The 57,671-nt window shown below is 60.2% G+C and carries 45 protein-coding genes, 2 tRNA genes and 2 pseudogenes (1 of these 49 running past the window's edge); 37 read left to right on the top strand and 12 right to left on the bottom strand.

Annotated features, from left to right (window positions below; genetic code table 11):
- Together thiC and cytX are read left to right on the top strand one after the other, a co-directional pair.
- Positions 1-1,494 carry the 3' portion of a phosphomethylpyrimidine synthase ThiC gene (gene thiC / locus GVN17_RS14935; RefSeq protein WP_166596039.1) on the top strand. It extends 393 nt beyond the left edge of the window, so 1,494 of the gene's 1,887 nt are visible here — the last part of the coding sequence; its start codon lies off the left edge, out of view; its stop codon occupies positions 1,492-1,494.
- Between the two features lie 205 nt (positions 1,495-1,699).
- Positions 1,700-2,989 (top strand): putative hydroxymethylpyrimidine transporter CytX, encoded by a 1,290-nt coding sequence (gene cytX, locus GVN17_RS14930; protein ID WP_166596038.1) that lies wholly within the window; start codon positions 1,700-1,702, stop codon positions 2,987-2,989.
- On the opposite strand, the gene GVN17_RS14925 is transcribed toward cytX, so the two are convergent.
- Positions 2,958-3,704, bottom strand: coding sequence for an RsiV family protein (locus tag GVN17_RS14925; RefSeq protein ID WP_166596037.1), 747 nt, complete (start codon positions 3,702-3,704; stop codon positions 2,958-2,960). The two genes, cytX and GVN17_RS14925, sit on opposite strands and share 32 nt — an antisense overlap.
- A 231-nt stretch (positions 3,705-3,935) precedes the next feature.
- On the opposite strand from GVN17_RS14925, the gene GVN17_RS14920 reads away from it, so the two are divergent.
- From GVN17_RS14920 to GVN17_RS14880, 9 genes are all read left to right on the top strand, one after another.
- A complete protein-coding gene (locus tag GVN17_RS14920) occupies positions 3,936-4,553 on the top strand; it encodes an NUDIX domain-containing protein (RefSeq protein ID WP_166596036.1) in 618 nt (205 codons plus the stop codon).
- Positions 4,544-4,996: a DUF1249 domain-containing protein gene (locus GVN17_RS14915; RefSeq protein WP_081563841.1), complete on the top strand. Its 453-nt coding sequence runs from the start codon at positions 4,544-4,546 to the stop codon at positions 4,994-4,996. The genes GVN17_RS14920 and GVN17_RS14915 overlap by 10 nt, the downstream gene beginning before the upstream one ends.
- A 143-nt stretch (positions 4,997-5,139) precedes the next feature.
- The gene (cpdA, locus tag GVN17_RS14910; RefSeq protein ID WP_166596035.1) at positions 5,140-5,949 is read left to right on the top strand and encodes a 3',5'-cyclic-AMP phosphodiesterase; all 810 of its coding nucleotides are present in this window, start codon (positions 5,140-5,142) and stop codon (positions 5,947-5,949) included.
- Between the two features lie 191 nt (positions 5,950-6,140).
- Positions 6,141-6,707, top strand: coding sequence for a YqiA/YcfP family alpha/beta fold hydrolase (locus GVN17_RS14905; RefSeq protein WP_218576238.1), 567 nt, complete (start codon positions 6,141-6,143; stop codon positions 6,705-6,707).
- 90 nt (positions 6,708-6,797) lie between these two features.
- Positions 6,798-8,702: a DNA topoisomerase IV subunit B gene (gene parE, locus GVN17_RS14900; protein WP_166596033.1), complete on the top strand. Its 1,905-nt coding sequence runs from the start codon at positions 6,798-6,800 to the stop codon at positions 8,700-8,702.
- Positions 8,699-9,697 (top strand): esterase-like activity of phytase family protein, encoded by a 999-nt coding sequence (locus GVN17_RS14895; protein ID WP_371928549.1) that lies wholly within the window; start codon positions 8,699-8,701, stop codon positions 9,695-9,697. The genes parE and GVN17_RS14895 overlap by 4 nt, the downstream gene beginning before the upstream one ends.
- Positions 9,694-10,215: a TIGR02281 family clan AA aspartic protease gene (locus GVN17_RS14890; RefSeq protein ID WP_166596032.1), complete on the top strand. Its 522-nt coding sequence runs from the start codon at positions 9,694-9,696 to the stop codon at positions 10,213-10,215. The genes GVN17_RS14895 and GVN17_RS14890 overlap by 4 nt, the downstream gene beginning before the upstream one ends.
- 10 nt (positions 10,216-10,225) lie before the next feature.
- Entirely contained in the window at positions 10,226-12,484 is a 2,259-nt protein-coding gene (gene parC / locus GVN17_RS14885; protein ID WP_166596031.1) for a DNA topoisomerase IV subunit A, read from the top strand.
- Between the two features lie 179 nt (positions 12,485-12,663).
- The gene (locus GVN17_RS14880; RefSeq protein WP_166596030.1) at positions 12,664-13,371 is read left to right on the top strand and encodes a membrane integrity-associated transporter subunit PqiC; all 708 of its coding nucleotides are present in this window, start codon (positions 12,664-12,666) and stop codon (positions 13,369-13,371) included.
- 228 nt (positions 13,372-13,599) lie between these two features.
- Here the strand turns inward: GVN17_RS14880 and GVN17_RS29975 are convergent.
- Positions 13,600-14,328 (bottom strand): annotated as a pseudogene (locus tag GVN17_RS29975) (histidine kinase); the annotation flags it as partial.
- Between the two features lie 74 nt (positions 14,329-14,402).
- Positions 14,403-15,132: pseudogene (locus GVN17_RS29970) on the bottom strand (histidine kinase); the annotation flags it as partial.
- Positions 15,133-15,263: 131 nt separating this feature from the next.
- Between GVN17_RS29970 and serB the strand changes: the two are divergent.
- Positions 15,264-16,481 carry a phosphoserine phosphatase SerB gene (gene serB, locus GVN17_RS14870; RefSeq protein ID WP_166596028.1) on the top strand — a complete coding sequence of 406 codons (1,218 nt, stop codon included), beginning with the start codon at positions 15,264-15,266 and terminating at the stop codon, positions 16,479-16,481.
- A 129-nt stretch (positions 16,482-16,610) separates the two neighbouring features.
- On the opposite strand, the gene GVN17_RS14865 is transcribed toward serB, so the two are convergent.
- The 4 genes from GVN17_RS14865 to GVN17_RS14850 form a co-directional block, all read right to left on the bottom strand.
- Entirely contained in the window at positions 16,611-18,398 is a 1,788-nt protein-coding gene (locus GVN17_RS14865) for a molecular chaperone (RefSeq protein WP_166596027.1), read from the bottom strand.
- A gap of 281 nt (positions 18,399-18,679) precedes the next feature.
- On the bottom strand, positions 18,680-19,543 hold the full coding sequence (asd, locus tag GVN17_RS14860) for an archaetidylserine decarboxylase (protein WP_166596026.1): 864 nt from the start codon (positions 19,541-19,543) through the stop codon (positions 18,680-18,682).
- Positions 19,544-19,607: 64 nt separating this feature from the next.
- On the bottom strand, positions 19,608-20,423 hold the full coding sequence (locus GVN17_RS14855; RefSeq protein ID WP_166596025.1) for a rhodanese-like domain-containing protein: 816 nt from the start codon (positions 20,421-20,423) through the stop codon (positions 19,608-19,610).
- A gap of 44 nt (positions 20,424-20,467) precedes the next feature.
- Positions 20,468-22,003 carry an HDOD domain-containing protein gene (locus tag GVN17_RS14850; RefSeq protein ID WP_166596024.1) on the bottom strand — a complete coding sequence of 512 codons (1,536 nt, stop codon included), beginning with the start codon at positions 22,001-22,003 and terminating at the stop codon, positions 20,468-20,470.
- A 211-nt stretch (positions 22,004-22,214) separates the two neighbouring features.
- Between GVN17_RS14850 and motA the strand changes: the two genes are divergently transcribed.
- Together motA and motB are read left to right on the top strand one after the other, a co-directional pair.
- Positions 22,215-23,066, top strand: coding sequence for a flagellar motor stator protein MotA (gene motA / locus GVN17_RS14845; RefSeq protein WP_166596023.1), 852 nt, complete (start codon positions 22,215-22,217; stop codon positions 23,064-23,066).
- Positions 23,067-23,069: 3 nt separating this feature from the next.
- Positions 23,070-24,107, top strand: coding sequence for a flagellar motor protein MotB (motB, locus tag GVN17_RS14840; protein WP_166596022.1), 1,038 nt, complete (start codon positions 23,070-23,072; stop codon positions 24,105-24,107).
- A gap of 59 nt (positions 24,108-24,166) precedes the next feature.
- Here the strand turns inward: motB and rsgA are convergent, their stop codons facing one another.
- Positions 24,167-25,198, bottom strand: coding sequence for a small ribosomal subunit biogenesis GTPase RsgA (gene rsgA / locus GVN17_RS14835; RefSeq protein WP_166596021.1), 1,032 nt, complete (start codon positions 25,196-25,198; stop codon positions 24,167-24,169).
- 107 nt (positions 25,199-25,305) lie between these two features.
- On the opposite strand from rsgA, the gene orn reads away from it, so the two are divergent.
- Positions 25,306-25,842 carry an oligoribonuclease gene (gene orn / locus GVN17_RS14830; protein WP_166596020.1) on the top strand — a complete coding sequence of 179 codons (537 nt, stop codon included), beginning with the start codon at positions 25,306-25,308 and terminating at the stop codon, positions 25,840-25,842.
- A gap of 104 nt (positions 25,843-25,946) precedes the next feature.
- Positions 25,947-26,558, top strand: a complete 612-nt coding sequence (locus GVN17_RS14825; RefSeq protein WP_166596019.1) for a trimeric intracellular cation channel family protein — start codon at positions 25,947-25,949, stop codon at positions 26,556-26,558.
- A gap of 106 nt (positions 26,559-26,664) precedes the next feature.
- Here the strand turns inward: GVN17_RS14825 and queG are convergent, their stop codons facing one another.
- Entirely contained in the window at positions 26,665-27,783 is a 1,119-nt protein-coding gene (gene queG, locus GVN17_RS14820) for a tRNA epoxyqueuosine(34) reductase QueG (RefSeq protein WP_256665231.1), read from the bottom strand.
- 62 nt (positions 27,784-27,845) lie between these two features.
- Here queG and GVN17_RS14815 point away from each other — a divergent pair, with 62 nt between their 5' ends.
- The 12 genes from GVN17_RS14815 (at position 27,846) to GVN17_RS14760 (ending at position 42,933) form a co-directional block, all read left to right on the top strand.
- A complete protein-coding gene (locus GVN17_RS14815) occupies positions 27,846-29,342 on the top strand; it encodes an NAD(P)H-hydrate dehydratase (protein ID WP_166596018.1) in 1,497 nt (498 codons plus the stop codon).
- Positions 29,330-29,800 carry a tRNA (adenosine(37)-N6)-threonylcarbamoyltransferase complex ATPase subunit type 1 TsaE gene (tsaE, locus tag GVN17_RS14810; protein ID WP_166596017.1) on the top strand — a complete coding sequence of 157 codons (471 nt, stop codon included), beginning with the start codon at positions 29,330-29,332 and terminating at the stop codon, positions 29,798-29,800. Before GVN17_RS14815 ends, tsaE begins: the two co-directional genes overlap by 13 nt.
- A gap of 2 nt (positions 29,801-29,802) precedes the next feature.
- Positions 29,803-31,242 (top strand): N-acetylmuramoyl-L-alanine amidase, encoded by a 1,440-nt coding sequence (locus GVN17_RS14805; protein ID WP_218576229.1) that lies wholly within the window; start codon positions 29,803-29,805, stop codon positions 31,240-31,242.
- Between the two features lie 26 nt (positions 31,243-31,268).
- Positions 31,269-33,239 (top strand): DNA mismatch repair endonuclease MutL, encoded by a 1,971-nt coding sequence (mutL, locus tag GVN17_RS14800; RefSeq protein ID WP_166596140.1) that lies wholly within the window; start codon positions 31,269-31,271, stop codon positions 33,237-33,239.
- On the top strand, positions 33,239-34,210 hold the full coding sequence (miaA, locus tag GVN17_RS14795) for a tRNA (adenosine(37)-N6)-dimethylallyltransferase MiaA (RefSeq protein ID WP_166596015.1): 972 nt from the start codon (positions 33,239-33,241) through the stop codon (positions 34,208-34,210). Before mutL ends, miaA begins: the two co-directional genes overlap by 1 nt.
- Positions 34,211-34,300: 90 nt before the next feature.
- Entirely contained in the window at positions 34,301-34,561 is a 261-nt protein-coding gene (gene hfq / locus GVN17_RS14790; protein WP_010221594.1) for an RNA chaperone Hfq, read from the top strand.
- Between the two features lie 12 nt (positions 34,562-34,573).
- Positions 34,574-35,875, top strand: a complete 1,302-nt coding sequence (gene hflX, locus GVN17_RS14785) for a ribosome rescue GTPase HflX (protein ID WP_166596014.1) — start codon at positions 34,574-34,576, stop codon at positions 35,873-35,875.
- Positions 35,876-35,971: 96 nt separating this feature from the next.
- Positions 35,972-37,150, top strand: coding sequence for an FtsH protease activity modulator HflK (gene hflK, locus GVN17_RS14780; protein ID WP_166596013.1), 1,179 nt, complete (start codon positions 35,972-35,974; stop codon positions 37,148-37,150).
- Entirely contained in the window at positions 37,150-38,019 is an 870-nt protein-coding gene (hflC, locus tag GVN17_RS14775; protein WP_166596012.1) for a protease modulator HflC, read from the top strand. Before hflK ends, hflC begins: the two co-directional genes overlap by 1 nt.
- Positions 38,020-38,313: 294 nt before the next feature.
- Positions 38,314-39,501 carry an ATP phosphoribosyltransferase regulatory subunit gene (locus tag GVN17_RS14770; protein WP_166596011.1) on the top strand — a complete coding sequence of 396 codons (1,188 nt, stop codon included), beginning with the start codon at positions 38,314-38,316 and terminating at the stop codon, positions 39,499-39,501.
- Positions 39,502-39,555: 54 nt separating this feature from the next.
- The gene (locus tag GVN17_RS14765; protein WP_166596010.1) at positions 39,556-40,848 is read left to right on the top strand and encodes an adenylosuccinate synthase; all 1,293 of its coding nucleotides are present in this window, start codon (positions 39,556-39,558) and stop codon (positions 40,846-40,848) included.
- A gap of 150 nt (positions 40,849-40,998) precedes the next feature.
- The gene (locus GVN17_RS14760; RefSeq protein ID WP_166596009.1) at positions 40,999-42,933 is read left to right on the top strand and encodes a methyl-accepting chemotaxis protein; all 1,935 of its coding nucleotides are present in this window, start codon (positions 40,999-41,001) and stop codon (positions 42,931-42,933) included.
- A gap of 159 nt (positions 42,934-43,092) precedes the next feature.
- On the opposite strand, the gene GVN17_RS14755 is transcribed toward GVN17_RS14760, so the two are convergent.
- Both GVN17_RS14755 and GVN17_RS14750 read right to left on the bottom strand, forming a co-directional pair.
- Positions 43,093-43,179, bottom strand: a tRNA-Leu gene (locus GVN17_RS14755).
- 219 nt (positions 43,180-43,398) lie between these two features.
- Positions 43,399-43,485, bottom strand: a tRNA-Leu gene (locus tag GVN17_RS14750).
- A gap of 226 nt (positions 43,486-43,711) precedes the next feature.
- Here GVN17_RS14750 and rnr point away from each other — a divergent pair.
- The 8 genes from rnr (at position 43,712) to GVN17_RS14710 (ending at position 53,461) form a co-directional block, all read left to right on the top strand.
- Complete coding sequence (gene rnr / locus GVN17_RS14745; RefSeq protein WP_166596008.1) at positions 43,712-46,345, top strand: ribonuclease R; 2,634 nt, start codon at positions 43,712-43,714, stop codon at positions 46,343-46,345.
- Complete coding sequence (gene rlmB, locus GVN17_RS14740) at positions 46,342-47,103, top strand: 23S rRNA (guanosine(2251)-2'-O)-methyltransferase RlmB (protein WP_166596007.1); 762 nt, start codon at positions 46,342-46,344, stop codon at positions 47,101-47,103. The genes rnr and rlmB overlap by 4 nt, the downstream gene beginning before the upstream one ends.
- A 244-nt stretch (positions 47,104-47,347) precedes the next feature.
- Positions 47,348-47,770: a 30S ribosomal protein S6 gene (rpsF, locus tag GVN17_RS14735; RefSeq protein WP_062379020.1), complete on the top strand. Its 423-nt coding sequence runs from the start codon at positions 47,348-47,350 to the stop codon at positions 47,768-47,770.
- Positions 47,771-47,798: 28 nt separating this feature from the next.
- Positions 47,799-48,029: a 30S ribosomal protein S18 gene (rpsR, locus tag GVN17_RS14730; protein WP_037015707.1), complete on the top strand. Its 231-nt coding sequence runs from the start codon at positions 47,799-47,801 to the stop codon at positions 48,027-48,029.
- Between the two features lie 42 nt (positions 48,030-48,071).
- On the top strand, positions 48,072-48,968 hold the full coding sequence (locus GVN17_RS14725) for a hypothetical protein (protein WP_166596006.1): 897 nt from the start codon (positions 48,072-48,074) through the stop codon (positions 48,966-48,968).
- 20 nt (positions 48,969-48,988) lie between these two features.
- Positions 48,989-49,435 carry a 50S ribosomal protein L9 gene (rplI, locus tag GVN17_RS14720; RefSeq protein WP_166596005.1) on the top strand — a complete coding sequence of 149 codons (447 nt, stop codon included), beginning with the start codon at positions 48,989-48,991 and terminating at the stop codon, positions 49,433-49,435.
- A 160-nt stretch (positions 49,436-49,595) separates the two neighbouring features.
- Positions 49,596-50,993, top strand: a complete 1,398-nt coding sequence (gene dnaB, locus GVN17_RS14715; RefSeq protein ID WP_166596004.1) for a replicative DNA helicase — start codon at positions 49,596-49,598, stop codon at positions 50,991-50,993.
- 164 nt (positions 50,994-51,157) lie between these two features.
- The gene (locus tag GVN17_RS14710) at positions 51,158-53,461 is read left to right on the top strand and encodes a YgiQ family radical SAM protein (protein ID WP_166596003.1); all 2,304 of its coding nucleotides are present in this window, start codon (positions 51,158-51,160) and stop codon (positions 53,459-53,461) included.
- A gap of 51 nt (positions 53,462-53,512) precedes the next feature.
- Here the strand turns inward: GVN17_RS14710 and GVN17_RS14705 are convergent, their stop codons facing one another.
- The gene (locus GVN17_RS14705) at positions 53,513-54,001 is read right to left on the bottom strand and encodes a type VI secretion system tube protein Hcp (RefSeq protein ID WP_166596002.1); all 489 of its coding nucleotides are present in this window, start codon (positions 53,999-54,001) and stop codon (positions 53,513-53,515) included.
- Between the two features lie 363 nt (positions 54,002-54,364).
- Here GVN17_RS14705 and GVN17_RS14700 point away from each other — a divergent pair, with 363 nt between their 5' ends.
- The gene (locus tag GVN17_RS14700; protein ID WP_166596001.1) at positions 54,365-57,658 is read left to right on the top strand and encodes a transglutaminase family protein; all 3,294 of its coding nucleotides are present in this window, start codon (positions 54,365-54,367) and stop codon (positions 57,656-57,658) included.
- Positions 57,659-57,671 lie beyond the last annotated feature (13 nt).

Genomic DNA, 57,671 nt, shown 5'->3' with positions numbered 1-57,671 from the left:
CGCGCCAAAGCCGGGGCCAACGTCAGCCAGATGCACTACGCGCGTCAGGGCATCATCACCGCCGAGATGGAATACGTTGCCATCCGCGAAAACATGAAGCTGAAAGAGGCCTGCGCTGCCGGTCTTTTGAAGCAGCAACACGCCGGCCACAGCTTCGGCGCGAGCATCCCGAAAGAGATCACCGCCGAATTCGTGCGCGAAGAAATCGCCCGTGGCCGTGCCATCATTCCGGCCAACATCAACCACGTCGAACTGGAACCGATGATCATCGGCCGTAACTTCCTGGTGAAGATCAACGGCAACATCGGCAACAGTGCTTTGGGTTCGTCCATCGAAGAAGAAGTGGCGAAGCTGACGTGGGGCATTCGCTGGGGCTCAGACACCGTCATGGACCTGTCCACCGGCAAGCACATTCACGAAACCCGCGAGTGGATCATCCGCAACTCGCCGGTGCCGATTGGCACTGTGCCGATTTATCAGGCGCTGGAGAAAGTGAACGGCGTCGCTGAAGACCTGACCTGGGAGCTGTTCCGCGACACGCTGATCGAGCAGGCAGAGCAGGGCGTCGATTACTTCACCATCCACGCAGGCGTGCTGTTGCGCTACGTGCCGCTGACGGCCAAGCGCGTCACCGGCATCGTGTCACGGGGCGGTTCGATCATGGCCAAGTGGTGTCTGGCGCATCACAAGGAAAACTTCCTCTACACCCACTTCGACGAAATCTGCGAAATCATGAAGGCCTACGACGTCAGCTTCTCGCTGGGCGATGGCCTGCGTCCGGGCTCGATTGCCGACGCCAACGACGAAGCGCAGTTCGGCGAGCTGGAAACCCTTGGCGAGCTGACCAAGATCGCGTGGAAGCACGACGTGCAGTGCATGATCGAAGGCCCCGGCCACGTGCCAATGCAACTGATCAAAGAGAATATGGACAAGCAGCTGGAGTGCTGCGACGAGGCGCCGTTCTACACCCTTGGCCCGCTGACCACCGACATTGCGCCGGGCTACGATCACATCACTTCGGGCATTGGTGCGGCGATGATCGGATGGTTCGGCTGCGCGATGCTCTGCTACGTCACGCCGAAAGAACACCTGGGCCTGCCGAACAAAGACGACGTAAAGACCGGGATCATTACCTACAAGATCGCCGCCCACGCCGCCGACCTCGCGAAAGGCCATCCGGGTGCGCAGATTCGCGACAACGCGTTGAGCAAGGCGCGCTTCGAATTCCGTTGGGAAGACCAGTTCAACCTCGGTCTGGACCCGGACACCGCACGTTCGTACCACGACGAAACCCTGCCGAAAGACTCGGCCAAAGTCGCGCATTTCTGCTCCATGTGCGGGCCGAAATTCTGCTCGATGAAAATCACCCAGGAAGTCCGCGAGTACGCGGCCAACCAGAAAATCGAAGCGGTGGACCTGTCGGTGGCCGAAGGCATGCGCGAGCAGGCCGAGCGGTTCAAGCAGGAAGGCAGCCAGCTTTACAAGAAAGTCTAGCCACGAGCGGCGAGCGGCGAGCTGCAAGCTAGAAGCCAAAGCAGATCTGCTTTGGCTTCAAACGTGTAGCTTGCCGCTTGAGGCTTTCCACTGCTTCTTTTGATCTGGCCGCGAACGGCAATCTACAAGCCGCCGCAGATCCGCTTTTGCTCTTACTTGCAGCTTGTAGCTTGAAGCTCATCACTGCTTTTCCAGGGATCTTAATGTGAACACACCCAGCACCTATTCACCCGACATCCCCGTCCCCGCCAGCAAGCGGGTCTTCGGCGGGCGTGATCTGTTTTCCCTGTGGTTCTCCCTCGGCATCGGCCTGATGGTCTTGCAAACCGGCGCGTTGCTGGCACCGGGTTTGGGCATGTCCGGCTCGATGCTGGCGATCTTCCTCGGCACCCTGGTCGGCGTTCTGCTGCTGGCCGCCGTGGGCGTGATTGGCAGCGACACCGGGCTGTCGTCGATGGCCGCGCTCAAGCTTAGCCTTGGCACCAAAGGCGCGGGCGTGCCAGCGATTCTCAACCTGTTGCAACTGGTGGGCTGGGGGTCTTTCGAGATCATCGTCATGCGCGATGCGGCCAGTCTGCTCGCCGCGGGCGCTTTCAATGAAGGCAGCCTGTGGACAAGCCCGCTGCTCTGGACGCTGCTGTTCGGCGGCCTGGCAACCCTGCTGGCGGTCAGTGGCCCGCTCACCTTTGTGCGGCAGATCCTGCGCAAGTGGGGCATCTGGCTGTTGCTGGCGGCGTGCGTCTGGCTGACCTGGAACCTGTTCGCCAAGGCTGATCTCGCCGCACTCTGGTCGCGAGCGGGCGATGGCTCGCTGCCGTTTGCCGTGGGTTTCGACATCGCCATCGCCATGCCGCTGTCGTGGCTGCCTCTGATCGCCGACTATTCACGCTTCGGCAAACGCGGCACCGGCGTGTTCGGCGGCACGGTGTTGGGCTTCTTTATCGGCAACTTCTGGCTGATGACCCTGGGCGTCGCCTACACCCTCGCGTTCGCGCCGAGCGGTGAAGCGAATGCGCTGCTGTTGGCACTGGCCGGGGCAGGGATGGGCATTCCGCTGCTGCTGATCTTGCTCGACGAGTCCGAAAACGCCTTCGCCGACATTCACTCGGCAGCGGTTTCAAGCGGGATTCTGTTGAAAGCCAAAGTCGAACATCTGGCGCTGGCTATCGGCGTGATCTGCACGCTGATCGCCTGCTTCGCACCCTTGGCGCAGTACCAGAACTTCCTGCTGCTGATCGGCTCTGTGTTCGCGCCGCTGTTTGGCGTAGTGCTGGTGGATCACTTCATCCTGCGCCGCCGCAGCCATGGCACCGCGACGGTGGGTTTGCGCTGGATGACGCTGCTGGCGTGGGTCGGCGGCATCGCGACTTACCACGTATTGGCGAACCTTTACCCCAACGTCGGTGCAACACTGCCAGCCCTCATCGTGGCTGGCGTGCTGCAACTGGCGCTGAGCAAGGCGATCAACTCCGACCGGGGAACAGTTCCGGTTTGAGGATGCCGTTGAGCTGCGGATACGGAATCTTCAGCTCGATGTGGCCCATGGCGTACGGAGCGATGGTGGTGACCGGGTATTTCAGGATCACGGCACCGTACGTCAGGGCGACGTTGGAAGTGCGCTTGAATGGCCACATCTTCTGGAACTCGGTGTCCTTGTCCAGCTTGACGCTGATTTGCCAGGCCTGGTGTGCCAGCTCCGCTTTAGCCCAGAAGGCCGCTTCCTGGCCTGGCACCAGCATGTCGGCCAGCGTCAGCACGCGTTGCTGTTGACGGGAATAGTTGATGAACGCGCGGCCTGGGTCGCCATGGGCGCCGCCAGCGTCGAGGTAGCTCGACAGCTCAACCACCACAAGACCGTCATGCTGCTCGCGTACTTTCGCTTGCAAATAGCTGGCGTTGCGCGCCGGGGCTCGGGCGAGGAACTGCTCCTGATAGGCCTTGAGCGTCGGCGGCACAGGGCCGTCGGTGTCGCTGCGGGTCAATTGCAGCAGGGTGCGCTGCACGATGCCGTCCAGCTTCGGTTCATCCGGAAAGTGCACAGTGTCGATGTTCACCAACGGGCAGTCATCCGTGGTGCAGCCCGGCTTGATCAGCTCGGACGCGTCGCGCTGAACGGTCAGCGGCTTTCGCATGTTGGGTTCGAAAAAGCTCTGGCAGGCACCCAGTATCAGGGCCAGGCAGGCCATTGAAACGATTTTCAGAAACGACATGGTGATCCTTGGCGTTGGCATATAAGGGCCATAAAGGGCCATCACAGAGGGGTAACGGCAACAGGCTTCGACTGTCTGTGGCGCAATCAGTTCGCCATTGGGCGGATTAGAGTGCCATTCCCCTGCCTTCGTCTACCCTGAGTGCCGGATTTGCCAAGTCCAGGGGCTGCATCCCGCGTGGCAGCACGTTAGGATGGCGCGAAGTCACAAGTGCTTTGCAGTGAGAAATCTATGACCGATACCGCTAAATCGACACCCACGAAGCACGAGATCGTCCACCGCGAAACCTGCTTCAAGGGCTTCTACCAACTGGACCGTCTGCACCTGCGCCATGAGCTGTTCGACGGCGGCATGGGGCCGGAAATCAAGCGCGAGCTGTTCGTGCGTCATGATGCGGTGTGCGTGCTGCCCTACGATGCCAAGCGCGACGAAGTGGTTCTGCTTGAGCAGTTCCGGGTCGGCGTCGTCGGCAAGCATCCCAACCCTTGGCTGATCGAAATGGTCGCCGGGCTGATCGATAAAAAAGAGCAGCCCGAGGAGGTTGCTCACCGCGAAGGAGAAGAGGAAGCTGGGCTTGTCTTCAGCGCGTTGTGGCCGATCACCAAATACTTTCCGTCGCCCGGTGGCAGCAATGAATTCGTTCACCTCTACTTGGGCAAATGCGAAAGCGCGGGGGCAGGTGGGGTGCATGGGCTGGAGGAAGAGGCCGAAGACATCCGTGTGTCGGTCTGGTCGTTCGATGACGCGATGCAAGCCGTAAAAGACGGACGCATCGTCAATGCGGCAACTATCATCGCAATACAGTGGCTGGCGCTGAATCGCGCCGAAATCAGGGGGCTGTGGTCGTGAATCTTCTGCGCGAGCGCTACCGTGTCGACCTCGCCGGGCTGCAAGCAGCCTGTGAGGCGAACTACGCGCGCTTGATGCGTCTGTTACCTGACATGCGCAATGAACAACGCTCTCGCCGGGTGGCTGTTACTCAAGGCGATCAAATGCTGGGCGTGCTGGCGGTTGAAGTGGTGCAGAACTGCCCGTACACCTCGACCTTGCTCGTGCGCCAGGAGCACAGCTTGCCTTGGCTGCCCGTGCCCGTCCTAGAGGTGCAGGTCTACCACGACGCCCGCATGGCCGAAGTCATCGGCGCCGAACATGCGCGCCGTTTCCGGGGGATCTATCCGTACCCCAACGCCGACATGCACCAGCCGGACGAAAAGGCCCAGTTGAATCTGTTCTTGGGTGAATGGCTGAGTCATTGTCTGGCGTGCGGTCATGAGTTTGAGGCGGTTCGCTAAGTCCGGGCGTACGGCGAGCCTGCAGGGGAGGCGCTGGTTTCCCGTAGTCTGTTGCGCAAATGAGAACTGCCACGCTGTTCCGGGTTTGCCGTCGTAACAATCAGACACCATAATCCGGCCATACCTGCTCAAGGAGATGGCCATTGCCGAGCGCACCTTCAAACCCGTCCTCCGTGTTGGTGGTTCAACTGTCCGACAGTCACCTGTTCGCTGAAGCGGACGGCCAACTGCTGGGCATGCAAACCCGCGACAGCCTCAAGGCTGTGGTCGATCTGGTGCTCGCCGAGCAACCCGACATCGATCTGGTGCTCGCCACCGGCGACTTGTCGCAGGATGGCTCGGTCGAGTCTTATCAGGCGTTTCGGACTGAAAGCGACCGACTGGATGCGCCGAAGCGCTGGATTCCCGGCAATCACGACGAACTTCGCGAGATGGCGATAGGAGCTCAGGGCAGCGAACTCCTGGACCCGGTCGTCGATGTCGGTAACTGGCGCATCACGATGCTGGACTCGGCGGTTTCAGGCTCCGTTCCCGGCTATCTGGAGGACAAGCAGCTGCAATTGCTCGCGCAGGCCCTGAGCGAAGCGCCGGAGCGTCATCATCTGATCTGCTTGCATCACCACCCAGTACCCATTGGCGCGGCATGGATGGCGCCAATCGGCCTGCGCAATCCCGATGCGCTGTTTGCCGTGCTGGAGCGTTTTCCACAAACGCGCGCAGTGCTCTGGGGTCATGTGCATCAAGAGTTCGATCAGGCTCGCCAAGGTGTCCGTCTAATGGCTTCACCTTCCACTTGCATTCAATTCGCACCGAACAGCATGGATTTCGCCCTTGATTCGCTGGCCCCTGGTTACCGCTGGCTGCGCCTGCTCGACGATGGGCAGATCGAAACGGGGGTGTCGCGCATCGATCCGAATCTGTTTGAGGTGGACCTCAGTGGCGCTGGCTATTGAAGGAAACGTCCTGAATTCGCGGTAAATCATCATCGAACGAGTCTTCACGCTGTTGTCCCTGTAAACTGCGTGGCTTTGCCCTGTGAGAGCCAGAACGTCGGCTTTCACCCCGACTCGCAGCTTCTGGAGGCCACGGCGTGAATCACGATCACTCGACACTGCTTTATATACATGGCCTGAACAGCTCGGCGATGTCGAAGAAGGCCACGCAGCTGTCCGGGCTGATGAACCGTCTTGGTCTGAGTGAGCAACTGCGCGTGCCGGAGCTGCATCATCATCCGCGCCAGGCCATCGCCCAGCTGGAAGCCGCCATCGACGAACTGGGCGGGCGGCCATTACTGGTCGGCAGCTCCCTCGGCGGCTACTATGCGACTCACTTGGCTGAGCGACATGGCCTCAAGGCTGTGTTGATCAATCCAGCAGTGAATCCACACCAGCTGTTCGACGGTTTTCTGGGCACCCAAACGAACCTCTACACCGGCGAAAGCTGGGAGCTGACGCACGATCACGTGGATGCGCTGGCAGAGCTTGAAGTGCCCGCGCCACAGGATCCGCAGCGCATTCAGGTGTGGCTGCAAACCGGTGACGAGACGCTGGATTACAAACGGGCGCAGGCGTTTTATCGGGCCTGTGCCTTGCGCATCGAGGCCGGCGGCGATCACAGCTTTCAGGGGTTCGCAGAAAAAATGCCGACCCTGTTGAGCATTGCCGGATTTGCCCCCGAGCTGTTGCAGGCGATCGATCTGTCGACGCTCTGAATGAAGCGCCAGAATCGAAGCGCTGACTGAAACAAACCTGTAGAACAGTGTCATTCCGACATTTCATGAACGACTTGATGACGAGACCCCATGGCCAATCCCAGCGCTAGCTCTTATAACGCAGACGCCATCGAAGTCCTCTCGGGCCTCGACCCGGTCCGCAAGCGGCCGGGCATGTACACCGACACTTCTCGGCCGAACCACCTCGCCCAGGAAGTCATCGACAACAGCGTCGACGAAGCCCTGGCAGGCCACGCCAAATCGGTGCAAGTGATTCTCCACGCCGACAACTCCCTGGAAGTGGCCGACGACGGTCGCGGCATGCCGGTGGACATTCACCCGGAAGAGGGCGTCTCGGGCGTCGAGCTGATCCTCACCAAGCTCCACGCGGGCGGCAAATTCTCCAACAAGAACTACCAGTTCTCCGGCGGTTTGCACGGCGTGGGGATTTCCGTGGTCAACGCGCTCTCCACCCAAGTGCGGGTGCGGGTCAAGCGCGACGGCAACGAATATGAAATGACCTTCGCCGACGGCTTCAAGGCCACCGAGCTGGCCGTGGTCGGCACCGTCGGCAAGCGTAACACTGGCACCAGCGTGTATTTCGCGCCGGACCCGAAGTATTTCGACAGCCCCAAATTCTCGGTCAGCCGCCTCAAGCACGTGCTCAAGGCCAAGGCCGTATTGTGCCCGGGGCTGCTGGTCAGCTTTGAAGACAAAAGCACTGGCGAAAAAGTCGAGTGGCATTACGAAGACGGCCTGCGCTCCTACTTGCAGGACTCGGTCAACGATTTCCTGCGCTTGCCGGAAGAGCCATTCTGCGGCGCCTTCGCCGGTAACAAGGAAGCCGTGGACTGGGCGCTGCTGTGGCTGCCGGAAGGGGGCGACAGTGTTCAGGAAAGCTACGTCAACCTGATCCCCACCGCGCAGGGCGGCACCCACGTCAACGGTTTGCGTCAGGGCCTGCTCGACGCGATGCGCGAGTTCTGCGAGTTCCGCAACCTGCTGCCGCGTGGCGTGAAGCTGGCCCCGGAAGACGTCTGGGAGCGCATCGCGTTCGTTCTGTCGATGAAGATGCAGGAGCCGCAATTCTCCGGCCAGACCAAGGAGCGGCTGTCGTCCCGTGAAGCGGCGGCGTTCGTCTCTGGTGTGGTCAAAGATGCGTTCAGCCTCTGGCTCAATGCGCACCCGGAAATGGGCATGCAACTGGCCGAACTGGCCATCAACAACGCCGGCCGTCGTCTGAAAGCGAGCAAAAAGGTCGAGCGCAAACGTATCACCCAAGGCCCGGCATTGCCGGGGAAACTGGCGGATTGCGCGGGGCAGGACCCGATGCGCGCCGAGCTGTTTCTGGTCGAGGGTGATTCCGCAGGCGGCTCGGCCAAGCAAGCGCGGGATAAGGAATTCCAGGCCATCCTGCCATTGCGCGGCAAGATCCTGAACACGTGGGAAGTCGATGGCGGCGAAGTCCTTGCCAGCCAGGAAGTGCACAACATCGCGGTCGCCATCGGCGTCGATCCGGGCGCGGCGGACATGAGTCAACTGCGCTACGGCAAGATCTGCATCCTCGCCGACGCCGACTCCGACGGCCTGCACATTGCCACACTGCTCTGCGCGCTGTTCGTCCAGCATTTCCGTCCGCTGGTGGACGCTGGCCATGTGTACGTCGCCATGCCGCCGCTGTACCGCATCGATCTGGGCAAGGAGATTTACTACGCGCTCGACGAAGCCGAGCGCGACGGCATCCTTGACCGGCTGGTGGCCGAAAAGAAACGCGGCAAGCCGCAGGTCACGCGATTCAAAGGCCTGGGTGAAATGAACCCACCGCAACTGCGCGAAACCACCATGGACCCGAACACTCGTCGTCTGGTGCAACTGACGCTGGACGATTTCGAAGCGACGTCCGAGATGATGGACATGCTGCTGGCCAAGAAGCGCGCAGGTGATCGCAAGACCTGGCTGGAATCCAAGGGCAATCTGGCCGAGGTGCTGGTTTGATCCGAGGGTGGCTGGCAGCGCTGATGCTGACCGCCATGCCGATATTCGCTGCGCAACCGGCGGCGCAGAAGCCGCTGCCCGAGCTCACGCTGGAATCCGAGCACGCAGTCGACGACATGATCGGCGGCAACCTGTCCGGGCTGGCCTCGTGCAATGGCGTTCTGTGGACGGTATCCGACCGCGACGACGAGATCCTGTACAGCCTCGACACGTCAGCGACGGTCTGGAAAGCCAAGGCGCTGAAGCTTGAGATTCCGCCGATTCCGGACAGCGGTTTGTCGGGCACGCTGCGCAACATGGCCAAGGCCGCGTCGCTGCTACGGGGCGGCGACCTGGATTTCGAAGGCGTGACCTGTGATGCGGCGGGCAATCGTTATCTGGTCAGCGAAGGATTCGCGACGGTGCTGAAAGTGCCCGTCGAGGGCGCGGCAAGCTGGTTGCCCCTGCCGAAGAAGCTGGTCGTGGAAGCCCAGGCGGCGGGCATGCTTCAGCATTTCAACGCTATTTTTGAAGGCATCGCCATCAGCCCGGCAGGCGACCAGATCTGGCTCGCCGCCGAGCGCGAAAAGCGTGGGCTGCTGACCGCGAAGCTTGGCAAGGACGGTTGGGCCTGCGGCACCAGTTGCATCCTGCGTATGGAGTCCGGCAATGACACCTTGCCGCCACAGCTGGGGGGCAAATCCGTCGCCAAGGACTTTTCCGATATCTCACTGTACAAAGGCAAACTCTACACCCTGGAGCGCGCGGCTTATCGCATCTGTCGTCGGACGCTGGAGACCGGGAAACTAGAGACCTGCTGGTCGTTTGCCAGAGAGGCCTTGCTGCCAAACAGGCTCTACGATCAGAAATACGGCCTCACCGAAGCGCTGATCATCGATGACACCGGCGCCTGGGTAGGCATCGACAACAATTTCGGTGCCCGGGCCGATGGCGAAAAACGGCCCATTGTCTGGCGTTTCGATGCGCCGGAGGGTGGCTGGAGCAGCAAGCCTTGACGCAAGGGCCTCCCGGCAAACGCGCCGGGCGCCTGATGCTGATCATTGTCTGGGCGGCAGGGCTGTTTCTGGCGACACGGTTTTTTGGTCAGTGGGAGCAGCATCAGGAAAATCCGAATACGGCGGTCACCTCGGAACACGGTGATGGCTATGTCGAAGTGCGACTCGCGAGCAATCGTCAGGGGCATTTCGTCATGACGGGGCAGATCAATGCACACCCCGTCGAGTTCATGCTCGACACGGGCGCGACCCATGTCGCGATTCCCGAAGGTGTCGCGCAGACACTGCGACTTGAGCGCGGCGCCAGGGTGGAAGTCAGCACGGCCAACGGCCGGACTGACGCCTTCCGGACCACGCTGAAGCGGCTGCAAATCGGCGATATCGTCCTGAACGATGTGCGCGCCCTCGTGGTGCCCGGTCTGGACGGTGATCAGGTGCTGCTGGGTATGAGCGCCATCCAACAACTTGAATTCACACAGCGCGGCGGCACCTTGCTGCTGCGTCAGACGACAAAATGATGAGGCCCGCATGAGCGACTCCCTTGACCTCAGCCTGGACGGCGTAGAACGCCGGTCGCTGGCTGACTTCACCGAACAGGCCTATCTCAACTACTCCATGTACGTGATCATGGACCGCGCCTTGCCGCATATCGGCGACGGCCTGAAGCCTGTGCAGCGGCGCATTGTCTACGCCATGAGCGAGCTGGGTCTGGATGCCGACGCCAAGCACAAGAAATCGGCGCGTACCGTCGGTGATGTGCTGGGTAAATTCCATCCCCACGGCGATTCGGCCTGCTACGAAGCCATGGTGTTGATGGCCCAGTCCTTCAGCTATCGCTACACGCTGGTGGACGGCCAAGGGAACTGGGGTGCGCCGGACGATCCCAAGTCGTTCGCCGCCATGCGTTACACCGAAGCGCGTTTGTCCCGCTATTCCGAAGTGTTGCTCACCGAACTGGGCCAAGGCACGGCGGACTGGGTGCCGAACTTCGACGGCACGCTGGACGAGCCGGCGGTGTTGCCAGCCCGTTTACCGAACATCCTGCTCAACGGCACTACCGGTATCGCCGTGGGCATGGCCACCGACGTGCCGCCGCACAACCTGCGTGAAGTTGCCTCGGCCTGTGTCCGTCTGCTGGATGAGCCCAAGGCCACCATCGAACAGCTGTGCGAGCACATACAGGGTCCGGATTACCCGACTGAAGCGGAAATCATCACCCCGCGCGCCGACCTGCTGAAAATCTACGAAACCGGCCGTGGCTCGGTGCGCATGCGTGCGGTGTACCGCGTCGAAGATGGCGACATCGTGGTCACCGCGCTGCCTCACCAGGTCTCCGGCGCCAAGGTGCTGGAACAGATCGCCGCGCAGATGCAGGCCAAGAAACTGCCGATGGTCGCTGACCTGCGCGATGAGTCGGACCACGAGCACCCTTGCCGCATCGTGATCATTCCGCGCTCCAACCGCGTCGATCCCGAAGAGCTGATGCAACACCTGTTCGCCACCACCGAGCTGGAATCCAGCTACCGGGTGAACATCAACATCATCGGCCTCGACGGCAAGCCGCAGCTGAAAAACCTCAAGACGCTGCTGTCCGAATGGCTGCAATTCCGTCTCACCACCGTGCGCCGCCGCTTGCAGTTCCGTCTGGACAAGGTCGAGAAGCGTCTGCACCTGTTGGAAGGTTTGCTCACTGCGTACCTGAACCTGGATGAAGTGATCCACATCATCCGCACCGCCGAGCACCCGAAAGCCGAGCTGATCGCGCGTTTCGACCTGTCTGAAATCCAGGCCGACTACATCCTCGACACCCGGTTGCGTCAGTTGGCGCGTCTGGAAGAGATGAAGCTGCGCGGCGAACAAGACGAATTGCTCAAGGAACAAGCCAAGCTTCAGGCTCTGCTGGGCAGTGAAACCAAGCTGCGCAAGCTGGTCCGCAGCGAACTGATTGCCGACGCACAAACCTATGGCGATGACCGTCGCTCGCCAATCGTCGAGCGCGCCGAAGCCAAGGCGTTGTCCGAAAACGAACTGATGCCGACCGAACCGGTGACCGTCGTGCTGTCGGAAAAAGGCTGGGTGCGCTGCGCCAAGGGCCACGACATCGATGCAACCGGGCTTTCCTATAAAGCGGGCGACGGCTTCAAAGCGGCAGCGGCGGGGCGCTCGAACCAGTTCGCCGTGTTCATCGACTCCACCGGCCGCAGCTACTCGCTGGCGGCGCATACCTTGCCGTCTGCGCGAGGGCAGGGCGATCCGTTGACGGGCCGTCTGACACCGCCGCCTGCCGCCACTTTCGAGTGCGTGCTGCTGCCGGACGACGACGCGCTGTACGTGATCGCATCGGACGCCGGTTACGGTTTCGTGGTCAAGGGCGAGGATCTGCAAGCCAAGAACAAGGCAGGCAAGGCGCTGTTGAGCCTGCCGTCGGGTGCGAAGGTTATCCTGCCGCGTCCCGTGCCGGATCGTGAGCAGAACTGGCTGGCGGCGGTCACGACCGAAGGTCGCCTGCTGGTGTTCAAAATCAGCGATCTGCCGCAGCTGGGCAAAGGCAAGGGCAACAAGATCATCGGCATTCCGGGTGAGCGCGTCGCCAGTCGTGAAGAGTATGTGACCGACTTGGCCGTCATTCCTGAAGGCGCCACGTTGGTGCTGCAAGCGGGCAAGCGTACGCTTTCGCTGAAGCCGGATGACCTTGAACATTACAAAGGTGAACGTGGCCGTCGTGGCAATAAGCTACCGCGTGGCTTCCAGCGCGTAGACGCTTTGTTGGTGGAAAGCGCTACTTAAACCGGTGATTTCAGCTGCCGATCTTCGTTTCGTCACGAAGATCGACGCAGAATCGCTGGAGTCATCGCGCATATTCACGGATGATATGTCGTCTTGAGGTGCGGGCGTGGCTGTGTGCCTTCATGTTTTCTTGAGTATTTGACAGTGTGGCCGCCGTGCGGGGCCACTTGGACGGAATGATGAATTTTCTACGCGTTCCTTTTGTTCTGTTGTTGACCGGCGTTCTAGGTTTGGCCGGGTGCAGCGTTCATCAGCCCCAATCGCTCTATCAGCTGGACAGTGGCGAACCTGGGCAACCGAAACAAAGTGCCGGAGTCGCTGTTTTGCTGGGTCCGGTTTCCGTTGCTGACTATCTGCAACGCGAGACATTACTGCAACGCCAGCCCGACGGCAGCCTGACGGCCTCGGCTGACGGGCGCTGGGCGGGCAGTCTGTCCTCTGATATCGATCAATTGCTGCTGCGCCAGTTGGCGTGGAAGCTGGACAGCCAACGGGTCGTCATGGCGCCTGCGGCCGCGAATTTCACCCCGGATGTGCAGGTCGTACTGTCGATCACCCGTCTGGATTCTGGTGTGAATCAACCCGCCGTGCTCGACGCGCAGTGGCGTTTGCTGGACCGTCGCGGGACCGTGCGCGACAGCAAGCTGGTTCACCTGGAAGAGCCTCACGCGGGCACCTCTGCGGCGCAGGTCAAGGCTCAAGGCGTGCTGTTACAGCGTCTGGCCGATCAGTTGAGCGTGGCAGTCAAACCGGTGGCCAGTCAGCCGTTGGTCGCGGAAGAGCCCAAGAAAGCCGCTCAACCCGCCAAGACCCGCGTCGATCAGGACAAACCAAAGATCCCGATGGCATCGCCGATTCGCACAGACCTGGAAATCTATCGGTTCTGAGTCAGTCACAAACAAAAGAGCCCGCAGCGATGCGGGCTTTTTTGTGGGTAATGGTTGGTGACGGGATGAACACAGGCTGCCTGATCGTTCCTCACGCTCCGTGTGGGAATGCATCTCCCCGACGGTCCGCGTCAGCCTGAACAATGGACGCGAAGCGCCCAAGGCTGCGTTCCCACGCGGAGCGCGGGAACGATCGGCACGCGTCTTCAGGAGCGCGAAGGGAAGCGGTCAGGCCTTGCGCGCCTCATGCATGCGCGCCAACTGGCGCTCCAGCATTGACGGATACGGTTCCATCAGGCGCTCGACACAGCTGGCGCCTTCAGGGCTGGCGATGGGGCGAATGCGGGCGCGTTGGCGGATGGTGTGGTCTTCGCTGATCTTGCGCTCGACCAGCAGCAAGTTACGGCTGTGTTGCGACAGAGCCAACGCGTCTTGCGCGGTTTCGGTCAGCAGCAGGTCGATCTGATTCATGCCGTGCAAGCCTTCGCCCAGCGTCAGACCCAGTTGCAATTGCAGCGTGATGCCGCTGTCCGCGACTTCGATCTGCAAGGCGTGGCTCAGGGCGCGTAGCAATTCGCCGCAGCAGATGGCGTTGGTCAGGTAATCGTCACCGCTGTCCTGGGTGCTGAACACCATCAGTGAGCTGCCGTCGTTCAGTGTGTGCAACTCGCTGTCATAGAGCGATGCTGCCTGATCGATGCAGTCGCGATAACGCTCCAACAGTTCGGTCAAACGAGCGCGAGGCAAACGGCGCAATTGCTCCTGCGAACCCAGCTGAACGGCCAGCACCGCGCTGTATTGCGGCTGCGACGGAGCCACTGGCAGAACAGGGCGTGGCGCAGGTTTTTGAACCACGGGCGTGTTGTCACGCAGATCGGCGAACGGGTCTTCTTCGTCCTCCTCATCTTCCTCGGCCATGATGCGTCGCGCCGGGATCGCCGTGGCGCGGGGCTTCGGCGCTTCGTCGAACTCAGGGTCGCTCAGGTCGCTGGCGTCGAACTCAGGCGAGTTGTCGTCGTCCGCTTCCGCCAAAGGCTGGGGCTCGGGAATGGGTTGCGGCTCAGGCTCCGGCGGTGCATAAGACGCCTTGAGCTGACGGGCCAGATCACCGATTTCGTCCTGACGATCAGTCGCCGGGGTGTATGGATCGATGTAACGCAGCCACATGCGCAGTTGCAGCATCGGCGTGGAGATATGCCGCCCCAGACGCAGGCTCAAGGCGAGCGCCAGTGCCAACAGAATACCGGCCAGAATCCCCATGCTTTGCAGGCTGATCAGCAAAGGCTGCTGGAACTGGGACATGTCCAGGCTGATGCGCAAGGTGCCCGCGACCACGTCCTGGAACGTCACTTTGATTTCGTAGAGGCCCTCGGCTTCGCCCAGCAGACCGTTTTTCGGACGCTGACCGGCTTCGGCAAGGATGCGGTTATCAACGCTGTAGATCGCCGCGTGGGCCACCAGCGGGTTCTTCACCAGATTGCCCAGCAACACGTTGAGGCTGAGGATGTCGTTGGACACCAGCAGCTCAGTGGCGGAGGTCGCGGTTTGCGTGGTCAGGGCCTGGCCCAGCGCATCTGCCTGTTCGTGCATGGCCTGCTTGAACTGCAAACCCATCACGCAGGCATAGATCACCAGCGCCAGCGCGACGAGGATCACGTTGTGGCTGGCGATGCGCAAAGCAATCGGAACGCGTCGATGACGCAGAGCCCGGAAGATCAGCAAGAAGAAATTATCGGTTTTTACTGGCGTGGGCCGGTTCACTGAGCACGGCTCTCTTGGAGAAGTTGGGGCGCAGTATAGCGAGCGACCCAGAGACGGCAAAGCGCTCACTGTGCCCGGTGGTCACTGAAAGTGAGTAGAATGCCGTTTTTTTCCACCTGCGGGGGTGCGCCTTGCGCGAAATTGTCCTGATAAACATCACTGGCGAAGACAGTCCGGGTCTGACGGCGGCCATTACTGGCGTACTGGCTCGCGGCGGCGCCGATGTTCTGGATATTGGTCAGGCGGTGATCCACGACACGCTTTCGTTTGGCATTCTGGTCCAGATTCCGGACACCGAGAACGGCTCGAAGGTACTGGATGGGGTGCAGTCGAAGGTCGATGAACTGGGCTTACAGGTGCTGTTCACCCACGTCAGCGAAGACGACTACCAGCACTGGGTCGACGATCAGGGCAAAGACCGGCACATCGTGACGCTGCTGACCCGCAAGGTCACGGCCGAGCAATTGCAGACCGTGAGTGCGATCACCGCCAAATACGGCTTGAACATTGATCGCATCGACCGTCTGTCCGGGCGCATGCCGCTGGACATGCCAAGTGACAAGGGCAAGGGCTGCATCGAGTTTTCCGTGCGCGGCGAACCCGCTGATGCGCAGGAGATGCGCGCCGAGTTCCTGCACGTGGCGCAAGAGCTGAACGTTGATATCGCGTTCCAGCAGGATTCCCTGTTCCGCCGCAATCGTCGTCTGGCCGTGTTCGACATGGACTCGACGCTGATCGAGGCTGAAGTCATCGACGAACTGGCCAAGGCCCACGGCGTGGGTGAGCGCGTGTCGGAAATCACCGAGCGTGCGATGCGGGGCGAGCTGGATTTCCGCGCCAGCTTCAAAGAGCGTCTCGCGTTGCTCAAAGGCCTCGATATCAAAGTGCTGGATGAAATCGGCGCCTCGCTGCGTTTGACCGAAGGCGCTGAAAACCTGTTCGCCGAACTCAAGCGCCTGGGCTACAAGACCGCGATTCTGTCAGGCGGCTTCACCTACTTCGCCCGTCAGTTGCAGGCGAAACTGGGTATCGACTACATCTTCGCCAACGAGCTGGAAGTGGTGGACGGCCAATGCACCGGCGAGGCCGTCGAGCCGATTGTCGATGCGCAGCGCAAGGCTGACCTGTTGCGCGAGCTGGCGATCAAGGAAGGCTTGAGTCTGGAGCAGACCATCGCCGTTGGCGACGGCGCGAACGATTTGCCGATGCTGGCCATTGCCGGTCTAGGCGTTGCGTTCCGTGCCAAGCCGCTGGTTAAACAGTCTGCCAAGCAGGCGATTTCGACGCTGGGTCTGGACGGGGTGCTGTATCTGCTGGGGTTCCGCGATCGGGAAGGGCGGAGTCTGTAAAACACCGCCTCTGGATGGAGCGCTTTCTGTAGGAGTGAGCTTGCTCGCGATGCGTGGAACCAGCAATGCATGAGGTGACTGAAATAGCCTATCGCGAGCAAGCTCACTCCTACAGGGAAGGGCTTAGGCTTACAACACTGTCCACAACGAATCGAATTCCTGCTCCGGTCCTGCTTCCGGCGTCGGTTTCTTCGGCCCTTCCAGAATTTCGTATTCGAACTGGTTGTAGCTGCCTGTCGTCGCCTTGCGATTGCTCAGGGTCGCACGACGTTCGTCGCCGCTGCTGTTGATCATCACTTTATTGCCGTCGTCGAATGGCAAGCGAGGCGCAATGACGGTGGCAGGCACATCAATGGCGCGCACTTCGGGCAGCAACAGCACTCGCAGGTACTGACTGCTCTGTTCGGCACGCAGCAACTGCATGCCGCACGCCTGTGCGAACGGGGCGATCAGCTCAACCCCCATCTGCGTACCGCCGCTGCGCACCTGACGCACCCAGCGCACCACTGCGATACTCCAGCCGTGGCCGTGATCCTGAATGCCGATCATCTCGCCTGCCTGCAGCTGATCGGGAACGTCTTTAGGCCAGGCCAGGCAATAGCCGCCAGGGCTGTGGTTGACGATGTTCAGGTTGTAGGTGGGAAAGCTCTTCTGACCATCCAGGGCAGAGGCGCCGCCGTCCGCCTCGTCGCGCTGATATTCGATCTCTTCGAACGGCAGCATGGAAGTCGACGACCCGGTGCGCTGAACGTCCATCGCCTGCGCCCAAGGATCGTGACGCGCTGGCTCAAGTGGCTGCAAGCTGTATTCGGCGACTTTGCTCACGGTCACCGTAGGCACCAGCAGCAGATCGCTGAAGCATTTTTTGCCACCGACGAAATAGTGCAGGGCGCTCATGCCGACACAGACGGTCAACGTGCCTTGCCCGACCGTGCGCTGGAAAGCACGCTCAGACACATCGCCCCACGCGGCGGCGAGATGTTGCAACACGTCGAGGGAAAGGCCTGGCGGTACGTGCAGGTAAGACTGCGAGCGCTGCTCAATGGGCATTTCGATGTAGCGCTGCAAGGCTGCCGAAAGCGGGCGAGGGTTGATGCCCAGCAGATTGCCGCGCTGATCGTCGGTGTACAGCGTGGTGTAGCGCGGCGCGGTATCGGTGCCATGGGCCACGGCGTACAGGCTGGCGTCATCGACCGGCTGTTGCAGCGTGACCATCGAGCTCCAGGCGTCCAGTGCATCGGCCAGTTTGCCGATGTTGTGTTGACGCATCTGGTTGCAGCGGGAGCACCCCATCAGCAGCGCCACGACGTAAGTCTGTTCGACGGTCAGGGTGCGAGTGTGGTGCGCTTGATTGTCAGCCACTGGAACGTTGTGCAACTGATTCTGGCGAGCAATCTGGTAGATCTGATGCAGTTCGAGCCACAGACCGTCTTGCACCGGGCAATAAAGCTGGTTGGCGCGGATCAGTGGGCCATTGAGGCAATGCAGCGCGCGTTGGAGGGCAGTGGTCAGCAGCGTGGTGCGGTCGCGAGTGAGTTTGGGCGCGACTCGGGCGATGATTTGCTTGTAGCCAATGGCCAGGTGGTTTTGCAGGGCCTGGCACAGATTGGCGACTTTGCGCGGCCGTTCTTCAAGCACGACCGACTGATTGAGGAAGTGACGTTCAAGGTGTTTGCACACGAAGAAGACTTCGGGACGCAGCAGCTCCAACAGTTGCAGCCGGTTTTCACTGGGGGTCAGCAGCTGGTTGAGTTCGCCCAGGCCCTGATACAGCTGGCGAGCCATTTCACCGAGGTTGGCTTTGGGGAGCGTGGCGATCCAGCGCTTCAGGTCTTTCGGCGTCGCGTCACAGAACGACAGGCTCGACTGCGTCGGCACAGGGGCGCGCAACAACAGTGGGAGGCTTAAGTTACTCATGTGACAGGCAAACTCCAACAACTACTGGCTCAGATGACTACAAGCGATCGCATGCATGACACGCGTGACCGAGCTAAACGAGCAAGTTTACGTCAATTGAAAGCGAAGTTTCCTACAAGACTGACGAGAGACTGTACCAGCATTGGGCCATGAGGGCAGCCCTTAATGTCAATGTGACACCGTATCAATACGGATACAAAGGCGCCTGGCTGACCAACGGCGGGCTGTGCTCTCGATCCCAGGCCCGCCAATAAACCGTTTCAGAGTTTGTCAGGCAAGAATCAGGCCTGAGAAGGGGTTGCCAGCAATTGACCCATTCGAGTCGGCGAGCCGGCTGCCAGGTCCGCTGCCCAGTTCACCTGATTCGGGCCAAACAGCACGATGGCGGTCGAGCCTAGCTTGAAGCGCCCCAACTCGGCGCCCTTCTCCAGATGGATGGGTGCGCGTGCGGCTTCATCATAGCGGAAGGTTTTCAGTTCACGTTTTGGAGGGGTTACCAGACCCGCCCAGACGGTTTCGATGGAGGCCACGATCATCGCGCCCACCAACACCACGGCCATTGGGCCGCGCTCGGTGTCGAACAGGCAGACCACGCGTTCGTTGCGGGCGAACAGTTCCGGGACGTTTTCCGCTGTGGTCTGGTTCACCGAAAACAAGCGACCCGGAACGTAGACCATCTCGCGCAACGTGCCTGCCAATGGCATGTGAACGCGGTGATAGTCCTTCGGCGACAGGTAAATAGTGGCGAACTCACCGCCCATGAACGGCGCGGACAAGCGTGCATCGCCACCCAGCAGCTCAAGTGCGCTGTAGCTGTGGCCCTTCGCCTGGAAAATCCGGCCGTGGTCGATAGGGCCCAACTGGCTCACCGCGCCATCGGCAGGGCATAGAATCCCGCCCGGTGTTTCGTCCAGCGGGCGTGCCCCCGGCTTGAGGGCTCGGGTAAAGAAGTCGTTGAAATGCGGGTACGCCGTGATGTCTTCCACCAGGGCCTGGGACATGTCGACGTTATAGCGGCGTGCGAACCACTGAGTGAAGGCGTTCTTGAACCAGCGCACGCGGCACTCGGCAACGCAGCCCGCCAGACGTGACAGCAGATGGTGGGGAAGCAAGTATTGGAAAAGGATAAACAGACGCTGTTTCATCAAGGTTCCTAAAGCGTTCAAAAGGGCTTTTCAAAGGTCGAGACAGGGAATGCCGGGTGAGCAATTACTTCTCAATGGGCGTATCCGGGTGATTGCCCCATTCGCCCCACGAACCGGCGTAACCCTTGATTCGCGGGTAACCCAGCGCCTTGGCGACCAGGTAGGTGAAGCCTGAGCGATGGTGTGTCTGGCAATGGGTGATGACTTCCTTGTCCGGGGTGATGCCCAGGCTCTCCAGAATCTGCGGCATGTCCTTGCGGATGCGCAGACTGCGGGCCTGATCCATGCCTGCCGTCCATTCGAAGTTCACAGCGCCTGGAATATGGCCGCCGCGTGCTGCCACGACCTTTTCGCCTGAATATTCGGTAGGACCACGTGCGTCCCAGATGGCGAGGTCGTCAGCGCCCAGTCGGCTTTGCAGGTATTCGCGGGTGGCGGTGGGTTCGTCGTGAATCGTCACTGGCACCGGGCCGCCAGCAGGGGCGGGCACTTCTGTAGACAGCGGCAAACCTTCCGCCTGCCAGGACAACAGGCCGCCGTCCAGATAGTGGTATTTCGAATGGCCGATGACGTCCAGCAGCCAGATAAAGCGCCCGGCCCAGCCGCCGCCCTCGTCGTCGTACACCACATAAACGGCATTCGGGTTGTGACCGAGTTCGCCAAACAGCGCTTCCAGCTGCGGCTGTGTCGGCAGCAGGCCTGGCGCGGGAGGTTGGCCGAGTTGGGTACGTTTCGGGTCGACGAAACGAGCGCCGGGGAGATGACCGGCTTCATAGCGGGCGGCGCTGGTCAGGTCGACCAGGATCAGTTCTGAAGCGCCGAGGCGTGCCTGCAGGTCTGCGGGCTCGATGACCAGCGGCAAGCTTGAGAAGGCAGACATGGGTGTCTCCAGATCATGAAAAGAGGCGAATTGTAGCTCAGCCGTCAGCCATTGCGATGGCTAAAGGTTGTCAGCGCTTTCTCTATGCATTGCCCGGTTTTTCCGAAGGCTTGCACCGTCACTTCCGAGAAAGGCCCACCCCCCTGATCGGCGACGATCACCATGATGACCCGGCCATTGCTGGCCAGTGATCGGATCAACAGGTTTTCACCCGAAAACAGATTGCGCAGTTGCGGGGGCAGCAAGGCCGAAAACTGGGCGTTGTTGCTGGCGTTCAGACGCAACTGTGTGGCTTGGGCCAACAGGCGTTGCAGGACCGTGCTGTCTTTATAAGGGATGAGCAGCGCGGCGGCGGATTTGTCCACGCCGGCGATTTGATGCACTCGCAGGGTGTCGGTTTTACGGTCGATCATCAGCAGCACGGCCCGTTGCATGCCCGAAGCGATCAGAGCGTCTCGCGCCGTGGTCGTCAGGTGCATGGCATTGGTGAAGGCGCTGGGTTCTTTCAGCAGCTCGCCGCAGTGCTTGCGCCAGACTTGCAGCGCTTCAGCGGACGGCGGTGGCGCAGGCAGCAAGCCTTTGTGCACCCGCCGAGTGTCCCAAGGCCACAACAAGGCTTCGGCCGGATGCCAAACGCCGGGCGCTGCGTGTTGACGAGCGCTGGCAGCGGCGTTCTGGTGCACCTGTTGTTGAAGGTCATCGAAGGGCTGTTGCAAATAAAGGCTGGTCAGCAATTGCCAGCGCAGATTGTGCGGCGAGTCCCACGCTTGTTGTGCCGATAGCGCCAGGCCATTGGCCAGAAGAATGGTGTTGGCGGGCTGATTGAACCAGCGGCGCAAAGGCAGATCGGCATCCAGCGCTTGCTGTTGTTTGAGCGGATCATCGCTCTCGTGGGCGATGCGCAACACCTTCACCAGACTGCGCTGTTCGCGCATTAGCAGGTGATAGCCCTGTGTGACCCAGATCGGCAGTTGCCAACGCTCCGCCAATGCCTGGCACAGTTGCACCAGGCGCACGCCGAACAAGGCTTTTTCCACAGTCTTGGCGCACTCTCCTTTGTGGATAACTCGCAATTCCCACTCTTCCAGCAACTTGGGATGGGCCAGCGCCATGGGCCACAGTGGCGCGAGGAACAGCAGGCTCCCCAAATGAATGTCTTGCCACAGACGCGCCAACTGATTCGCAAACAGCCCGTACGCCTGTTGTGTGGCGTGCTGGCTGATCAGCTGCAGTTGGCGCAGTGCGACCGGGATTTGTTGCAGTTCCACGCTCGGCAATCGCGCAAGCAAAGTGCCGGTGCGGGCAAGCCCCAGTCTATTCAGCGCCACTTCGAGGCTTTCGGCCGGTTCGGTCAGGCCGCCGCTGTGCACATTGGCTTCGCGCAGCACGCTGAGGACCAGCGCGGGACTGTCCTGCATCAAGTCAGCAATCTCGCGCAGCGATCTGCGGCTGTCGTTCAGCGCGGCATTGACCTTCGCATGCGCGGCGGCGGGAACAGGCAGGGCGAGACTGTCTAGCTGCTTGACCCAGGCATCGAGTGTCTGCGGAACGAGGAGCGGGGAGGCTTTATCTGATTGCATTCACAAGGCCCGTACGGCTGGGAGGTTTTGATCGGCGTCGAATGATGGCATCATGCTGGCCTTCGTGCTGCTAGACCCGGGCCAGACGCCAGGCAGGATTTTCGCTTGATTTCACTATAGTCTGGCGCACTCATGCCGATAAGTAGAACAAGAGTTTTGAACGCTTCTCGCACAATGACCATGAACCCGACTCAGTAAGTATTCTTTATCTATGGCAAAAATTATCGGCATCATCGTCGTTTTCGCGAGCGTCCTCGGCGGCTACGTACTTTCCCATGGTCAAATTGCTGCGTTGATCCAGCCTTTCGAGGTGTTGATCATCGGTGGTGCCGCGTTCGGTGCATTTTTGCAGGCGAACCCGGGTTATATGACCATGCACGTGATCAAGAAGTCCGTGAAGATGTTCGGTTCACGCTTCACTCACGCCTTCTATCTTGAGGTGCTGGGGCTGATCTACGAGATCCTCAACAAGAGTCGCCGCGAAGGCATGATGGCCATCGAGGGCGATATCGAAGAGCCTGAAAACAGTCCGATCTTCGCCAAATACCCCAGCGTGCTCAAAGACACCAAGATGATCGCGTTCATCTGCGATTACCTGCGCATCATGTCGTCCGGCAACATGGCTCCCCACGAGCTGGAAGGCCTGTTCGACATGGAACTGCTGAGCATGAAGGAAGAGCTGGAGCATCCTTCTCACGCCGTCACCGGCGTGGCGGACGGTATGCCCGGCTTCGGTATCGTGGCGGCGGTACTCGGTATCGTGGTGACCATGGCGTCCCTGGGTTCTGGTGACAAGGCCGCGATCGGTATGCACGTCGGTGCGGCGCTCGTCGGTACGTTCTTCGGTATTCTCGCGGCATACGGCTTCTTCGGCCCACTGGCTCAGTGCCTGGCCCACGACGCCAAAGAAGAAATGAACGTGTTCGAGTCGATCAAGGCATCGCTGGTGGCGTCGGCCTCAGGCGTGCCGCCTTCACTGGCTGTCGAATTCGGTCGCAAGGTTCTCTATCCAGCGCACCGCCCCAGCTTCAGCGAGCTGGAACAAGCTGTTCGCGGTCGTTGATTCATGGAAAATAATCAGCCCATTATCGTCAAGCGCGTAAAGCGCTTCGGCGGCGGCCACCACGGCGGCGCCTGGAAAATTGCCTTCGCCGACTTCGCGACGGCGATGATGGCGTTCTTCCTCGTGCTGTGGCTGATGTCGTCGGCCACGCCCGAGCAGTTGATCGCCATTGCCGGTTACTTCAAAGACCCGGTCGGGTTTTCTGACAGTGGCTCGCCTTACGTGATCGACCTGGGCGGTTCGCCCGAGATGTCGCCCGACCAGACGCTCAACCCTGAAGTGAAATCCACCCCGGCGCCGGACAAGGTGCCTGTGGACGCCGACAAGGAAGACGCAGCGGCCGAGCAGGTCGAGCAAGAGCGGCTGGAGATGCTATTGCAGGAGCTGCAGACCAAGGTTAACGAGAACCCGCAACTGGCGAAGTTCAAGGATCAGATCCTGTTTGAGATCACTCAGGACGGCCTGCGTATCCAGATCATGGACGCTGAAAACCGGCCTATGTTCGACATCGGCAGCGCGCGTCTGAAGCCGTATTTCGAAGACATTCTGCTGGCCATGGCCGACACCATCAAAGCGGTGCCGAACAAGATCAGCGTGAGTGGTCACACCGATGCGACGCCTTTCGTGGGCAACAACGGTTTCGGTAACTGGGAGCTGTCGGCCAACCGCGCCAACGCTGCTCGCCGTGCATTGACGGCGGGTGGCTATCCAGACCCGCAAGTCGCTCGTGTGGTGGGTTATGCGTCGTCGGCGCTTTATGACAAGGACAGCCCCACCAACCCGATCAACCGTCGTATCGATATCGTGGTCCTGACCAAAAAGGCCCAGCAGCGTATTGAGGGTGCACAAGGGACGGGGGACGCGCCTAAATCGGATGCTGCTCCCGCTCCAACCTCGCCGACGGCGCCGGGCGCCAAACCGGGGGCATCGACCGCCGCGCCTGCCGTCGATCCCCAGGCCTACGCCCAGCCCCATGAGATTCGGCAGAAGCTGAACCTCTTCGATCAGGGGCAACTGAAGATCGACGAGACCAAGAACTGATACCCGGTTCGAGCAAAAAAACGCCGCGATGATCGCGGCGTTTTTGTGTGCGGCAGGTTTTAGTAACTGCTATCCGGCAAACTCGCGATGATTGAGCGATAGCTGTTCATCCGCTGTTGCTGCACGCGGCCATCTTCCAAACCCTTGAGCAGCGCACACCCCGGTTCGCGATCATGTTTGCAATCGCGGAAGCGGCAGCGGCCCAGCAGGTCGTTGAATTCGATGAAGCCCGCTTCGACGTCGGCGCGGCTCACATGACCCAGGCCGAATTCACGAATGCCGGGGGAGTCGATCAGATCGCCGCCACGGGGGAAGTGGAACAGGCGGGCGGTGGTCGTGGTGTGAGTCCCTTGGCCGGAATACTCCGACAAAGGCCCGACCCGTGTGCCGACTTCCGGCAACAAGCTGTTGACCAAGGACGATTTGCCCACGCCCGACTGACCAACGAACACACTGATGTGGCTGTCGAGCAAGTCTTGCAACTGTTGCATGCCGTTGCCGTGATGAGCCGACACTTCCAGCACCGGGTAGCCCAATGTCCGATAGACCGCCAGCAGCGCATTCAGCGCCGGGGCATTCTCGTCGTTGATCAGGTCGAATTTGTTCAGCAGCAACAGCGGGCGAATCCCGGCGTGTTCCGCAGCCACCAGATACCGGTCGATCAAGTTGGCATGAGGTTCAGGCGCGGGGGCGAACACGATGACAATCATGTCGACGTTGGCGGCCACCGGCTTGAGCTGGCCCCGGGTGTCCGGGCGGCACAGTTCGGTATTGCGCGGCAACTGAGCGACGATCACACCAATGCCCTGATTGCCTGCCCGCCAGACGACTCTATCGCCGGTTACCAGCGCTGGCAGGTTGGCCCGCAAATGGCAGCGGAACACCTGACCGCTCAGTTCGCCTTCCTGTGCCTCGACTTCCACCTGAACGCCGAAGTGAGCGATGACCAGCCCCGTCTGCTCGGGACCCAGGTCGCCGCCTTCCAGCGTTTCCAGTGCTTGGGATTCACGTTTGGCGGCACGGGCAGCGCGCTCGCCTTGAATCTTTTCGATGCGCCAGTTTTGGCGGCGGTTGAGTTGGCGTTTGGCCATGGGTGTTCTGAGATCCGGAATGCAAAAGCTGCTAATTGGGTAAAGCGCGGGGGAGTCTAGCACGCTCGGCTACGCTAAACTGCGCGCCTACGCTGAGGAGCCGACATATGCAGAACAAGCAGAATCTGATCTGGATCGACCTGGAAATGACCGGTCTGGACCCTGACAACGACGTCATCATCGAGATGGCGACCATCATCACCGACAGCGAGCTGAACACCCTGGCCGAAGGGCCGGTCATCGCCGTGCATCAAAGCGACGATCTGTTGAATGGCATGGACGAGTGGAACACCCGTCAGCACGGCGGTTCAGGCCTGACCCAGCGCGTGCGCGAAAGCACCATTTCCACTGCCGAGGCGGAAGCCATGACTCTGGATTTCATCAAACAGTGGGTGCCGGAACGCAGCTCGCCGATCTGCGGCAACAGCATCTGCCAGGATCGCCGCTTCCTTTATAAGCGCATGCCGACGCTGGAAAACTACTTCCATTACCGCAACCTCGATGTTTCGACGCTCAAGGAGCTGGCGGCACGCTGGTCGCCGGAGCTGAAATTTAAGAAGGGCAGCACCCACCTGGCGCTGGACGACATTCGTGAATCCATCGCCGAGTTGCGTTTTTATCGCGAGCATTTCATCAAAGTCTGATGCGTCGAGTAGGCGTTTGCTTGCCCGTGACAGGAACACCGTAACCGCGGGCAAGCGCTTCTAAGCGTTTCAAACTGCGTCCCTCTTTCGCACGGATCGCCACCATGCTGTTGATGCTTTACCTGATCGCCATCACTGCCGAGGCCATGACTGGCGCGCTGTCTGCCGGACGTCGCGGCATGGACTGGTTTGGCGTGGTGCTGATTGCCTGCATCACGGCGCTGGGAGGCGGTTCGGCGCGCGACGTGCTGTTGGGCCACTATCCGCTGACGTGGGTGAAACATCCGGAATACTTGATTCTCACCACTTTGGCCGCTTTGGTGACGATCTTTATTGCACCGCTGATGCGCCACCTCCGCTCGCTGTTCCTGGTGCTCGACGCCTTGGGTCTGGTGGCGTTTACGATCATCGGCTGCACGACGGCGTTGGACATGGGGCTGGGCATGCTGGTGGCGGCGGTCAGCGGGGTGATCACCGGGACTTTTGGCGGCATCCTGCGAGACATCTTCTGCAACGACATCCCGCTGATCTTCCGGCGCGAGCTGTACGCCAGTGTCTCGTTCGCTGCCGCCTGGTGCTTTTTGCTGTGCCAGTGGGCGGGGTTGCCGATCGAGCAGGGCACGCTGATTACCTTGTCGGGCGGGCTGTTGCTGCGTCTGCTGGCGATCAAGTACCACTGGGAAATGCCCAAGTTCGTGTACAAGGATGGGCATTGAATTTGAGACTGGGTGGAGACTTTTGTAGGAGTGAGCTTGCTCGCGATTCTCCAGCACATTCAAAGATGCAGCGTCTGAAAGAACCCTATCGCGAGCAAGCTCACTCCTACAGGTTTTGAGTTGGCTGGTTAACGCCATGCTGCCGCAATGCCCATTCCACATGCTCGCGCACCATCTCTGACGGATCGTTCAGACGCGATTTCAACGCTTCGATCACCGGAATGGTAGAAGGCGCATTGCCCAGCCCCACCGCTAGATTCCTCAGCCACCGTTCATACCCCGCACGCCGCAATGGCGAGCCTTCGGTATTGCTGAGAAACGTCGTCTCATCCCACAAAAACAGCGTCGTCAGTTCGGCGTTATCGAGGCCGTGGCGGGGTTTGAAGTCGTTTTGATCGGTGGGCCGGGCGAAGCGATTCCAGGGGCAGACGATCTGACAATCGTCGCAGCCGAACACTCGATTGCCGATCATCGAGCGCAACTCTTCGGGAATCGACGTTTTCAATTCGATGGTCAGGTAAGAAATGCAGCGCCGGGCGTCCAGCACGTACGGCCCGACGAACGCGTTGGTCGGGCACACGTCCAGACAGGCTGTGCAACGGCCGCAATGTTCGGTGGCATGAGGGGCGTCGGTCGGCAGTGGCAAATCGACGAACAACTCGCTCAGGAAGAAATAGCTCCCGGCCTTGCGATTCAGCACCAGCGTGTTCTTGCCAATCCAGCCCAGACCGGCCTGTTCGGCGATGGCCTTTTCCAGCACCGGCGCGCTGTCGACGAACGCCCTGAAGCCGAAGGGGCCAATGGCTTGCTGGATACGCTCGGCCAGTTGCTGCACGCGCTTGCGAATCAGCTTGTGATAATCGCGGCCCAAGGCATAACGCGAGACATAGGCTTTTTCCGGCTGAGCCAGCAATTGCGCCATCTGCGTTTCGCCCGGCAGATAGTCCATACGCAGCGACACCACTCGCAGCGTGCCCGGCACCAATTCCTCCGGGTGCGAACGTTTGCTGCCGTGCGCTGCCATATAGTCCATCTCGCCGTGATACCCGGCTTCGAGCCAGCGCTCCAGATGCTGCTCATGTTCCGCCAGATCCAGCCCCGAGATGCCCACTTGTTGGAAGCCGAGTTCGCGCCCCCAGTCCTTGATCGATTGGGCAAGCTCGGACAGCGCCGCAGCCGACAAGGGCGCGGATTGTGTGGCTGGATCTACAGTAATCGCGGACATGCAAGGAGGACACCGGGGCGCAGGTGCGTATAATTCTGCCAGACATCGGAGCCCAAAGACGCATGTTGCACAGCAAACCCCCATTTCCCGACGCACTGTACAGCGCCGCGCAGGTCCGCGACCTCGACGCACGCCTGATTGCAGCAGGCACGCCCGGCTTCGAACTCATGCAGCGCGCAGCCCACGCCGCCTGGCGCGCGATCCGTCGCCACTGGCCTGACGGTCAGCGACTGACAGTGCTGGCAGGCCATGGCAATAACGCGGGCGATGGCTATTTGATTGCGGCCTTGGCCAAGCGAGCAGGCTGGCAGGTGACGGTGCTGGCTGTGGGCGATTGCTCGGCGCTGAAGGGCGATGCCGAGACCGCTTATAAAGAAGCGGCGGGCGATCAGGTCGACATCCAGCCGTGGCAGCAACAAGTGCTGAGCGGGATCGTCGTCGATGCGCTGCTCGGGACGGGTCTCAAGGGCGATGTGCGCGACCCCTACACGTCCGCCATCCACGCCATAAACGACAGTCGTTTGCCGGTCATGGCAGTCGACATCCCGTCGGGGCTGTGCGCGGACACGGGCCACACCCTGGGCGTGGCGGTGCGTGCCGATCTGACGGTGACCTTCATTGGTCTCAAGGTCGGCCTGTTCACCGGTGATGCGCCTGACTTGGTCGGTGAGCTGGTGTTCGACGATTTACAGGCTGATCCGGCCATCGTCGGGCAAGCGCCCGTCAGCGTTAAACGTCTCGATACATTTAATCTGCCCGTCCTCAAGGCTCGTCCTCGCACGGCCCATAAAGGCCAGTTTGGTCGCGTGTTGGTCATTGGCGGCGACCTTGGCTTCGGCGGCGCGGCCCTGCTGTCCACGGAAAGCACGTTGCGCAGCGGCGCGGGGATGGTCACGCTGGCGACCCGTCCCGAACACGTTACCGCTGCGTTGACGCGGTTTCCCGAAGTCATGAGTGCTGGCATCAGCTCGGCGAATCAACTGATGGCGCTGATCGAGCCCGCCAGCGTGTTGGTCGTCGGGCCAGGATTGGGGCAGCACAGTTGGGGCCGCAGCCTGTTGTCTGCCGCCGCCAATGCCGACAGGCCTCAGGTCTGGGACGCTGATGCGCTGAATCAGCTGGCTGCCGGTCTGGTACGGTTGCCCAAGGATTGCGTGATCACGCCGCACCCTGGGGAAGCGGCGCGTTTGCTGGGCGTTGGCACCCAGGAAATTCAAGCCGATCGGCCCGCTGCGGCGCGAGCGCTGGCCCGGAAATTCAACGCTGTCTGTGTTCTCAAGGGCAGCGGCAGCCTGATCGCTAACCCTGCTGGGGATCTGGCGCTGGCCAATCACGGTCATCCGGCGATGGCGACGGGCGGTTTGGGCGATGTGCTGGCGGGCGTCATTGGTGCGTTGATGGCGCAAAAAATGCCCGCTTTCGAGGCCGCCTGCCTCGGTGTCTGGCTGCACGCGCTGGCGGGAGAACAATGTGGCGCCAGTGGGCGCGGGATGGCTGCCGCTGATCTGATTCCTGTTATTCGTAGGCTTCTGGAGGAGCAACAACCGTGTCTGAGTTAACCCTGCACCTGATGGGTGAAGAGGCGATGACCGACTTTGGTGCGCGGATTGCCCAAGTCACTGAAAGCAATGGAATTATTTTTCTTGAAGGCGATCTCGGGGCTGGCAAGACCACCCTGTCGCGGGGAATCATCCGTGGGCTGGGCCATGTCGGCGCGGTGAAAAGCCCGACGTTCACCCTCGTGGAACCTTACGAGATTGGGAGAAATCGCGCGTATCACTTTGATCTTTACCGACTTGTTGATCCAGAAGAGCTAGAATTCCTCGGCATACGGGATTACTTCGAAGGGGAGGCCCTTTGCCTGATCGAGTGGCCCAATCTTGGTGCGGGCTTTTTGCCAAAGCCTGACCTGATCATTACCATTAGGCCGCACGCGGAAGGTCGAGCGCTGACTCTGAGCCCTGAAAGCTCGCGCGGTGAGAAATGGTGTGCCGCTTTGGCTTTGGAATTCAAATAGATATGGGGTTAGGTATGCGCATGCGCGCGCTGGTTACTGTGATTGGACTGCTGCTGACGACGCTGGCCGTCGACGCGTTGGCCGCTTCACAGGTACGAAGTGTCCGCTTATGGCGTGCTCCGGATAACACTCGACTGGTTTTCGACCTGTCTGGCCCGGTTCAGCACAGCGTCTTTACCCTTCAGTCTCCGGACCGTCTGGTCATCGACATCAACGGCGCGACGCTGGGCGGTGCGCTGAACATCCCCACCGCCAACACGCCGATCACCAGCATGCGTTCAGCGCAACGCACGCCGGACGACCTGCGCGTGGTCATCGACCTGAAAAAGGCCGTGACCCCGAAAAGCTTCACGCTGGCGCCGAATCAGCAGTACGGCAATCGTCTGGTAGTCGATCTCTACGACAACCCTGCCGACGCCAACCCGCCGCCGACCGTCGCCGACACCCCGGCCACCGTAGCCCCGGCAACGCCAGCGGTGCCGGTCAGCCCGTCGAAGCCTGAAATCAAGCTCACGCCTGTGCCGAACGGCAAGCGCGACATTGTGGTGGTCATCGATGCCGGACACGGCGGTGAAGACCCGGGTGCATCAGGCAGCCGAGGCGAGAAAGAAAAGAACGTCGTGCTGTCGATCGCCAAGGAATTGCAGCGCCAGATCAACGCCGAGAAGGGCTATCGCGCCGAGCTGACCCGTACTGGCGATTACTTCATCCCGTTGCGTAAACGCACGGAAATCGCCCGCGCCAAAGGGGCCGACCTTTTCGTGTCGATTCACGCTGACGCCGCGCCGTCTTCGGCGGCGTTCGGTGCATCGGTGTTTGCGTTGTCCGAACGGGGTGCCACCTCCGAAACCGCCCGTTGGTTGGCCGACAGTGAAAACCGCTCCGACTTGATCGGCGGGGCGGGTGCTGTGAGCCTGGACGACAAAGACCGCATGCTCGCGGGCGTATTGCTCGACCTGTCGATGACCGCGTCGCTGACGTCGAGCCTCAACGTCGGCCAGAAAGTCCTCACCAACATTGGCCGCGTGACCTCGCTGCACAAGGCGCGAGTCGAGCAGGCAGGCTTTATGGTGCTCAAATCGCCCGACATCCCATCGATCCTCGTGGAAACCGGCTTTATCTCCAACTCGGCCGAAGCCAGCAAATTGCAAGGTGCCAGCCACCAGCAGGCTTTGGCGCGTTCGATCACGGCAGGCGTGAAGCAGTTCTTCCAGCAGAATCCGCCACAAGGCACGTACATCGCCTGGCTGAGGGACAACGGCAAGCTGGCCATGGGGCCGCGTGAGCATATGGTGCGTCCGGGTGAGTCGCTGAGCATGCTCTCGGCCCGTTACGACATGAGTATGGCAACGTTGCGTTCGGCGAATAATCTCAGCTCCGATGAATTGAAAGTCGGTCAGCAATTGAAGATTCCGAGCGCGGAACTGGCGGGTGAGCCGTGACGGGTCTGCTGCTCGATGAAGAAGGCCTGGACGTCAGCGTAAGCGTTGACGGCCCGGCCGCCGAAGCTGCGCGCATTCAATTGCTCAGTCCGCGACTGGCAAACCAGATCGCGGCAGGTGAGGTGGTCGAGCGTCCGGCGTCGGTCATCAAGGAATTGCTGGAAAACAGCCTCGATTCCGGAGCCCGTCGAATCGATGTCGATGTCGAACAAGCGGGCATCAAGCTGCTGCGCGTGCGCGACGACGGTGGTGGCATCTCGTCCGACGACCTGCCGCTGGCGTTGGCGCGACATGCCACCAGCAAGATTCGCGAACTGGAAGACCTCGAACGTGTGATGAGCCTCGGGTTTCGTGGCGAGGCGCTGGCGTCGATCAGTTCCGTGGCCCGGCTGACGCTGACGTCCCGCACCCGCGATGCCGATCAGGCCTGGCAAGTGGAAACCGAGGGGCGTGATATGGCCTCTCGCGTTCAGCCTGCCGCGCACCCGGTGGGCACATCGGTCGAAGTGCGTGATCTGTTCTTCAATACTCCGGCGCGCCGCAAATTCCTCAAGGCCGAAAAAACTGAATTCGATCACCTTCAAGAAGTGATCAAACGCATGGCGCTGGCGCGTTTCGACGTCGCCTTCCATCTGCGTCATAACGGCAAGACCATTCTCAGCCTTCATGAAGCCCGCGATGACGTGGCTCGGGCGCGACGCGTCTCGGCGGTCTGCGGTCCGGGCTTTCTGGAGCAGGCGCTGCCGATCGAGGTCGAGCGCAACGGCCTGAAACTCTGGGGCTGGGTGGGGTTGCCGACATTCTCTCGCAGCCAGGCGGACTTGCAGTATTTCTTCGTCAACGGCCGGGCGGTCCGCGACAAGCTGGTGGCCCACGCGGTGCGCCAAGCCTATCGCGACGTGTTGTTCAATGGTCGTCATCCGACGTTCGTGCTGTTCTTTGAGGTCGACCCTGCGGTGGTCGACGTCAACGTGCACCCGACCAAGCACGAAGTCCGTTTCCGCGACGGGCGCATGGTGCATGACTTCCTGTACGGCACGTTGCATCGGGCTTTGGGCGATGTCCGCCCGGAAGACCAGCTTGCTGGCACGACCTCGGTCACGGCGCTGGTGCGTCCGACCGGGCCGGAAGCGGGCGAGTTCGGCCCGCAAGGCGAGATGCGTCTGGCCAACAATGTGTCGGAAACCCCGCAAGGCTCGGCGTGGAGCACCCCAAACACCGCTGGCGATGGCTCAGCAGCGGGTTCCGGCGCTGGCGCGGGTTATCAGTATCAGTACACGCCGCGCCCTTCTTCTGTGTTGCCTGCCGAAGAAGCGCGAGCGGCTTACAGCGCGTTCTTTGCTCCGCTTCCGGGGGCGCAGGTGACGCCGGGCAATGCAGTCGGCGTTCCGTTGCCGGAATCTCAAGGGGATATCCCGCCGTTGGGCTACGCGCTGGCGCAACTCAAAGGCATTTATATCCTCGCTGAGAACGCTCACGGGCTGGTGCTGGTGGACATGCACGCCGCCCACGAGCGGATCATGTACGAGCGCCTGAAAATCGCCATGGCCAGCGAGGGCTTGAGTGGGCAGCCGCTGCTGGTGCCAGAGTCGATTGCCGTCAGCCAGCGTGAAGCTGACTGCGCCGAAGAGCACATGGCGACCTTCCAGCAACTGGGGTTCGAGTTGCAGCGCCTGGGGCCCGAAAGCCTGGCGATCCGACAGATTCCCGCATTGCTCAAACAGGCCGAAGCCAACCGTCTTGTGCATGACGTGTTGTCCGATCTGATGGAGTACGGCACCAGCGACAGGGTGCAAGCGCACATGAACGAGCTGCTTGGCACCATGGCCTGTCACGGCGCGGTGAGGGCGAACCGGCGTCTGGCGATTCCGGAAATGAACGGCCTGTTGCGCGACATGGAAAACACCGAGCGCAGCGGCCAGTGCAACCATGGCCGACCGACCTGGACCCAGCTGGGTCTGGATGACCTCGACAAACTGTTCTTGCGCGGTCGCTGATGAGTGCACTTCCTCCGGCCATCTTTCTGATGGGGCCGACCGCCGCCGGCAAGACCGACCTGGCCATCGAGCTGACCAAGGTGCTGCCCTGCGAGCTGATCAGTGTCGATTCGGCGCTGGTCTATCGTGGCATGGACATCGGCACCGCCAAACCGACAAAAGCGCTTTTGGACAAGTATCCCCACCGGCTGATCGATATTCTCGACCCGTCGGAGAGCTATTCCGCGGCGGATTTTCGCACTGACGCGTTGGAGGCCATGGCTGAAATCACTCGCAAAGGAAAAATTCCCCTGCTGGTCGGTGGCACCATGTTGTATTTCAAGGCTCTATTAGAGGGCCTTGCCGATATGCCAGCGGCTGACGCAAAGGTCCGGGCGCAACTCGAAGCCGAAGCGGCCAGCCGCGGCTGGCAGGCGCTACACGATGAGTTGGCAAGTGTCGATCCGGTGTCGGCGGCGAGGATTCATCCCAATGACCCACAGCGGCTGGTCAGAGCGCTTGAGGTTTATCGGGTCAGTGGTATGAGCATGACCGCACACCGTGAGCAACAAAGTGCGCAAACTGCTCAAGCTGGCGGTTCGGGGCGACATCAATTGCCCTATACTGTCGCAAATCTCGCGATCGCTCCGCAGGATCGCAAGGTATTGCATGACCGGATCGCATTGCGTTTCAGGCAAATGCTTGATGAAGGATTCGTTGAAGAAGTCGTAGCGTTACGTTCGAGGGGTGATCTGCACTCGAATTTACCGTCTATAAGAGCTGTAGGGTATCGCCAGGTCTGGGACCATCTCGACGGCAATCTGACGCGGGACGAGATGCAGGAACGCGGCATCATCGCCACGCGCCAATTGGCCAAGAGACAGTTCACCTGGTTACGAAGCTGGGAAAATTTACACTGGTTGGACAGCCTGGCTTGCGACAATCTGCCACGCACCTTGAAATACCTGGGATCGGTCTCCATATTGAGCTGAGTCCTTGCAATAGCCGTCTATCCTTGGGGGGTAACGGCCCAAGCCAATGTTTTCGAATTTATTCTATTGATCCTTAAAGGAGTGCGGCACATGTCAAAAGGGCATTCGCTACAAGACCCTTACCTGAACACTTTGCGTAAAGAAAAGGTTGGGGTTTCGATCTATCTGGTCAACGGTATCAAGCTGCAAGGCACCATCGAGTCCTTCGACCAGTTCGTTATTTTGCTGAAGAACACTGTCAGCCAAATGGTTTACAAGCACGCCATCTCTACCGTCGTTCCAGTTCGTCCAATTCGTCTGCCTAGCGCTACCGAATCCGAACAGGGTGATGCTGAGCCAGGTAACGCCTGATAGGAGTCTGCCTTGTTCTTTGAGCGCCACGGTGGTGGTGAGCGGGCAATCCTCGTTCATTTGGATGGCCAGGACCCTGAGGCGCGCGAAGATCCGCAGGAGTTCCGGGAGTTGGCCCTTTCGGCGGGTGCCGATATCGTTGCGTTCATCAACGTGCCACGGCATCGGCCCACGGCCAAATATCTGGTAGGCAGCGGCAAGGTCGAGGAGTTACGCGACCTGGTCCACGCCGAAAAAACAGATATCGTCATTTTTAATCATGTCCTTACACCCAGTCAGGAACGTAACCTCGAACGCGTTTTCGAGTGTCGCGTGCTTGACCGTACGGGTTTGATTCTCGACATCTTCGCCCAGCGCGCACGAACCCATGAAGGTAAGTTGCAGGTCGAGTTGGCGCAGCTCGAACACATGAGTACGCGCCTGGTCCGTGGGTGGACTCACCTTGAGCGTCAGGGCGGTGGTATCGGTCTGCGCGGCCCGGGTGAAACCCAGCTGGAGACGGACCGTCGTCTGCTGCGGGTGCGCCTGCGTCAAATCAAGAGCCGTCTGGAAAAGGTACGCAGTCAGCGTGATCAGGCCCGTCGCGGCCGTTCCCGTGCCGACATTCCGACCGTTTCCATCGTGGGCTACACCAACGCCGGTAAATCGACGTTGTTCAATGCGGTGACCCATTCCGACGTCTACGCTGCTGATCAGTTGTTCGCCACACTTGACCCAACCCTGCGCCGTCTGGAAATCGACGATTTGGGGCCGATCGTGCTCGCTGATACGGTGGGGTTCATTCGTCACCTGCCGCACAAGCTGGTTGAGGCTTTCAGGGCAACGCTCGAAGAGTCGAGCAACTCGGACCTTCTGCTGCATGTGATCGATGCGCATGAGCCGGATCGCCTGGAGCAGATCGAACAGGTCATGGCGGTGCTGGGCGAGATCGGTGCCCAAGACTTGCCGATACTGGAGGTCTATAACAAACTCGATTTGCTTGAGGGTGTCGAGCCTCAGATCCAGCGCGATCCCGACGGCAAGCCTCAGCGTGTCTGGGTCTCTGCTCGTGACGGTCGCGGTCTGGACTTGATCAAACAGGCTGTTGCCGAGCTCTTGGGAAGCGACTTGTTCGTTGGCACGCTGTGTTTGTCGCAACGCTTTGCCCGGCTTCGTGCCCAGTTCTTCCAACTCGGCGCGGTGCAGAGTGAAGAGCACGACGAAGAAGGTCAAAGCCTGTTAGCGGTACGTTTACCCCGAATTGAATTCAATCGCCTGGTGAGTCGCGAAGGACTGCAGCCGCTGGAATTCATCGAGCAACACACTTTGCAATAAAAGCCTGAAGAAGCGGTTGTGCTGCTTTGATGGGCATTCTGTAGCATTGGTCGGCGCGCCGCGGGCGCGTCTTTGCTTTATCAGATGGAGAGCGCTATGGCTTGGAATGAGCCGGGTGGCAACTCGAATAATCAGGATCCTTGGGGTGGTAAGCGCAAGGGCGGCGACCGCAAGGGGCCACCAGATCTCGACGAGGCCTTCCGAAAGCTGCAGGAAAGCCTGAATGGGTTGTTCGGTGGTGGTAAGAAACGCAGTGGTGACGGCGGCGGCAGTGGCGGTGGTTCGGGCAAAGGCGGTGGTTTTGGCCTGCTCGGCATCGGCCTCGTCGTGCTGCTCGCGATTTGGCTGTACAACGCGATTTATGTGGTGGACGAGCAAGAGCAGGCGGTCGTTCTGCGTTTCGGCAAATACTACGAAACCGTCGGTTCGGGTTTGAACATCTATTTCCCGCCGTTTGATCGCAAGTATCTCGAAAACGTGACCCGCGAGCGTGCGTACAGCAAGCAGGGCCAGATGCTCACCGAAGACGAGAACATCGTCGAAGTGCCGCTGACCGTGCAGTACAAGATCACCAACCTGCAGGATTTCGTGCTGAACGTCGATCAGCCTGAAGTCAGCCTGCAACACGCTACCGAAAGTGCTCTGCGCCATGTGGTCGGTTCGACTGCCATGGACCAGGTGCTGACCGAAGGCCGTGAGCTGATGGCCAGCGAGATCAAGGACCGCCTTCAGCGTTTCCTCGACACCTATCGCACCGGTATTACCGTGACCCAGGTGAACGTGCAGAGCGCAGCCGCGCCCCGTGAAGTTCAGGAAGCCTTTGATGACGTGATTCGTGCCCGTGAAGACGAGCAGCGTTCGCGTAACCAGGCCGAAACCTACGCCAACGGTGTGATTCCCGAAGCCCGTGGTCAGGCCCAGCGCATCGTCGAAGACGCCAATGGTTACCGCGACGAAGTCGTCTCGCGTGCCAAGGGTGAGGCTGACCGCTTCACCAAATTGGTCGCCGAGTACCGCAAGGCGCCGGAAGTCACTCGCGAACGCCTGTACCTGGACACCATGCAAGAAGTCTTCAGCAACACCAGCAAGGTGCTCGTGACCGGCGACAAGGGTCAGAACAACCTGCTTTACCTGCCATTGGACAAAATGATCGAAAGCAGTCGTAACGGTTCGACACCGTCGTCGAGCGGGGCTTCGGCCACCGCTGTGGATCCGGGCTCTCGGGCTGCGGACCTGCAACAGCAACGCGACACGCGCACTAGGGAGACTCGCTGATGAGCAATAAATCTCTGGTCGCCCTGATTGTCTGTGTCGTGCTGGCGGTTGTCGCCTGGAACAGCTTCTACATTGTCGCTCAGACCGAGCGCGCGGTGCTGCTGCAATTCGGTCGTGTGGTTCAGGCCGATGTTCCGCCGGGCCTGCACGTGAAGGTTCCTTATGTGAACCAGGTGCGCAAGTTCGACGGTCGTCTGCTGACGCTGGATGCGCCGACCCAGCGCTTCCTGACGCTGGAAAAGAAAGCCGTGATGGTCGATGCCTATGCCAAATGGCGCGTGAAGGACGCTGAGCGTTTCTACACCGCGACGTCGGGCCTGAAGCAGATCGCCGACGAGCGTCTGTCCCGTCGTCTGGAGTCGGGCCTGCGTGACCAGTTCGGCAAGCGCACCCTGCACGAAGCTGTGTCGGGCGAACGTGACGCGCTGATGGCTGACATCACCGCTTCGCTGAACAGGATGGCCGAAAAAGAACTGGGCATCGAAGTCATCGACGTCCGGGTCAAGGCCATCGACTTGCCGAAGGAAGTGAACCGCAGCGTATTCGAGCGGATGAGCACCGAACGTGAGCGTGAAGCTCGCGAGCACCGCGCCAAGGGTAACGAGTTGGCTGAAGGCATTCGTGCCGACGCCGATCGTCAACGCCGCGTATTGCTGGCCGAAGCCTATCGTGAGTCTGAAGAGGCACGCGGTGATGGCGATGCACAAGCCGCTGCGATCTACTCCAAGGCCTACGGTCAGGATCAGGAGTTCTATGCGTTCTACCGCAGCCTGCGCGCCTACCGTGAAAGCTTCGCCAACAAAAGTGACGTGATGGTGCTTGATCCGGGGAGCGAATTCTTTCGCTATCTGGAGAAAGCCAAACCGTAATCGCACACCGTGATCGATGACTCCGCCGGGCGGCAAAACGGCTCGGCGGGGTGATCACGCGGCAAAACGTGTGTATGATGCGGCAGCCGGGAAATTCCCGGCTTTTTTGCGTCTACACGATTGATTGGCCGTGGCGTATTTCGTGCGCGGCAGTTTTTTCGAGGACAGTGCCGCTCAAGTTGCGGCTCGCTTTGTATAGGGATAACGAATCTCCGTACAGGGTTCGCAGGCGCTGTCTGCTTCACTCAAGGCTTGCCCAAGGGTTGGCCGCCCGGATCATAGGGGAAAGGCGTAATGGCAACGGTTGACCGCTGGCTGCTGCCGGATGGCATCGAAGAAGTACTGCCGCCGGAAGCTGCGCGCATAGAAGTGGCGCGTCGTCAGGTGTTGGATCTGTTTCAGAGCTGGGGCTATGAGTTCGTCGTTACCCCGCACATCGAATACCTTGAATCACTGCTCACAGGTGCTGGCCAGGATCTGGACCTGCGCACCTTCAAAGTGGTCGATCCGCAGTCGGGTCGGCAAATGGGCTTCCGGGCGGACATCACGCCTCAGGTCGCCCGTATCGACGCACATACCTTGCGCCGCGAAGGCCCGAGCCGTCTGTGCTACGCCGGTAGCGTGCTGCATGCCCAGCCCCGCGCCCTGTCGTCCTCGCGCAGCCCGATTCAACTGGGCGCCGAGTTGTATGGCGATGCCAGTCCGAGCAGCGACGTCGAGGTGATCAGCCTGATGCTGGCTATGCTTAAACTCGCGGATGTGCCTGACGTCCACATGGACTTGGGTCATGTTGGCATTTATCGCGGTCTGGCTCGTGCGGCAGGGTTGTCGGGTGAAGTCGAGCAACAGCTTTTTGATGCTTTGCAGCGCAAAGCCATCGACGAAGTCATCACGCTGACCGAGAACCTGCCAACTGATCTGGCCGCCATGTTGCGGGCCCTGGTGGATCTGTGCGGTGGCCGCGATGTGCTGGCTGCTGCCCGCGAGCGTCTGGCCAAGGCACCTGCGCCGGTCATCGAAGCGTTGGACGACCTCGTGGAAATCGCCGAACGTCTGTCGGCTCGTTTCCCTGATTTGCCGTTGTACTTCGACCTCGGCGAGCTTCGCGGCTATCACTACCATACGGGTGTGGTGTTTGCGGTGTTCGTGCCGGGTGTCGGCCAGTCGATCGCCCAAGGCGGTCGTTACGATGACATCGGTGCCGATTTCGGGCGTGCGCGTCCGGCAACGGGTTTCTCCACCGATTTGAAAACCCTGGTCACGCTGGGGCAGGCGCCGATCGAGCTACCGTCTGGCGGTATCTGGATGCCTGACAGCACCGACGCCGCACTCTGGCAGACCGTCTGCCAACTGCGCAGCGAAGGTCAGCGCGTGGTTCAGGCATTGCCTGGCCAATCGGTCGCGGCAGCGAAAGAAGCCGATTGCGATCGGCAATTGATTCAGCACGGCGAGCATTGGCAGGTACTGCCGCTGGCCTCTTGAGTTTTCCAGTCGGCGGCAGCCGGCACCCAGTTTGCGTGAATGAGGACAAGTGTTATGGGTAAGAATGTCGTAGTCCTGGGCACCCAATGGGGTGATGAGGGCAAAGGCAAGATCGTTGATCTGCTGACCGAACATGCTACCGCGGTAGTTCGCTATCAAGGCGGCCACAACGCCGGTCACACTCTGGTGATCGATGGCGAGAAAACCGTTCTGCACCTGATTCCGTCCGGTGTACTGCGCGAAGGCGTGCAGTGCCTGATCGGTAACGGTGTGGTCGTGGCACCTGACGCGCTCATGCGTGAAATTACCAAGCTGGAAGAGAAGGGCATTCCGGTGCGCGAGCGCCTGCGCATCAGCCCGTCCTGCCCGCTGATCCTGTCCTACCACGTTGCGCTGGATCAGGCCCGCGAGAAAGCCCGTGGCGAGCACAAGATCGGCACCACCGGTCGTGGCATCGGCCCGGCTTACGAAGACAAGGTGGCACGTCGTGGCCTGCGCATCGGTGACCTGTTCCACCGCGAGCGCTTCGCTGCCAAGCTGGGCGAGTTGCTGGATTACCACAACTTCGTGCTGGTCAATTACTACAAAGAGCCAGCCATCGACTTCCAGAAGACACTCGACGAGTGCATGGAATACGCCGAACAGCTCAAACCAATGATGCTGGACGTCACCGCCGCGCTGCATGAAATGCGTCGCGCTGGCAAAGACATCATGTTCGAAGGCGCTCAAGGTTCGTTGCTGGACATCGACCACGGTACCTACCCGTACGTGACCAGCTCCAACACCACTGCTGGCGGTATCGCCACCGGTTCGGGTGTCGGTCCGATGTTCATCGACTACATCCTGGGCATCACCAAGGCGTACACCACGCGCGTCGGCTCCGGTCCGTTCCCGACCGAACTCTTCGACGACGTCGGTGCCTTCCTGGCCAAGCGTGGTCATGAGTTCGGCGCGACTACCGGCCGTGCCCGTCGTTGCGGCTGGTTCGATGCCGTCATCCTGCGTCGCGCCATCGACGTCAACAGCATCTCGGGCATCTGCCTGACCAAGCTGGACGTGCTGGACGGTCTTGAAACCATCAACATCTGCGTAGGTTACAAGAACGAAAACGGTGCCGTGATTGAAGCGCCGACCGACGCCGACAGTTACATCGGCTTGGAGCCGGTGTACGAGCAGGTGCCTGGCTGGTCGGAATCGACCCTGGGCGCGAAGACGCTGGAAGAGCTGCCTGCCAACGCTCGTGCGTACATCAAGCGCCTCGAAGAGCTGGTCGGCGCGCCGATCGACATTATTTCGACAGGTCCGGACCGCAACGAAACCATCGTTCTGCGTCACCCGTTCGGTTGATAACCCGTTGATACGAAAGAAAAGGGTCGCTCAGGCGGCCCTTTCTTTTGCCTGCCTGATTCCCGTCATGAGAACGGCACGGCCCTTGCTGTAAATACTGTCATTAGAAATGCCATCATTTTAATGGCGTTTGTGGTGGGGGAATTTCCAGTGTCAGCCGTCCTTTCGCTTCTCCGCAGTCGCTTGCTGCGGCCCGTATTCATTGCTCTCGGCATTGCCCTATTGGTGCAAGTGCTGGTGGCGGTCGCCCTGACCCGGAGCACGGTCACTGCGCTCGAAGCCGATCTGGCCACGCGGCTGGGTGTAGATTCGCAACACTTGTCCGGCGAACTGGAGCAGGCGAGCCGTGATGTAACGTCCAGTCTCGACAGCCTTTCGCAAAATACCCGGCAGCGTTTGAGTGCAGGATTGTCGACCCGACTGAAGGATGAGCAGAGGCAACTGCGTGCGACCCTGGAGACGGACTTGAAGGATTCCGCCACCGACATGGCAGAGCTGCTCGCAGCTGTCGCACCCCGTGCGATGTGGGATGGCGACACCCCGACTCTGTCTGAATTCGCACGACGCGCCCAGCGCAATCCTAACGTGCTGTTCGTTGTTTACGACGACGCCCAGGGCGAGCACCTGACGCGCTACCTCAACCGCGAGAACGAATCGATCAAGGCGCTGTTGGCCAAGGGCGAGGGTGAGCGGGCGATGGACAAGGTCTTGAATGCTGCGCAGAAAGACCCATCGGTGTATTACGTCGAGGCCTCCATCAGCCCGAATGGCGTTGAAATCGGCAAGGTGCGGATGGGCGTTTCAACCGCAGCGGTCGAGACGAATCTGGTGGCGCTCGACAAACGTTTCACGGCGCTGATCGGCAATGGCGAGCAGTTGGTCTCTGAAAGTCTCGGCAGCGCGGCGGCGGAAAGCTCTGCGGCGCTGCGTTCGCGTCTACAGACCGCGCAGGGCGCTGCGTCGGCGATGGCCACCAATACCAGTTCCACCGTTCAGGCGGCGGCTGAAACATTGCGCTGGAGGATCGGTGTCGGCCTGGCGCTGGTGGGTCTGATTGTGTTGATCGTGCTGGCGGTGGTGCTGGGGCGTCGTGTCGTGCTGCGTCTGCAATTGCTCAATCGTGCGCTGGATGATCTGGCGGCGGGCGAGGGCGACCTGACCAAGCGGGTCAAGCTCAACAGCAATGACGAAATTGGCGACATGGCGGCGGCGGTCAATCGTTTTGTGGACAAGCTGCAGCCCATCGTTCGAGAGGCGGGTGATGTCGCTCAGCAAACGGGCGTTGAGATCGGTGCCATGAGCAAGCGCAACGCCGGTGCCAACGCGGCTGCCGAGTTGCAGCGAGACGAAGTGGCCGCGAGCCTCCACGCTTTGGCCCAGATGGCAGACGAGGCGCAAGCCGAGAGTCAGGCGATGCAGGCTGCACTGCGGCAGGTGGTCGACATTCGCCAGGCCACGGATGAGAACACGCGGACGTCGACCCAGGTCGGCAATCTGATCGAAGCACTGGCAGGGCAGGTCGAGACCGGCGCGCAGGTCATTGAGCGTTTGGCGCAGCAGAGCGAGCAGATCGAGGTGGTGCTGGAAGTGATTCACGGCATCGCCGAGCAAACCAACTTGCTGGCGCTTAATGCCGCCATTGAAGCGGCGCGTGCGGGTGAGACGGGGCGCGGCTTCGCAGTCGTGGCCGATGAGGTTCGCGCGCTGGCCAGCAAAACTCAAAGCTCCACTGGCGATATTCAGGAACACATCACCAAGCTGCAATCGGGTGCTAAAGAAGCGGTCGCGACCATCGGTCTGGCAGGCCGCAAAGCGAAGGAAGGGCTGGAAGTGCTGCGCGACAGTGCCCGCCTGCAGAAAACCGTTCAGGACTCCGTTGAGCAGGTTCATGCGGCGATAGGTTTGGCGACCCGCGCAGCAGAGCATCAGGCGCAAGGGGCGCAGGCGGTGCGTGGCCGCGTGGAAGTGATTCATGCCCAGGCCGAGAAAGCTGCCCAGGCTGTTGTCGAGACAACGGCCAGTGGCAAGACGCTGGATAAACTGGCCGCACAGTTGAAAGCGAGTCTTGGGCAGTTCCGGGCGTAGGCGGGTTATAGGTCGTAGCGTATTTATGTAGCGGGCTGGCTTGGCGTAGGTGGCAATCGGGAGATTGCCTTCGCCGGCATGCCAGGCTTTTGCGGAGGAGGGGAATTATCAAACCCCGAAAAGCACAAAACCGAGCACTTGGCTCGGTTTTGTTTTGTTTGGTGCCCAGGAGAAGACTCGAACTTCCACGACCGTAAGGTCACCAGCACCTGAAGCTGGCGTGTCTACCAATTTCACCACCTGGGCATGGCGCTGATTTAATTAGATTTTTCGTATTAGTGCAACATAATTTTGAGATATTTTAGCGGGAGAGGAGGTTTTGATTGCGAGCGCGATAAGCTCGCAGGTTTGTCAAAGGCAGGAAGGACAGGGGAGGGGAACTGATCTACCCTCAGAGCTGCTCGGAAAAGAATTTTCAAACCCCAGAAAGCACAAAACCGAGCACTTGGCTCGGTTTCGTTGAATTGGTGCCCAGAAGAAGACTCGAACTTCCACGACCGTAAGGTCACCAGCACCTGAAGCTGGCGTGTCTACCAATTTCACCATCTGGGCAATTCGTTGATTTCATTCGACTTATTTTTCAAAAAGCCGCTTGATTTCAACTACAACGTGGCAGTGCCGTCGTTGTGGGGCGCATCTTACGGATGAGGATAGAAGCTGTAAACCCCCGGCGTGAAATTTTTTTCGAAATAGCGAAAAGCCTCAACAAACGCTGCCTTCGCGTTTCAATCGGGTATATGCCAAACTAATTGCATACAGATAAGGTGAACTCATTCTAATGGCCGATTGGCAGTCCCTCGATCCCGAGGCCGCTCGTGAAGCGGAAAAATACGAAAACCCCATTCCTAGCCGTGAGCTGATTCTGGCGCATCTCTCCGAGCGCGGTTCGCCCGCTGCCCGTGAAGAGCTGGTCGCAGAGTTTGGTCTGACGACTGAAGATCAGATCGAGGCCCTGCGCCGTCGCCTTCGTGCGATGGAACGCGACGCGCAGTTGATCTACACCCGCCGCGGCACCTACGCGCCGGTCGACAAGCTGGACCTGATCCTCGGTCGCATCAGCGGTCATCGCGACGGTTTTGGCTTCCTCGTGCCTGACGACGGCTCCGACGACCTGTTCATGAGCCCAGCCCAGATGCGTCTGGTGTTCGATGGCGACCGTGCCTTGGCCCGCGTTTCCGGCCTGGACCGTCGCGGTCGTCGCGAAGGCGTCATCGTTGAAGTCGTTTCCCGCGCTCACGAAACCGTGGTGGGTCGTTACTTCGAAGAGAGCGGCATTGGTTTCGTCGTTCCCGACAATCCAAAGATTCAGCAGGAAGTGCTGATCACGCCAGGTCGCAATGCCGACGCCCGCGTGGGTCAGTTCGTCGAAGTGAAGATTACTCACTGGCCGACTCCGCGCTTCCAGCCGCAGGGAGACGTGGTCGAAGTCGTGGGCAACTACATGGCGCCGGGCATGGAAATCGACGTTGCGCTGCGCACGTACGACATTCCGCATGTCTGGCCTGAAGCCGTGCTCAAAGAAGCCGCCAAGCTCAAACCGGAAGTCGAGGAAAAAGACAAAGAGCACCGCGTTGACCTGCGCCACCTCCCGTTCGTGACCATCGACGGCGAAGACGCTCGCGACTTCGACGATGCGGTTTACTGCGAAGCCAAGCCGGGCAAGCTACGTCTATTCTCGGGTGGCTGGAAACTGTACGTCGCGATTGCGGACGTCTCCAGTTACGTGAAGATCGGCTCCGCGCTCGACGCCGAATCCCAGGTTCGCGGCAACTCGGTGTACTTCCCCGAGCGTGTCGTACCGATGCTGCCCGAGCAGTTGTCCAACGGCCTTTGCTCGCTGAATCCGCTGGTCGACCGTCTGGCGATGGTCTGCGAGATGACCATCTCCAAATCCGGCGAAATGACGGACTACGTGTTCTACGAAGCCGTGATCCACTCCCACGCGCGGCTGACTTACAACAAGGTCAGTTCGATTCTGGAACACCCGAAAACCAGCGAAGCCCGGCAGTTGCGCGGCGATTACAAAGAGGTCATCCCGGACCTCAAGCAGCTTTACGCGCTGTACAAGGTGCTGCTGGCAGCACGCCACACGCGTGGCGCCATCGACTTCGAAACGCAGGAAACCCGGATCATCTTCGGGTCCGAGCGCAAGATCGCCGAGATTCGCCCGACGACCCGCAACGATGCGCATAAGCTGATCGAGGAATGCATGCTGGCCGCCAACGTGGCCACTGCCGAGTTCCTCAAGAAGCATGAAATCCCTGCGCTGTACCGCGTCCACGACGGTCCGCCGCCTGAGCGCCTGGAAAAACTGCGCGCATTCCTGGGTGAGCTGGGTCTGTCCTTGCACAAAGGCAAGGACGGCCCGACGCCGAAGGATTATCAGGCGCTGCTGGAAACCATCAAGGACCGTCCGGATTACCACCTGATCCAGACCGTCATGCTGCGCTCGCTGAGCCAGGCAGTGTACAGCTCGGATAACAACGGCCACTTCGGCCTGAATTACGAGGCCTACACGCACTTCACCTCGCCGATTCGTCGTTACCCGGACCTGCTGACGCACCGCGCCATTCGCAGTGTCATCCGTTCCAAGCAAGACACGCCGCACGTGCGTCGTGCAGGCGCGGCGTCGATCCCGAAAGCGCGCATCTACCCGTACGACGAAGCGGGACTGGAGCAGTTGGGCGAGCAATGCTCGATGAGCGAGCGCCGGGCCGACGAAGCCACCCGTGACGTGGTGAACTGGCTCAAGTGCGAGTTCATGAAAGACCGCGTGGGTGAATCGTTCCCGGGCGTTATCACAGCGGTGACCGGTTTCGGACTGTTCGTCGAGCTGACCGACATTTACGTGGAAGGCTTGGTGCACGTGACCGCGTTGCCAGGCGACTACTACCACTTCGATCCGGTTCACCACCGTTTGGCGGGTGAGCGCACGGGCCGTAGTTTCCGCCTGGGCGACACCGTTGAAGTGCGGGTCATGCGCGTCGATCTCGACGAGCGCAAGATCGATTTCGAAATGTCGGAAAAAACCACCAGCGCGCCGGTGGGTCGCAAACGCAAGGCTGCCGAGCCTGCAGCTGCGGAAAAGCCAAAAGATAAAGAGCAGGACAAGGCCACGGCGTCTCGCCCAAGCCGTCGCAGCGCCACCAAAGAACCGGTTGTGGAGGCGTATCGCCCGAGCGATGCGGCCGCAAAAAATGCCGAAGTCCGCAAAAGCCGCGAGATGAAGAAAGCGCTTCTGGCAGAAGCGAAGGGTGGTAGCAAGGCGTCGTCGGGAAAGTCGTCGCGGAGTGATTCCGCGCCGTCCGGCAAGTCCGCAAAACCGAGTAAACACCGCAAGGGCCCGCCAAAGTCGGGCTCGGCGCCCGATGCAAAGGGCGGCAGTGTGCGTAAACCTAAGGCGAAGTCATGAGTCAGCTGGAAAAAATCTACGGCGTTCACGCGGTAGAAGCGTTGTTGCGTCACCATCCCAAGCGGGTCAAGCAGATCTGGCTGGCGGAGGGTCGCAGCGATCCCCGCGTTCAGGTGTTGATCGACCTCGCCGCGCAAAATCGTGTGGCGGTGGGGCAGGCCGAACGTCGCGAAATGGACGCATGGGTTGAAGGTGTCCATCAGGGCGTTGTCGCGGATGTCAGTCCGAGCCAGGTCTGGGGCGAAGCGATGCTCGACGAACTGCTGGATCGCACCGAAGGCGCGCCGCTGATCCTGGTTCTCGACGGCGTGACCGACCCGCACAACCTCGGCGCTTGCCTGCGTACTGCTGATGCGGCGGGTGCGCTTGCGGTAATCGTGCCGAAAGACAAATCGGCGACGTTGACACCGACTGTACGAAAAGTGGCCTGTGGCGCTGCGGAAGTGATTCCGCTGGTTGCGGTCACCAACCTTGCCCGTACGCTGGAAAAACTCCAGCAGCGCGGGTTGTGGGTTGTCGGTACGGCGGGTGAGGCCGAGCAAGAGCTGTATCAGCAGGACCTGACTGGCCCGACCATCCTGATCATGGGCGCAGAAGGCAAGGGCATGCGTCGACTGACCCGCGAACATTGCGACTATCTGGTTCGCCTGCCGATGGCAGGCAGCGTCAGCAGCTTGAACGTCTCCGTTGCAACGGGCGTGTGCCTATTCGAAGCAATGCGCCAGCGCAGCGCGAAGGCTGCTGTTTCGCGGAAATAACAACCTTCAAGCTGCAAGCATCAAGCTTAAGCTTGCCCACGGTCAGCTTGCAGCTTGCAGCTTGCAGCTGTTACTGCTCAAACATTCACCAATTGCCTTGCGCCGTTCCGAGCCCTTCTCTACAATTGCGCCCCTTGCTGTCATGGCAGGCGCTTACGTGCCTGTCCCTGTGCAAGATAAACCAGTGTTATTCACTCCTTGTCTGACCGCTTTGGCGGCAGGCTACAACCCGTAAGGAGCATTCATGCGTCATTACGAAATCATCTTTCTGGTTCACCCGGACCAGAGCGAGCAAGTCGGCGGCATGGTTGAGCGTTACACCAAGCTGATCGAAGAAGACGGCGGCAAGATCCACCGTCTGGAAGATTGGGGCCGTCGTCAACTGGCCTACGCAATCAACAATGTTCACAAGGCTCACTACGTGATGCTGAACGTTGAGTGCACTGGCAAGGCCCTGGCCGAGCTGGAAGACAACTTCCGTTACAACGATGCCGTGATCCGTAACCTTGTCATCCGTCGCGACGAAGCCGTTACTGGCCAGTCCGAAATGCTCAAGGCTGAAGAGAACCGCAGTGAGCGCCGTGAGCGTCGCGACCGTCCTGAGCACTCCGACGCCGAAGGCGTTGACAGTGATGACAGCGACAACAGCGATAACGCTGACGAGTAATCCACGGACCTTTTGAGGAGCCTATTACATGGCACGTTTCTTCCGTCGTCGTAAATTCTGCCGCTTCACAGCTGAAAATGTGAAGGAGATCGATTACAAAGATCTCAACACCCTGAAAGCCTACGTATCCGAAACCGGCAAGATCGTTCCTAGCCGCATTACCGGTACCAAAGCTCGTTATCAGCGTCAGCTGGCTACCGCTATCAAGCGCGCCCGCTTCCTGGCCCTGCTGGCCTACACCGACAGCCACGGCCGCTGAGACCAGGTTCAGTCGACAAAAACGCAGTAAGGGATAAATCGCATGCGCGCCATGGCTGACTTCATCATGCGCGGCCGCGTGCAGGCCACTCTGGTAGTGGTTGGATGTGCGGCGTTGCCGCTGTTGTTCTGGTTGAGTGCCGCCGCGGGTTGCCTTGTGCTTCTGCGGCGTGGGTTGAGTGGCGCTTCGAGCGTTCTCGCCTGGGCTCTGCTGCCGGCTTTGGTCTGGTGGTATTTCGGTGATCCCCGCACCCTGATGGTGTTGCTGGGTTCATGGGGGTTGGCGGCCGTGTTGCGCGCCAGCGAGTCGTGGGTCCGTGTGCTGCTGGTCAGCATCGGACTGGGATTGTTGTATGGCGTGATCCTGGGGGCGGTTTTCCGCGAGCCCATCGAAGCCATGGCGGGGGAGTTGCAGAAACTCTTGCCCCACGTCTTCGGTGATGTCTACCAACAGATGTCGGTAGAAGAGCGAGCGCGTCTGGGGGCACTGATCACACCGGTCCTGAACGGCCTGATTGCGGCGGTGTTGCAGATCGTCAGCGTGGTATGCCTGATCCTTGGGCGGTACTGGCAGGCGTTGTTGTATAACCCGGGCGGTTTCGGACGCGAATTTCGCAGTTTGAGACTCCCGCGGGCACCGATGCTGGTGCTGCTGGTGTGCATGTTGGTGGGGCCGAATTTCGGTCCTCAACTGGCGATGCTGACACCGTTGTGCAGCGTACCGCTCATGTTCGCGGGACTGGCCCTGATTCACGGTCTGGTGGCTACGAAGCGCCTGACCCGGTTTTGGCTGGTGGGTTTGTACGTCACGCTGGTGCTGTTCATGCAGCTGATTTATCCGTTGCTGGTGGTGTTTGCCATTGTCGACAGCCTGATTGATTTTCGCGGCCGTCTGGCGTCGAAAGATGCCGATAATGGTTCTGCGAACGGTGAAGGTTAAAGTTAAGAGGTTATTACCAAATGGAACTCATCCTGCTGGAAAAAATCGCCAACCTGGGCAACCTGGGCGACAAAGTAAACGTTAAGGCTGGTTACGGCCGTAACTACCTGCTGCCTTTCGGCAAAGCCACCGCTGCAACCGCTGCCAACCTGGCCGCGTTTGAAGAGCGTCGTGCTGAGCTGGAAAAAGCCGCTGCTGACAAGAAAGCTTCGGCTGAAAGTCGCGCTGCTCAACTGGCTGAGCTGGAAGTGACTATCACTGCCACCGCTGGTGACGAAGGCAAGCTGTTCGGTTCGATCGGTACTCACGACATCGCTGATGCACTGACCGCCTCTGGCGTTGAAGTCGCTAAAGCTGAAGTTCGTCTGCCGAACGGCACCATCCGTAACGTTGGCGAATACGACGTAGCCGTGCACCTGCACAGCGACGTTGAAGCCACCGTTCGCGTGGTCGTCGTAGCTGCCTAAGCTGCTTGATGCCGGTGCTTCGGTGCTGGTGTCCGACCAGTTGGCGACTCGTTCGCTAGCCGGTCAATAAAGGGCGCGATCCATTTCTTGGGTCGTGCCCTTTGTCATTTCTAGGTATTGTTGATCAACTTCTGATTCAAACCCCTAATTCCGTGTGGCCATGAACGATATTTCCGCTCCCGAGCAATACGACCTGCAAACCGCAGCATTGAAGGTGCCGCCGCATTCCATCGAGGCCGAACAGGCTGTACTCGGTGGTCTGATGCTGGATAACCAGGCGTGGGAGCGCGTGCTGGATCAAGTCTCGGACGGCGACTTCTACCGCCATGACCACCGCCTGATTTTCCGCGCCATCGCCAAGCTGGCCGATCAGAACCTGCCCATCGACGTCGTAACCCTGTCCGAGCAGCTGGACAAGGAAGGCCAGACCTCACAGGTCGGCGGTCTGGGCTATCTGTCGGAGTTGGCAAAAAACATCCCGTCTGTTGCCAACATCAAGGCCTACGCCCAGATCGTGCGGCAGCGGGCGACCTTGCGGCAGTTGATTGGCATCAGTAACGATATTGCCGACAGCGCGTTCAACCCGGAAGGGCGGACTGCTGAGGAGATTCTCGACGAAGCCGAGCGCCAGATTTTCCAGATTGCCGAAGCGCGCCCGAAGACGGGCGGGCCGGTGGGCGTCAATGACCTGCTGACCAAAGCCATCGACCGCATCGACACCCTGTTCAACCTGGGTGAGGGCATCACCGGCCTGTCCACGGGCTATACCGACCTGGACGAAAAAACCAGCGGTTTGCAGCCTTCCGACTTGATCATCGTCGCGGGCCGTCCGTCGATGGGTAAAACCACCTTCGCGATGAATCTTGTGGAAAACGCGGTGCTGCGCAGCGAAAAGGCGGTGCTGGTGTTCTCGCTGGAGATGCCAGGCGAATCGCTGATCATGCGTATGCTGTCGTCTCTCGGGCGTATCGATCAGACCAAGGTGCGTTCCGGTCAACTGGATGATGACGACTGGCCGCGTCTTACCTCTGCCGTGAATTTGCTCAATGATCGCAAACTGTTCATCGACGATACTGCCGGTATCAGCCCTTCGGAGATGCGTGCGCGTACTCGACGTCTCGTGAGAGAGCATGGTGATGTCGGCTTGATCATGATCGACTACCTGCAGTTGATGCAGATTCCGGGTTCCAGCGGCGATAACCGGACCAACGAAATCTCCGAGATTTCTCGGTCCCTGAAAGCGCTGGCCAAAGAATTCAACTGCCCGGTGGTTGCCCTCTCTCAGCTCAACCGCTCCTTGGAACAACGTCCCAACAAACGCCCCGTGAACTCCGACTTGCGGGAATCCGGAGCGATCGAGCAGGACGCCGACGTCATCATGTTCGTGTACCGGGACGAGGTGTATCACCCGGAAACCGAGCACAAAGGCATCGCGGAAATCATCATCGGTAAACAGCGGAACGGCCCGATTGGCTTCGTGCGTCTGGCGTTTATCGGCAAGTACACCCGCTTCGAGAACCTGGCGCCGGGCAGCTACAACTTCGACGATGACGAATAGTTGAGATCCACGCTTTGAGGTCCTGAGAGCGTCAACGCTACGATTCAATGCCAACCACAAATCCGACCTGTGCCGTCGGATTTGATCAAAATTTGTGCTATTCTCCGCGCCCGCGAATTTCCACGAGAAACTCGCCTCCCCGATTACGAACACTGGTCATCGACATGCAAGCAGCCAAGCCGTTATTTGACTATCCGAAGTACTGGGCCGAATGTTTCGGGCCCGCGCCTTTCCTGCCCATGAGCCGGGAAGAAATGGATCAGCTTGGCTGGGATTCCTGCGACATCATCATCGTGACTGGCGATGCGTACGTCGATCACCCGTCGTTCGGCATGGCGATCATTGGCCGGCTGCTGGAGTCGCAAGGCTTCCGCGTCGGGATCATTGCTCAGCCGGACTGGAAATCGAAAGACGACTTCATGAAGCTTGGCGAGCCGAACCTGTTCTTCGGTGTCGCAGCGGGCAACATGGACTCGATGATCAACCGCTACACCGCGGACAAGAAAATCCGTTCCGACGACGCGTATACTCCCGGCGGCATGGCGGGCAAGCGCCCGGATCGCGCGAGCCTGGTCTACAGCCAGCGTTGCAAGGAAGCCTACAAGAACGTCCCTATCGTGCTGGGCGGGATCGAAGCGTCGCTGCGCCGCATCGCGCATTACGACTACTGGCAGGACAAGGTTCGCAATTCGATTCTGATCGACGCCTGCGCCGACATTCTGCTGTATGGCAACGCCGAGCGCGCCATCGTTGAAGTCGCCACCCGTCTGTCTTATGGCGAAACCATTGAAAGCATCACCGACGTTCGCGGCACCGCGTTCATTCGGCGCGACACGCCTGAAGGCTGGTACGAAGTCGATTCCACGCGTATCGACCGGCCGGGCAAGGTCGACAAGATCATCAACCCATACGTGAATACTCAGGACACCCAGGCCTGCGCTATCGAGCAGGAAAAAGGGCCGACTGAAGATCCGAATGAAGCCAAGGTCGTGCAGATTCTGGCCAGCCCGCGCATGACCCGTGACAAGACAGTCATTCGTCTGCCGTCCATGGAAAAAGTGCGTAACGACCCGGTGTTGTACGCCCATGCCAACCGGGTTCTGCACCTGGAGACCAATCCCGGCAACGCCCGTGCGCTGGTTCAGAAGCATGGCGACGTCGATGTCTGGTTCAACGCGCCTCCGATTCCGATGACCACTGAAGAAATGGACTACGTGTTCGGCATGCCGTACGCACGTATCCCGCATCCTGCGTACGGCAAGGAAAAGATCCCTGCCTACGACATGATTCGCTTCTCGGTGAACATCATGCGTGGCTGCTTTGGCGGCTGCACCTTCTGCTCGATCACTGAACACGAAGGCCGCATCATTCAGAACCGCTCGCACGATTCGATCATTCGTGAAATCGAAGAGATTCGCGACAAAGTGCCAGGCTTTACCGGTGTCATTTCCGACCTCGGTGGTCCGACTGCAAACATGTACCGTATTGCTTGCAAGAGCCCGGAAATCGAATCCGCGTGCCGCAAGCCGTCCTGCGTATTCCCTGGTATCTGCCCGAACCTGAACACCGACCACTCGGCGCTGATTCAGCTGTACCGCAGTGCGCGTGATCTGCCGGGCGTGAAGAAGATCCTGATCGCTTCCGGCCTGCGCTACGACCTCGCGGTCGAGTCGCCGGAATACGTCAAAGAGCTGGTTACCCACCACGTCGGTGGCTATCTGAAGATCGCCCCGGAACACACCGAGGAAGGCCCGCTCAACCAGATGATGAAGCCGGGCATTGGCAGCTATGACAAGTTCAAGCGCATGTTCGAGAAGTATTCGAAAGAAGCGGGCAAGGAGCAGTACCTGATCCCGTACTTCATTGCGGCCCACCCCGGCACGACCGATGAAGACATGATGAACCTGGCGCTGTGGCTCAAGGGCAATGGCTTCCGGGCGGACCAGGTGCAGGCGTTCTACCCGTCGCCGATGGCCAGTGCGACGGCCATGTATCACTCGGGCAAGAACCCTTTGCGCAAGGTCACGTACAAGAGCGACGCGGTCACCATCGTCAAGAGCGAAGAGCAGCGCCGTCTGCATAAGGCGTTCCTGCGCTATCACGATCCGAAAGGCTGGCCGATGCTGCGCGAGGCGCTGGAGCGCATGGGCCGTTCGGACCTCATTGGCCCGGGCAAGAATCAGTTGATTCCGTTGCACCAGCCGGAAACCGACAGCTACCAGAGCGCTCGCCGCAAGAACTCGACGCCCGCTGGCAGCCACAAGGTGGCCAAAACCACCAAGATCCTCACGCAGCACACCGGCCTGCCACAACGGGGCAGCGACGGCAGCAAGCCGTGGGACAAACGCGAGGAGGCCAAGGCCGCTGCAGCCGCCCGCAATAAGCAGGCTGCCAAGGATCGCGCTGATGCCGCCAAAGGCGGGAAGGGTGGCAAGAAACCGTCCCGTCAGCCTGTCTTTCCGCGCTGAGTGACGCCGTTGTAAAAAAAAACGCCAGCTTTCGAGCTGGCGTTTTGCATTTCAGATCTTCACGTTTTCGCGGATGTTCCAGCCGTACTTGATCACCCCGCCATCCTTGCTGCCGTCGGCCTTTTGCGGTTGGTAGCTGACTTCGACCTTGCCGAAGTTGAGGGTGAAATCTTCCTTGATGATTTCATCGCTATTTCCGGCATTGGCGTTGTATGACGCGACCATCACCTCTTTCAGCGTAATGATCATGTATTCCACCGGGCTGCTGCCGCCCGCCTTGCGGATGGTCAGTGTGGCTTCGGGGTAATGCTTGCCGCTGGAGCACGCCATCATTAGGTTGGGGGAAGATTTGTCCAGCGACTTGGTGAAACTCAGGTTGTGAATGTTGACCTTGCCCGCGCCTCCGCCACCCCCCTGATGCATGGACCCGGACTGCGTCATACCCCATTGGAAGGTATGAATGTCGATCTCTTCCTGGTGAGCGCTGTCCTTGGACTCACCCTTGATATCGCCCAACTTCAAAAACATATCGATAGCCATGAACTCTCCCTGAAACAGTCGTCGACGAATTGTCGAGGCGCACCTTTTCTTACTGAAGCGCTGGCCACAAGACGTCGGGAGCACAACCAGACCGTTCACACAGAAGAATGGAAAATCTCCTACAGTTTCGCTGCCAATAGCAGCTGATTTTGATTCGTCTGTGGTCAAAGTCAGGCGCCTGGGAAGCAAATAACCCCACCCGCCTCATTTCCGTGCGACCCTTGCACCATCCGCCGAAGCTGGCGCGATTTTGGTGCTGTGCTTAGCTCAGCGGGCATCATGAACGCCGAAGGCGCCTGACTTGCCGGGGTGGCATAAGTCTTGCGCGGTTCCGCTACCGTCCAGGCTCGCAGGAGGCACGCCGTGTCGATTCACATTGCCTTGCACCACGTCACGCATTACCGCTACGAACGAGCGGTCGAGTTAGGTCCGCAGATCGTGCGCTTGCGCCCGGCGGCGCACAGCCGTACGCGTGTCTTGTCCTATTCGTTGAAAGTCCTGCCTGAGAACCATTTCATCAATTGGCAGCAGGACCCGCAGGGTAATTACCTGGCGCGTCTGGTGTTCCCCGAGAGGACCGACGAGTTGCGCATTGAGGTTGATCTGGTCGCCGAAATGGCGGTGTTCAACCCGTTCGACTTTTTCCTTGAGCCTTACGCCGAGAAGATTCCGTTCACGTACGCCAGAGAAGAGCACCACGAGCTCCTGCCGTATCTGGAAAAGCTGCCGCTGACGCCGAAGTTTCAGGCGTATCTGGACAGCATCGACCGCACGCCGATTCCGGCCATCGACTTTCTGGTGAACCTCAACCAGCGGCTGGCCAACGACATCAATTACCTGATCCGTATGGAGCCGGGGATTCAAACCCCTGAGTTCACGCTGGACAGCGCATCTGGCTCTTGCCGCGATTCCGCCTGGTTGCTGGTGCAGTTGCTGCGTCATTTGGGGCTGGCCGCGCGGTTCGTGTCGGGCTATCTGATTCAGCTCAAGGCCGACGTCGAGGCGCTGGACGGGCCGTCGGGCACGGACGTGGATTTCACAGACCTGCACGCGTGGTGCGAGGTGTATCTGCCCGGCGCTGGCTGGGTCGGATTGGATGCGACCTCGGGTCTGTTTGCTGGCGAGGGGCATATTCCGTTGGCCTGCAGCCCGGAGCCTTCCTCGGCGGCGCCGATCAGCGGACTGGTCGAGCCGTGCGAAACCGAGTTCAGCCACGAGATGTCGGTGGAACGCATTTGGGAAGCGCCCCGCGTCACCAAGCCGTACACCGAAGAGCAATGGCTGGAAATTCAGGCGTTGGGCCGACAGATCGACAAGGATCTGATCGCCGAAGACGTGCGCCTGACCATGGGCGGTGAGCCGACATTCGTGTCCATCGACGACCGCGACGGCGGCGAGTGGAACACCGCTGCGCTGGGGCCGAAGAAACGCGTGTTGTCTGCCGAACTGTATCAGCGCATGCGCAAGCACTACGCGCCGCAGGGCATCGTGCATTTTGGGCAGGGCAAGTGGTATCCGGGCGAACAACTGCCGCGCTGGTCGCTGAACTGTTTCTGGCGTCGCGACGGCGAGCCGGTCTGGCGCAATAACGCGCTGATCGCAGACGAAGCCGAGGATTACGGCACCGATGGCGAGATGGCCGGGCGTTTTCTGCGCAGCGTAGCCGAGCGTCTGAAACTGCCGACGCGCTACGTGTTCCCTGCCTACGAAGACCATTTTTATTACCTCTGGCGCGAAGGCGCGTTGCCGAAAAACGTCAGCGCCGAGGATTCACGTCTCGGCGATGAGCTGGAACGGGCACGGCTGACCAAGGTGTTTTCTCAGGGGCTGGACAAGGTGATTGGCCATGTCTTGCCGTTAGCACGCACTGCCGCCGATGATCATTGGCAGAGCGGGCGCTGGTTCCTGCGGGACGAGCATTGTCGGTTGGTGCCGGGTGATTCGCCCTTGGGCTATCGACTGCCGCTAGCCTCGCAGCCATGGGTCAAGGCCGCGGAATACCCGTACATCCACCCGACCGATTACAACCAGGATTTCCCCGACCTGCCGGATCGGGTAGAGGTCGACAGCGCGCTTGGCAGTCTCACCGAACAGACAAATGCTGGTGCCGAGCGTGTGCCGAAGATTGACGAGTCGGCGGACTGGCTGACCCGCACCGCGCTGAGCGCCGAAGCGCGTGGCGGGCGGCTGTATCTGTTCATGCCGCCGCTGCAATCCCTCGAAGCGTATCTGGAGCTGGTCGCGGCCATCGAAGCCACGGCTGAAGAGCTGCGTTGCCCGGTGTTGCTGGAAGGCTACGAGCCGCCGAGCGACCCGCGTCTGGCCAACTTCCGTATCACGCCGGACCCTGGCGTGATCGAAGTCAACGTGCAGCCTTCATCCTCGTGGGACGAGTTGGTCGAGCGCACCGAGTTTCTGTATGAGCAGGCGCGCCTGACCCGGCTGACCACCGAAAAATTCATGATCGACGGGCGACACACGGGCACCGGCGGCGGCAACCACTTCGTGCTGGGCGGCGCGACGCCGGGGGATTCGCCGTTCCTGCGCAGGCCCGATCTGCTGCGCAGCTTGCTCAGCTATTGGCACAACCACCCGTCGCTGTCGTACCTGTTTTCCGGGCTGTTCATTGGCCCGACGTCTCAGGCGCCGCGTGTCGATGAGGCGCGCAACGACTCGCTGTACGAGCTGGAAATCGCCTTTTCGCAAATGCCTGCACCGGGTGAGGAATGCCCGCCGTGGCTGGTGGACCGCCTCCTGCGCAACCTGCTGATCGACGTCACGGGCAACACCCACCGCGCCGAGTTCTGCATCGACAAGCTGTATTCACCGGATGGCGCGACGGGGCGTCTGGGGCTGCTGGAATTGCGCGCGTTCGAGATGCCGCCTCATGCCCGGATGAGCCTGGCGCAGCAACTGCTGCTGCGCGCACTGGTGGCGCGGTTCTGGCGTGAGCCTTACGCACCGGCCAAGCTGGCGCGCTGGGGCACTGAGCTGCACGACCGTTTCATGCTGCCGCATTTCATCGAGCAGGATTTCGCCGACGTCATTGTCGAACTCAACGCCGCCGGTTACCCGGTGCGCGCCGAGTGGTTCGCGGCGCACCTGGAGTTTCGTTTTCCAAAGGTCGGCGACTACGCGGTCAGCGGCATCGAGTTGGAACTGCGTCAGGCGCTGGAGCCTTGGCACGTGCTGGGCGAGAAGGGCGCGGCTGGCGGTGCGGTGCGTTACGTGGACTCGTCTCTGGAGCGTTTGCAGCTGAAAGTCACGGGTCTGCCGCCGCAGCGCTACATGCTCACGTGCAACGGTGTACCCGTGCCGCTGCAACCGACCGGACGTGTTGGCGAATTCGTCGCGGGCGTGCGGTATCGCGCCTGGCAGCCGTTCAACGCCTTGCAGCCGACGATTCCGGTGCATGCGCCGCTGGTTTTCGACATTCTTGATACGTGGATGCAGCGCTCGCTGGGCGGCTGCGAGTATCATGTCGCGCATCCTGGGGGGCGCAATTACGAAACCCTGCCGGTCAACGCCAACGAAGCCGAAAGTCGGCGCCTGTCGCGGTTTTTCCGCGTCGGCCACAGCCCCGGCAAACTGGCAGTGCCTGCGCTGACCCTCAATGATGAATTGCCCATGACGCTGGATTTGCGTCTGCACCGATAAAAATGGCCCGGAC

It is taken from the genome of Pseudomonas sp. SLFW (assembly GCF_009905615.1).
GTDB lineage: Bacteria > Pseudomonadota > Gammaproteobacteria > Pseudomonadales > Pseudomonadaceae > Aquipseudomonas > Aquipseudomonas bambusae.
This window is presented reverse-complemented; position numbering and strand designations above follow the sequence as displayed.

Bases quoted from the DNA above. Each gene is read 5' to 3' on its own strand.
- rpsF (WP_062379020.1), top strand. From the start codon at position 47,348: ATGCGTCATTACGAAATCATCTTTCTGGTTCACCCGGACCAGAGCGAG.
- rnr (WP_166596008.1), top strand. From the start codon at position 43,712: ATGGCCGATTGGCAGTCCCTCGATCCCGAGGCCGCTCGTGAAGCGGAA.
- GVN17_RS14815 (WP_166596018.1), top strand. From the start codon at position 27,846: ATGTTGCACAGCAAACCCCCATTTCCCGACGCACTGTACAGCGCCGCG.
- hflC (WP_166596012.1), top strand. From the start codon at position 37,150: ATGAGCAATAAATCTCTGGTCGCCCTGATTGTCTGTGTCGTGCTGGCG.
- rpsR (WP_037015707.1), top strand. From the start codon at position 47,799: ATGGCACGTTTCTTCCGTCGTCGTAAATTCTGCCGCTTCACAGCTGAA.
- GVN17_RS14805 (WP_218576229.1), top strand. From the start codon at position 29,803: ATGGGGTTAGGTATGCGCATGCGCGCGCTGGTTACTGTGATTGGACTG.
- GVN17_RS14710 (WP_166596003.1), top strand. From the start codon at position 51,158: ATGCAAGCAGCCAAGCCGTTATTTGACTATCCGAAGTACTGGGCCGAA.
- hflK (WP_166596013.1), top strand. From the start codon at position 35,972: ATGGCTTGGAATGAGCCGGGTGGCAACTCGAATAATCAGGATCCTTGG.
- parC (WP_166596031.1), top strand. From the start codon at position 10,226: ATGAGCGACTCCCTTGACCTCAGCCTGGACGGCGTAGAACGCCGGTCG.
- motB (WP_166596022.1), top strand. From the start codon at position 23,070: ATGGAAAATAATCAGCCCATTATCGTCAAGCGCGTAAAGCGCTTCGGC.
- GVN17_RS14865 (WP_166596027.1), bottom strand. From the start codon at position 18,398: ATGAGTAACTTAAGCCTCCCACTGTTGTTGCGCGCCCCTGTGCCGACG.
- rsgA (WP_166596021.1), bottom strand. From the start codon at position 25,198: ATGGCCAAACGCCAACTCAACCGCCGCCAAAACTGGCGCATCGAAAAG.
- GVN17_RS14825 (WP_166596019.1), top strand. From the start codon at position 25,947: ATGCTGTTGATGCTTTACCTGATCGCCATCACTGCCGAGGCCATGACT.
- rlmB (WP_166596007.1), top strand. From the start codon at position 46,342: ATGAGTCAGCTGGAAAAAATCTACGGCGTTCACGCGGTAGAAGCGTTG.
- orn (WP_166596020.1), top strand. From the start codon at position 25,306: ATGCAGAACAAGCAGAATCTGATCTGGATCGACCTGGAAATGACCGGT.
- queG (WP_256665231.1), bottom strand. From the start codon at position 27,783: ATGTCCGCGATTACTGTAGATCCAGCCACACAATCCGCGCCCTTGTCG.
- miaA (WP_166596015.1), top strand. From the start codon at position 33,239: ATGAGTGCACTTCCTCCGGCCATCTTTCTGATGGGGCCGACCGCCGCC.
- GVN17_RS14705 (WP_166596002.1), bottom strand. From the start codon at position 54,001: ATGGCTATCGATATGTTTTTGAAGTTGGGCGATATCAAGGGTGAGTCC.
- GVN17_RS14905 (WP_218576238.1), top strand. From the start codon at position 6,141: ATGTCGAAGAAGGCCACGCAGCTGTCCGGGCTGATGAACCGTCTTGGT.
- GVN17_RS14765 (WP_166596010.1), top strand. From the start codon at position 39,556: ATGGGTAAGAATGTCGTAGTCCTGGGCACCCAATGGGGTGATGAGGGC.
- GVN17_RS14770 (WP_166596011.1), top strand. From the start codon at position 38,314: ATGGCAACGGTTGACCGCTGGCTGCTGCCGGATGGCATCGAAGAAGTA.
- GVN17_RS14925 (WP_166596037.1), bottom strand. From the start codon at position 3,704: ATGTCGTTTCTGAAAATCGTTTCAATGGCCTGCCTGGCCCTGATACTG.
- rplI (WP_166596005.1), top strand. From the start codon at position 48,989: ATGGAACTCATCCTGCTGGAAAAAATCGCCAACCTGGGCAACCTGGGC.
- parE (WP_166596033.1), top strand. From the start codon at position 6,798: ATGGCCAATCCCAGCGCTAGCTCTTATAACGCAGACGCCATCGAAGTC.
- dnaB (WP_166596004.1), top strand. From the start codon at position 49,596: ATGAACGATATTTCCGCTCCCGAGCAATACGACCTGCAAACCGCAGCA.
- hfq (WP_010221594.1), top strand. From the start codon at position 34,301: ATGTCAAAAGGGCATTCGCTACAAGACCCTTACCTGAACACTTTGCGT.
- motA (WP_166596023.1), top strand. From the start codon at position 22,215: ATGGCAAAAATTATCGGCATCATCGTCGTTTTCGCGAGCGTCCTCGGC.
- GVN17_RS14850 (WP_166596024.1), bottom strand. From the start codon at position 22,003: ATGCAATCAGATAAAGCCTCCCCGCTCCTCGTTCCGCAGACACTCGAT.
- GVN17_RS14855 (WP_166596025.1), bottom strand. From the start codon at position 20,423: ATGTCTGCCTTCTCAAGCTTGCCGCTGGTCATCGAGCCCGCAGACCTG.
- GVN17_RS14880 (WP_166596030.1), top strand. From the start codon at position 12,664: ATGAATTTTCTACGCGTTCCTTTTGTTCTGTTGTTGACCGGCGTTCTA.
- GVN17_RS14725 (WP_166596006.1), top strand. From the start codon at position 48,072: ATGCGCGCCATGGCTGACTTCATCATGCGCGGCCGCGTGCAGGCCACT.
- GVN17_RS14920 (WP_166596036.1), top strand. From the start codon at position 3,936: ATGACCGATACCGCTAAATCGACACCCACGAAGCACGAGATCGTCCAC.
- asd (WP_166596026.1), bottom strand. From the start codon at position 19,543: ATGAAACAGCGTCTGTTTATCCTTTTCCAATACTTGCTTCCCCACCAT.